We start from the raw sequence: 57671 nt of genomic DNA, 5'->3' as shown, positions 1-57671 counted from the left end.
ATAACAAAAGGTCGTAAAGATAGTACACCACATAATGAGTATGTGACGTCTTTTTAACAGATCAAATTTTTTCTTTTTCTCGATTATTTTTAGGATAACTTTTTTAGTTGTTCCATCTAACACATAGTCTTCAGGGAAGATTGGACTTTCCAAAGTAGCTCCCTCCTTTAAATAGCACAATTTTAAAGTATCTGTTCTTCACATAGACCTCATGTGTAAGCAACATAACTTATCAATCGCTTTATAAATATATATGTAGTTAGTGGACAAGTTAGAATTAATTAATTATTGTTCAAGTACAATTTTTAACGTTTGTCCTAACTGAACTTGGTCATTTGTCATATTATTAGCGGATTTTATTTTTTCGATTCCATCCCCATTAGGGAAATATTTTAAAGCGATTCGATATAAATTTTCTCCTTTTTCGACAGTATGATATACTATCTTCTCATTTGCATTTGCTTGCTCCATGACCTCTTCCGTTTCTTCATTTTTTGGCGGATTCTCACTTGTTTGTTCCGATTCAGTCGTTTCCTTTGTTGCTTTATCCTCTTCTTCTACCGTTTTTTCTTTTGAATTATCTGTAGGTACATCTTCCTCTTCTTCTGTTTCGGTTGTATTACTATCTATCACTAATTCTTCTTGTTCTCCTTCTTCCGTTTTGTCCTGATTTGATTTATTATTGGATGGATTTTCTTTTTGTATATTTACATTTTCAAATAAACCAGGAGTATTTTCTGTTGATAAAAGATTAGAAAAATCTTTTCCATTTAATAAACTATTTATTAATAATAAGACAACTGGCAAGAGCACAAATATAAATGCTAATAAACTAATTATTGGAACTTTAAATTTTTTCTTTTTATTTTTATGAACAGCGCTTCTTGAAGGCAATGAAGATTCTTCCGCTCGTTCCTCGGATTTTTCCTCTTCCTTTGTCACCTTTTTTAAACGTTGTTTCTGTAATTCAGCTTGAACCCTATATGGATCTTCTTTTTTCATTTACATCCCATCCTAACAATTCCCCAATAAGTGAGCTTTTCCTCCACCGAACATTCACTTTGATACGCAAATTTCCTTTTGATACAAATTAAACCGAATAATACAACCGAGCAGGAAATCAATAAGAAAATGCATAATCACTGTAACCCAAAGATTTCCTGTCACTTCATATAAGACTCCAATAACAATACTTACTAATACAACATTAGCAAATAAAAAAGGATTGAATAAATACCGATAATGCATAATAGCAAAAAGAAGACAACTTAGAACTAGCCCTAAATTAGACTGGATGACACCACGAAAAAGTAATTCTTCACTAAATGCTACTATTAATGCTATGAACGCAATATGAAAAGGATGTCTATCTTGAAAAATTCGTTTGTTCACACCACTATCATCATGATAATGAGTAGTAAACCGATTCATCAACCAAATATCCAATATTACAACCACAAGTGCCGCAATGATTCCAATTATAAAATCTGTCCATTCATACTTAAATAACTCGGTAATTGGAGGATTCCATCTAAATATAATCATATGTAGAAAGAAAGCTATAATTAATAGGATAACTTGGGTCATATATACATTTTTCAATAGATCACGATCTGTCAATTGGTTAATTAACTCCATATATTTTGCTTTATTCATTTTCATACCCTACTTTTTTATATTTAAAATAAAAGCTAACTGCTCTTTCCAATCAACTTGTGGCATATCCTGTCTATTGTTCTTACTTTGAAAGAAATCAGATAACTCCAATCCACATCTGTCACAGCATTTTTCTTTTCTTTTGCTTTTGTACTTTTCTCCGAAATATTCCATAATATACTTTCTTCTACATGTTTCAGAATGTAACCAAGCTATCAGTTCTTGTATTTTCTGTTTTTTTACTTTCACTCTTTCTTCACGGAACTTACAATATAATTCTAGAGAATGCCACAATTCTTCCATTGATTTATTTTTTGGCTCAATATATGATTCCAAAACTCGCCACTGTATTTCAGAAAAAAGCATTTGTAACTGATAACTTTCATTTTTCATCCAATCATCAAATGTTCGGTATTTCCTTAAAAGTGCTTTCCATTTATTAATCTGAAGCTCATCTGGCAACTCCGATTCAATTAACTGATAAGCAATCCATTCATCGCCTGGTGTATAAAGAACCATCGACACACTCTGGTTCCCATCCCTTCCTGCTCTTCCAATTTCCTGAAGATAAGATTCTAATTGTGTAGGCATATGAAAGTGGATAATAAAGCGGATGTCTTCCTTATTAATCCCCATTCCAAATGCACTTGTAGCACAAATAACGTCTAGCTGACCAGCTTGAAATTGTTGTTGCACGAGGATTCGGTCTTCCTGGGACATTCCTCCATGATAGGCCATTATTCGTTTCGAAGCTCTTTCTTTTAAGAAAGCAACAGTCTGTTCAGCCAACTTTTTACTAGAGAAATAGACGATTCCCTGCCCATCAAGCGCTTGAATATTTGCAAGAAGCTTCTCCATTTTTTCTTGGGTATGTGCTAATTCTTCAATATTAATAGCAATATTAGGTCGATCAACAGAATAAATAATCTCCTCAACATTTTCTAGATTTAACGACCTCTTAATATCCTTGCGAATTTCTTCTGTAGCTGTCGCTGTCAAAGCTAATGTCAAAGGATTATTCAATTTTTGTCGAATTTTCCCTAATTTTTGATAATCTGGTCGAAAATCATATCCCCATTGTGAAATACAATGTGCTTCATCAATTACAAATAAGCAAATCTTCATTCGTTGAAAAATTTCAAGGATATGAGTCATAGAAATCATTTCTGGGGAAATAAAAATATACTTGTATTGGTTAATTCGTTTAAGTACCCGTTTCTTTTCTCCTGGTGTTAGAAAGGAATTTAAAGCAACTACTCTTTTTTCCCCTTTCATCTTCATTTGTTCTACTTGATCCTGCATTAAAGATAAAAGTGGAGATATTATGATGACGGTACCTTCGAGAAGGATTCCGGCAAACTGATAACATAACGACTTTCCTGTTCCAGTTGGCAGCATCGCCAGCGTATCTCTATGATTAAGAACCGACGCAATCGTTTCTTTCTGTCCTCCACGAAATTGGGTTAATTGAAAGTACTCTTTTAGTTTGTCTTCTAATTTCATCATGAATCACCATACCTTGCCATCACCACACGTATCTCAAAATAAGAGACATCTGGTAATTGTTGCTTTATTACCTTTAATGATTTAGACGATGATTGCTCGATGCTATCTTTAATTCTCGTCATTTTTTCCTCGCTCACCAGACTATGAACTGGAAATGTAGGAACATTTAATAATACTTCAATAATATGGTCTTCAATTGTACTTTGTTTTAAATTTCTTAAATGAACAATTTCCTCTATATTATGGCCTTTTTGAATAAGATCATATGTTTTTGCTGTTGAAGCCGTTAACGTATAATTTTTTTTATTATCTTCAATCATATAACATAATAAGGAATAGTCCTCCTTATTAGAAAGGATTCTTTCTATCATAAAATGAAGAATAGCAAGAAAAGATAACTGATATAAGGAGGGATCCATTTTCATTTCTAATGCAGCTTGATCTGACGTAAGACCTATTTTTTTTAAACCTGTTAATCTGTTAATCAGGATTGCTGGATTTATTTCAATCTCCTCAAGACATTTTACTAAATCTTTATAAAGGTACTTATTAATGTTACTTCTATCTATAGCTATTGAATGGAGAGTCTCTTTCAGCCATAATTGGGTCACAGGATTTCTTTGTACTGGTATATATCGAATACTGTTTCCAGACAAATGGGAAGCAACTTGTATAAATAAAGACAATCTCTGCCAAAAAGGCTCTGTAATGGCATGAAATTTCCAACCATTTAAATAATTTGGAAGTGGATTATCCTTTAACAAATTCTCCAACTCTCCCTTTCTAGTATCATTAATAAAATAATGATTATCTAAAGACTGTACAAGCCATTTTTCCTTATATAATGTTTGAATAACTTCCTCTAATTGCTCTCTTGATAACATAGGAAAGGACTGATATAAGGAGGTTAACTGAAAGATATGAATATCTTGGATTGTTTGGGATGATTTTTTGCCATTTAATATATGAAGGATGGAGTATATGGTCCTTTCTCCATTCATTTTATATAAACAGTTAAGAATAATTATTTTCAAAAAGGACATACATTCATCTTCCTCTATATTCGACAAATTTTGTTGAAATTTGTTTGTAATATTTCTTTTATTTTAACATGAATTCAATTATTAAGTGAACTTTGATCTCCCAACATCTAATATTTTTAGTGAAGCGAGCATTAATCTTTCTAAAAACTGCTTGAATTTTTGACTATTTTAAGAAAAGTTATTCTGACTTTCTACTTTTTCTGTCTCTTTTTTATTGAAAAGTTAAAGATTCAGTCTTACAATAAGATAATAGTAAGGAGTATGCTAGTCATGTATATACTCCGTATGAATAACACTGGAGGTTTTTTTACTCATGGCAAAATATACAATTGTTGATAAAGACACATGTATTGCATGTGGAGCTTGCGGAGCTGCGGCGCCTGATATTTATGATTACGATGACGAAGGTATTGCATTCGTTATGTTAGATGATAATGAAGGAACAGTTGAAGTCCCTGAGGTATTACTTGATGATATGTTAGATGCTTTTGAAGGTTGTCCGACTGATTCTATCAAAGTTGCGGATGAATCTTTTGATGGAGATCCACTAAAATTCGAATAGTTTTCTTTATCATAAACAAAGCAGAAAGGAATTATGTATCCTTTCTGCTTTTTATTTATTAAGCCGTATAAAGTGTAAGAGATGATACTCCCTATAGGATTAGCGAAAAAAAGGTGACCTACTAGGCGAAAAGAGGGCACTGAAAAACTGCAATTTAACCATAATTGTTGGTGGCCGACTTTTAAATTTGGGTATTTCATTCTTTTTCAAATAAATCACCCCATATTTAATTGGGAGAAACTATACTTTTCGTGCAGCCCCACGGAAAGCGCAGTGTATTCAAACTGCGAGTAATAGCAACAGACTGTTTTGAAACCTTCTTGATAAAACTTAAAACACGAATGGTTATACGTATATTACCGCATAACCATTCGTGTTTATCGCTAGCTGACATGCTTTTTTCCCTGTCCCTTAAGATTAAACATTTCGTGATGGAATTTGTTTATTAATCCATACACCCATTTTTGAAAATACTAACGTAAATATTATTGAAATAATTATCCCTTTTAATAAATTGAATGGAATAATTGCGGAAATAATTGTTTGTCTTAATATAGTAGTATCATTCGGAATTTTCATTAACGCATTATAGAAAGGTAGCATGATAAAGTAATTAAATAGACTTAATAAAGCAGTCATGATTAAAATACTTAATGTTAAACCGATAGCCATCCCTTTTTTTGACTTAATTTTATTATAAATAAAATAGGTTGGCAGTATAAATGAGATTCCAGCGATAAAATTAGCAAAATGACCAACTGGAATTCCTGTTTCACTTCCTGTTATTAAATAATCCAATATATTTTTTATCAATTCAACTAATATTCCTGCTACAGGTCCTAAAATAAGTGCTGCAACTAAAGCTGGAATATCACTAAAGTCAACTTTTAAGTAGCTTGGAAATGGTGGAATTGGAAATTTAAGCATCATTAACACATAAGCTAAACTACTCATCATCCCAATCAAAACATACTTTCTTACATTCATTTTTTTCTTCATTTTCTTCTCTCCTTCTTTTTAGGATCCATCTACCTAAGAAGAAAGATTCAGCAATTTATTAAGAATACTGCAAATAAAAACCCTCAAGCTAAAGATATACTTGAGGGAGTAGTTTAAAGGTTGCATTCTTAATAAACGTTCTAAAAAGCTATTTTGAACGATTGCAGAACCTCCATCTTCTCCCATCCAGACTTTACTGTCGGTTTTGGAATTTCACCAAATCAACCTACCGAAGTAGGGTCACGGACTTTGAGTGCAAGACTCATCACCGTCGGTCGGGAATTTCACCCTGCCCCGAAGATAGACCAATATTAATTTGTTGTTTTACAATTGTTATTATACATGAAACAAACAATATTTGTGAAGAAGTTTGCTTAGAACTTCATTTATTGTTCACAATTTCACATATAAAAGACTTATTTTCACTCAAAAAGAGTTCACAAAATACTATTATTCTTTAACTTCGGGATAGTATCTTGTGAACGCTTTTTGCCGTTAGCCTTTTTTAATAAAAGGATTCGGTTGATTCCTCTCATGAAAGAAACTAACTCACTTTACCTATTCCTATACATTCTAAGTAAATTCCTCATTTTTATCTTCTATAAGATACTCACTGCTTTTTAGATATATACTTGCCTTCTTATATGGTATCGTTGTATATTCTGAGTCATCTTCTTTCTCCAATTCCAGCTCCATTTTCTGCATGCTTCTCTTTATATACTCTTCTTCCAACTTTTTTTCTTCCTCTAGAAGCAAATTTTTTTTAGGAGAGTGAATGGGTTCTGTTACTACATCCTCTACCTCTTCTTGCACAGCTATTTTTACAGTCTGACCTACTTGTACATTTCCTAATACTAAAATTGGATTTATTGCATTTTCTTTTGTAATGGTCCACTCTTTATTATGTATTTCAAAATGTAAATGTACACCAGAGGAATATCCTGTATTCCCCATTTCACCAATCAATTCCCCTTTTTTTACCAATTGTTTTTCCTTTACAAGCAGTTTATTTAGATGAGCATAGACCGTTTCTAAGTCATTTTCATGTTTAACAAAAATAACATTGCCATAGGATTGAGAATAATAGGATTTTGTTACGACCCCTTCATCTACCACATACACTTTGTCTCCAAGATCTCCTGCAATATCTATTCCTTTATGTGTCCCATTTCTTGTATTAAAGGTATCCGTTATTATTCCTTCACTTGGCCAAGTCCATGCTTTTGTGCGGTCAGCGAGGGAAAATGCTTTTGCTTGTGAATGCTTGCCCCCTAAAAACAGTAAACTTATAAATAATAGCATAATAGCGGCTATAAGTATTCGCCGAATATAGTCTCCCATTAGTATCCTCCTTTTCCTTTCGTATCAAAAGACAGTCTTGTATGGAAAATTTGCATGAAGAGGTCCATTTAAAATTCACCTATTGCAATTGACATTTACATAGATTCCTACTCTTCATATACAGATATACAATAAAATCAATTTTTTTACTAAACATGCATTGTATCTGTTTGCTCCTATTAAAATGTATTAGCAATTCTTTCTTTTAACTAACAGTCCCTACTGTTTCTACTCTTTCAACTTATGAGTACATGTTAATTGTTAGAACTATAGAATAGGCAGCTGTAAAATCTTTCCCTTCTGTCACTTATAGTTGTTTAAAAAGGCAACAAAAATTATTTTATTCATTTATTCTTTTTTTATCCTATTTTGTTCCAAGCTTTGATAAAAGGATGAATATATTTTCTCAAAATAGCTTCCTTTATTAATTTCATGGGGAAGCACTATTTTATTTAATTAGAACATAAAAAGAGGCTGGGACATAAGCATTTCAATCAAAAACAAACACGAACTATAATGTAATTAAATTACATTATAGTTCGTGTTTGTTTTTTTAGAAAAAGATTTAAAAACGAAGTGTAATGGAGCGGAGGACGCTCGACTCCTGCGGGAAAAAGAGGAAAGGCTGAGACCCCGCAGCGAATGCGAGGAGGCTCAGCTTCCTCCCCGGCGCATCGTGCGTCTGTAGCGCAATGGAACGACTTAGTTTTTACACTTAACTATATTTAAAAACATAGATAACCCTCATGAGAAAGTAGCTTTATTTAAGAGCTAAATTAAAGATTGTTCGTCTTTAAAGATTAATTATTTAGTTTTGTCCCAGCCTCTTTCCCTTTATTCTTTTATATCCACTCTATTTGCAGCAACTGGAACAGCTAATTCTTTCGTTAATTGAAATTCACCAACTGCTTCAACTTTCGTATTCTCAAACTTAACTGTTGAGTATTTAAAGTCCTTTGCAGTTAAAAGGATAGATTCGATTGCATATAACGTCTTCTGATCCTCTTCCATTTTACTTTCATTTGACAAATGGACAATTAACTGCCTTTTCCCTTCGTCCTTTGAAACCTTATCAATATCAATTGTATCAGGGATTGATGCTGTTAATCCATGTGTTTCCATATCATCTTCCATTGCATCAAAAGCATTTTCAATTGTATCATAAGGTTTTTCCCAAGGTACATATAATGGTTTCTCTGTTGATTCATCTTGCAAAAGGAAGTAAGCACGTTTTTCCAGCGGACTATATTCAATAGTCGTTTCTTTTCGATTACCGAGCTCAACTCCTAGTTTTCCGTCTGTATAAAACATCATTTTCTTTGCACCAATTGTCTGCAATTGCTGCTGAATTAGTGTATTAAAAAAGTCCTCAGAATGTGAACCAATGTTCGTCAATTTTTGTTTCGTGTCTACTTCGATGGTATTATTACTTAAATGATAAGTAAACAGCTCTGGACTAATTGGAAAATAGTCACTTAACTGTTTATTAACACCAATCATTTTATCTATATTTTGAACATATAAATCAAACCTAGATAAATGATTCGGATTTTCAACTAAAATGCTAACAGGAACAATCACTTGGATATTTTGATCAGGAATTGGATAGGTTATTACCTCAGAATCACCTACGTCTTCATGATATATAGCAACTTTTGTAAGAGCCGGTGAGGCCATTTTCGTTTGCCGATCCGTAATTTCAGAATTTTGTATTTCATTTTCTTCTACCTTTTCGGACACACTATTTTTCATTAAAGCAGAATTATCAGCAACTTTACTTTCGCTCTCCAATGATTCATTGCTGTCCAAAAAACTTTGACTAATAATAAATAGAATCATCATTGTGCATACTGTCGCCAATATTGGCATGAATACTCTTGTTTTGTGAACAGATTTCTTTCTCATTTGGATAGTATGATAAATAAATTCCGGGCTCCGTTCATCTTTAATAGATGGCAATTGCTTAAGGGTTTGCTTGATTTTTTCATCATTCCACTTTTGTTTCGGCATAAGAATCCTCCTTCCCCCCGTTTTCCTCTAAAAAGGTCCGTAGTGCCTTTAATGCTCTGTGCTGTGTTGTTTTCACTTTACTTTCTGTCCATCCAAGTGTTTTCGCTGTCTCTGATATGGAAAGTTCTTGAATATATCGAAACACAATAACCATTTTCTGGTCTACTGTACAATATTGTAACGCATTGTAAACACTCTTCATTTCTTCCGATTGCATGGTAATTTCTTCTGGAAGAAATCCATCTGCTTTTATTTGCTGTTTGGACCAGTCAAACTTATCAATAATACGCTCTTTCCAATTCTTTTGTTTACGAAAATGGTCGATGGCAACATTTCTAGCAATACTAAATAACCAGGTTTTCTCCGTACTCTTACCCTCAAAGCGATGATAGGAATTTAGAACACGAATATAAACTTCTTGTACTAAATCTTCTGCCGTCTCCTTGTGATTTACCATATAAAATAAAAATTGAAAAACGTCATGATGATACTTAGTATAGATTTCATCAAAAACGGAGTTCATCTTTTCCCCTCCCCCGTTCAATATATTAGTCGTAATTTAGTGTCATTAGTTTCAGTATTTTATAATTAATTCTAGTTTCTTTTACTTATTCCTTATAATGTGCAACTATCATCAGTACTTTTTCTTCATCCCATACTGATAGTTGAAACATTTTGAGCACTCACATACAGTTGATCTCCCGCCTATTTTTCATGAAATTACTTAGCAAGCGTTCCGTCTTACAGAAGTTTAATAGTGGAATAAATATAATAAAAGGGGGTCAAGAAAAGTTTACCCTTACAAGTTATACTTGCATGTAGTAACATTCCTACATACAAAATGGAAAAATAGCTTGTAGGGTCAAAATCCTTCCATGACACCCCCATATGTTCTATTATGTTAAATTGTTTCTCATGAATCAAGAAGAATCGGCACTTTCTCTAATTTTCTTCTTTATTTCGAGGTAAAAAGATAAAAAATGTCGTCCCTCGACCATATTTACTGTAAACAGAAATATCGCCACCATGGGCGTCAATGATATTTTTTACAATAGCTAATCCTAGGCCAGTCCCTGCATTCCCTCTTGTTCTTGCTTTATCTGCTTTATAAAAACGTTCAAAAACATATGGCAAATCTTCCTCAGGAATACCTGCCCCTGTATCCTCCACTTCTATATATACTCCGTAATCATCAGAACGAGCACGTAAAGAAACAGTACCCTCACTCGGCGTATGTCGTAAACTATTATCCATTATATTGGTTAAAACTTGCTCGATACGATCTGGATCCAGCTCATATTCACCAATATCTTCTGAAATAAAAACAGTAAAAACTATTTCCTTCTCTTTCGCAATTGTTTTAAACTTTCTTGCAACGCGGTTTATAAAGCTATTTAAATCAACTTGTTCTTTTCTTAGTTCTAAGTAGCCAGTTTCCATTCGGGCTAAATCTAGAAATTCATTTACTAAGCGCCCCATTCTTAATGACTCATCGTAGATTATCCGTGCCATTTCTCTCTTTTCTTCCTCTGATTCAGCAATATTATCTACAATTGCTTCACTATATCCTTGTAACATACTTATCGGAGTTCTAAGTTCATGAGAAATATTCGCAATAAAATCAATCCGCAACTTATCTAATTTCCGTTCCTCTGTCATATCGCGAATAACCACAATTGCTCCCCTAATATCCTTTTTATTATAAAGGGGACTAACAATCATAACCCAGTTTCTGCCTTGTAAAGTGATTTCATCTATTTGTTCGTTACCAGTATGGACGGCAAGCTGAAATAATTTCTTCAGTTCATTAGGAATTTGCGCATGCATATCACTTAATTCGCCTTTTTCATAATACCAGTGTTGCAAGAATTTTTCTGCTGGTGGATTGGTAAGGAGCAAGCTCCCATTTCGATTAAGTGTTAGTACCCCATCTGCCATTCCACTTAAAATATTATCCAACTGTTCTTTTTCTTGGCTTAAGGCGTTCATATTAAAATGTAATCTTCTTGCCATTTCATTGAACGCAATCGAAAGTTCACCGATTTCATCTTGCGCCATTATAGGTACCTTTGTCGAAAAATTCCCTTGAGATACTTCAAAGGCAGCTTCTCTCATCTTTCTTAAAGGCGCAGTAATTCTTGTTAATAAGAAAAACGCAAATATCGTCGTTAAAATAATGGCAATAACAGCAGCTAATACGATAAATTTAGCTGTTGACTGCTTAGATTCATTCATCGATTGTAAAGACTGATAAATAAAAACAGCCCCATCATTCCCATTAACATGTAGGGGAGAACCTACGATTGCTACCTGCTCAGGTGTATCATCCTTATTCTTCCATCTTGTCATCACAACGGTTGGCTCATTACTTGATGCCACGTTTTTTAATGCTTCATTTTCTTCAATGTAAGAAACGGAGAGTTCCTGTAGACGACTCTCTGGATAATAATAAATTTGGTCAGGAGAAGAAATGATGAATGCTCCAGTCGAATGATCTAAAAGTTCCCCTACAATTTCTAATCCAGTCTGATTATTGTGTTCTTTCATTATTTCTGATATTTTAGTTGCTGTATTGGTTAATTCAGTTTCCGTTTGCTCTGTATAATATTGCTCAAAATACTCCAGTAGCATGATTGTAAGAATCGTTAAAACAACGGAAACCAGCAATAAAAAGGTTATCCAAAGCTTAAATACTACGCTTCGCCAAAACTTCATCCATTGTTAACCTCAAACTTATAGCCTACTCCCCAAACAGTAACAATCATGCTAGCTGCCTCTTCCGAAACGCGATTAAGCTTTTCTCTTAATCTTTTAACATGTGTATCGACTGTTCTTAAATCACCAAAAAATTCGTAATGCCATACTTCTTTTAATAGTAATTCTCGATCAAATACCTTATCTGGAGACTTAGCTAGGAAATATAATAGTTCATATTCCTTTGGAGTTAAGCTTACTTCTTTACCGCTAGCTAATACACGATGTGCATCATGATCAATGGTTAATGCTGGAAATATGATGACGTCCTTTGATGAGCTGTCACTTTGTTCAAATGTAGTGGTGGTTGAACGTCTCAAGAGTGCTTTTACTCTTAAAACTACCTCTCTAGGACTAAATGGCTTTACAATATAATCATCTGTACCAACTTCAAATCCTTGAACTCTATTTACTTCTTCCCCTTTAGCAGTAAGCATGATAACAGGAGTAGTTTTTTTCTCTCTTAACTCCTTGCATACCTCCATACCATCTTTTCCAGGCATCATCAGATCGAGTAAGATAACATCATAATCAGTGTTTAATGCCTTAGAAAGAGCGCTCACTCCATCTTCCGCTTCCTCTACAGTAAACTCTTCTCTTTCTAAGTACATTTTTAAAAGACGTCTAATTCTTTCTTCGTCATCTACCACTAGGATTTTAATTTCCTTCTCCATCGTTCATACCTCCTAACAAAATACACGAAACGATATATTGTCCTATTATGTTTCGTATGTTACATGTATAAATAAATGCAATGTATGTTATGGACTATTATTTATACTGCAGTTTTCCAATTAAATAGTAAATTATTTAGATGATTTCTCTTATTTGTCACATTTATTATAGCATTATTATCATGCAGATATTGTTATCATCCCATTGCCATATGTGACACTTTTATGAACTTTTGTTGATTTACCTATTTATAACAGAACAAATGAGAAAGCTTTTTCTGATATTCAGTGAATAAATAGAAGCAGCAGAGGAAAGTCATTGTATTAAATAAACTCTCTCCAGCTGAAATCATATATATAGTATAATTACCCCTTCTTTTTCTGTGCTTCTGCTCTCAATAACTTCACTTCATGTGCAGTAAGTTCCCGAGCATCTCCAGGTTGTAAACCATTTAAATTTAAGAAAGAATATCTTTCTCTTTTTAATTTCATAACAGGTGTTCCAATCGCCTCAAACATTCTTCTTACTTGACGATTTCTTCCCTCATGGATTTTCAACTCAACGATACTTGTTCCTTTTTTCTTATCGACAGACAGGATTTTTGCTCTTGCTGGAGCAGTTTTTCCATCCTCTAGCATAATGCCTCTTTCCAATTGCTTTACTTTTTCCCGCGCTGGTATTCCCTTCACTTTAGCAACATAGACTTTTTCAATTTCACCCTTTGGATGCATCATTAAATTAGCAAATTCTCCATCGTTCGTTAACAAAATAATGCCAGATGTATCATAGTCTAGGCGTCCAATTGGATAAATTCTTGCTTCTATTTCAGTGAAATAATCTGTGACGACTTTTCTCCCTTTATCATCATTAACACTAGAGATTACTCCTCTTGGTTTATATAGTATGAAATAAACAGGTTCTTCTCTTTCTACAGGGATGCCACTTACTTCAATTTTATCGTTAGAACCGACTTTTACGCCTAACTCTTTAACTGTTTTTCCATTAACCCTTACTTTTCCTTCAAGGATTAATTCCTCTGCTTTTCTTCTTGATGCAATTCCTGCATGTGCAATTACTTTTTGTAGTCTTTCCAACTCTATCACCTCATCCAATTTCTCAACAGTAAAAAATGATTGATCGTTTTTATAAAGTATTTCTAAATGTTTATCCTATTTTTATAGTGTCAATTTATTAGAAAATAGACTAATTCAAAACGCTTGATCGTTCTTTTTTTGCCATTCCTATGAATTATGACATAAATTGATGAAATTTCAAAGAAATCTTTGAAATTAGGGGGTGCTACTCATTAAATACTACCAAAATTAAAAACCATTTTTAGAACTCACTTAGAGAGAATCTGGTAAACTAAAAAACAAAAAAAATGCCTTAAGACAAAGTTCCTAAACAAAAACTTCACCTAAGACATTTTGTTGTTATTTTCCAAACATTAAAGTTACCACAACAATAGCAGCGATAAATCCAACAAGATCTGCTAGTAATCCGACTTTTAGGGCGTCGCCCATCTTCTTTATCCCTACAGCACCGAAATAAACGGTTAATACATAGAGGGTTGTATCTGTGCTTCCTTGTATGACAGAAGCAAGCCTTCCAATAAATGAATCAGGTCCATAGGTAGAAATTAAATCGCTTGTCATTCCTAATGCCGCATTTCCTGAAATCGGTCTAATAATGGCAAGTGGTGCTACTTCAGATGGAACCCCGATAAAGTCTAATACCGGCTTGAGAAAGCTCATAAAATACTCTAATGCCCCAGATGCACGAAAAATAGAGATTGAAACGAGCATTCCTACTAAATATGGAATAATGGAGAAAGCAATCTGAATTCCTTCTTTTCCACCTTCTACAAAGCTTTCATAAGTTGGAACTTTTTTAAATGTCCCATACAGTAAAATAAACCCAATGAGGGAAGGAATCATCCACAATGAGATTAAAGAAATTATTTCCATCACTCATCACCCTTTCCGCATTCTCTTATGGTAAAAATAGCGGTCAATCAAAATCCCACCAATACAAGAGAAAATGGTTGCGATAATGGTTGGTCCTACTATATCTGTTGGAGACGCAGAATGATAGTTCATTCTAATTGCAATAACCGTTGTCGGAATTAAAGTTATACATGATGTGTTTAGGGCAAGAAAGGTAATCATACTGTTACTGGCTGTATTCTTGCCACCATTTAATCTTTTCAACTCTTCCATTGCTTTAATTCCTAATGGTGTTGCCGCATTCCCTAATCCAAATATATTTGCAATCATATTCGATAATATATACCCCATTGCAGGGTGATTCTTTGGAACCTCTGGAAATAGCTTTGCTACAATTGGCCTAAATAGGTTTGTAAGTTTTCGGAGCAAGCCTGCCTGCTCCGCTATTTTCATCATTCCAAGCCAGAAAACAAGTACACTAATCAGGCCAATACATATTGTCACTGCTTCTTTTGCCCCAGAAAAAATTGCTTTATTAACCTCATCCATTGTCCCATTAATAGCTGCAAAAACAATGCCAATTATAGCAAGGGCAGCCCAAATATAATTAACCATCCTTGCCAACCCCAGTCATTGCCATAAACATATTCTTGAAATAATCTAAAAAGCTTTTGGTTTCTTTGTTCTTAGCATGTTTAAAATGAATAGGGACACTATCAACAAGCTTATCATCTAAATATATTTTTGCTTCACCAACTATTTCAGGTACATCCTCCTGATTTCTTTGCCAGTCTTCCTTTAGTTTTGTTAGTTTATACTCTACCTTAAATAAATCTTCCTCTTTCTTTGTCACAGGGAATTCAACAGCTGATTTTAAATAAATTTTATTTTTATAGAACTTATCTTTAACTGCTTTTATTTCCCCTTCCTCTAATACCTGTACCATTTTATATTGCTTAAAAGCCGTTTCAAACAGATTGATATGATCGTCCCAGTCATCAGGATCATTTAAAGTGACAGCAATATATGACACTCCATCCTTTTCAGCCGTACTAACTAACGTTCTTTTTGCTCTCTTCGTATAACCAGTTTTTCCTCCAGTTGAATATTCATAAAGACTTGTTAATAGTTTATTTTTATTTTTCCAGACACGATCCCATTTATCATTGGAGCTTTCAGAACGATAGCTTTCTGTTCCAGCAATTTTTTTATATGTATCATTGTTCATTGCATAGCGGGTAAGTAATGCCATATCATATGCTGAAGAATAGTGGTCTTCATGATCATCAAGTCCATGAGGGTTAGCAAAATGCGTGTTTTTCATTCCGATTTCTTCTGCCTTTTGGTTCATTAAATAGACAAATCCATCTAAACTTCCACCAACAGTTTCCGCAATTGCAACTGCAGCATCATTTCCTGAACGAAGCATTAAGCCATATACTAAATCCTCTAATTTAATTTTTTCCCCTTCTTGTAGATAGATAGACGATCCTTCTGTTTTTATGGCCGTACTACTGACAGTCACAGTCTTATCCAATTTTCCAGACTCAATTGCAAGAATGGCTGTCATTATTTTTGTTATACTGGCAATTCTTCTTTGCGTATATGCATCCTTTTCAAAAATAACTCGTCCAGAATCTTGTTCCATTAAAATAGCACTTTGAGCGCTCACGTACATTTGTGCACTGCTTTTTTGTGGAATAGCAAGGAACAGAATGGAGGTAATGATAGTAAAAATAATAATTTTACGTGATTTCATTTAACACAACCTCGTCTCCTTTTATGATTTGTACAAGTTTATGAAAAGAAAGACAGGCATATGACTATAATTCATGCTTTACTAGGAAATAAAAAATATGCAGCCCAGTATACTGCGCTACATACCAAAGATAGCTTTATATTTTTTTACATCTTTTTGCAAATTTACTAGGCTTTCCAGTTAATAAGGTCTCCACTTTAATTCACTTGCTTTTAAAAATCTATTTTCAACATCTTTCCAATTAACGATATTCCACCAATTTTCTACATACTTTCCTCTATTATTTTTATACTGTAAATAGTAAGCGTGTTCCCAAACATCTATTACTAATAATGGAATGGTATCCCATTGTGTTAAAAGCATGTGACGCTCAGATTGAAGAACTTCTAAATGCCTTGCTCTTGGAGACCATACTAAAAGCGCCCAGCCAACACCCTCTACCGCTTTCGCTGCTTCTGTAAAGTGCAGCTTAAATGCTTTGTAACTACCGAAATAATCCTTTATCTCTTCCAATAACGCCCCTTTTGGCTCCCCACCGCCATTGGGACTCATATTATTCCAAAAAATCGTATGGAGATAATGTCCTGAACCATGAAAAGCAAGCTCTCTAGACCAATGTTTCACAAGTGTAAAATCATTATCCTTTCTTGCTTCTTTCAACTTTTCCTCTGCCTTGTTTAGCCCATCCACATAGGATTGATGATGTTTCTGATGATGCAACTCCATTATTTCTTTTGAAATATAAGGCTCTAGTGCATCATAAGCATATGGTAGTCTTGGCAATTGATGTTTCCCAACGGCTATGTTTGGCTCCTTCATAAATATTGTTCCAAGCTGTTGTCTTTGTGCAAAATAGCTTTCCATCTGATCATGGAGCTCCTCTGCCTCGTGTTGTATTTTAATTAATTCTTCTGTTTCAATGGGTCTTCTTTGAACCCCTTCCATTAAATGCGAAAACTTATCAAGCCTTTTCCATATACTTTCTTCCTTTTGTACTTCTTCTGCCTCTAATAAGCTTTTTAATTGCTGGTTCCAAATCAGCACATTTCTTACATATTCATTATAACTACTCATCTATATGTCAACTCCATTCCTTCCAAAATCGTTCTTATAAAAGGTATGACAATAGAGGTGGCATCATGTCTTTAAAATGCAGTCAGCGCATATCTTCTAGGACAGTAATTCTATTGAAAAACATAATACACGCTTCCTGCGGATGATAACCAAAAGCGTCTATTCGAAAAAATAAAAAACCCAAACAATTATACGAAATTTTTGTTAACATCTCGTTAAATTGTTTGGGTTTATATTTGGTCGGAATACTTAAGTCCCATCGTTTTTTAATCTTCTATTTGCTGAAAAGATTCAAAAAACAAATCTGCTTCTTCTTGATTAAACTCTTCTTCTTTTTCTGTTAATGGAGGAAGTTCTCCTAAACTCTTTAACCCAAAATGGTCTAAAAATTCCTTTGTTGTTCCATAAAGAATTGCTCTTCCTGCCCCATCTGCCCTACCAACTTCTTTAATTAGCGCTTTAGCAGCCAGTGTATGAAGTGGTCTTTCTGTTTTAACCCCTCGTATATCCTCAATTTCCGCCCTTGTAATTGGCTGTTTATAGGCAACGATTGCTAACGTTTCTAATGCAGCCTGCGATAAAGTGGAAGCATGGGGAGATTCCACTAACTTCTTTAAATAATCCGAATGCTCCTTCTTTGTGGCGAATTGATAAGTACCAGCTATTTCAATAATGGAAATTCCTCTGGATTTATCTTTACGATAATTTTTAATTAACTCATCTACTAATTGTTCGACCTCTAATTGCTCCAAATCTAGGACATGCATTAATTGCTTGATCGTTAATCCTTCATCCCCGGCAGCAAATAAAAGACTCTCAACGATCGCTTTCCAGTCATTCACTTTCAACCTTTTATTCAACTTCCTTTCCCATTACAAAAATATCTGCGAAGTTTCCTTCTTGTTCCACAAATATTTGTCTTCGCTTTAAAAGTTCTAGTATAGCCAAAAAAGTCACTACAATATGTGATTTTGTCGCAACTGGAAAAAGTTCATCAAAAGACGTTCTCCCTTTTCTATTACGTAAGAAACCAACAATTTCATCCATTCGACTTTCAATCGGTATTTCTTGCCTCGTGATTTTTGTTGCAAGTGGCGCCTGCAACTTTTTTCGTTTAAGCAATTTTTGAAAGGCAGCTAGCATATCATATAAAGAAACATCTAATTCTTGCTTTGCCATTTCCTCGGTCTTTAAGCTGAAATCTGATAAATCACTCGGAGGTTTTGTAAATATAAGCCCTCTTTCTAATTCCATCTCTTTTAAATCGTCGGCTGCCTCTTTAAATTTCCGATATTCTACTAACCTTTCAATTAAGTCTTCTCGTGAATCCTCTTCCGGTTCATAGATCATATCGTCATCCAGTAAATCTTCCTCGTGCTTTGGCAAGAGCATTTTGCTTTTAATTGCTAGAAGCGTTGCTGCCATTACCAAGAATTCACTTGCTACATCTAATTGTAAAACCTGCATAGCATGAACATAATCTAAATATTGTTCGGTAATTTCTGCTACGTTAATATCATAAATATCAATTTCCAATTTATTGATTAAATGAAGAAGCAAATCTAGCGGTCCTTCAAAACTATCAATTTTCACATTATACTGCATCATTCTCACCAAAATCCTAATAGAATACCCTTAACTTAATAATGATAGTATTAGTATAGAGGAAACACAATAGTTATCCAACAGAAAAATCATCCAATTCACTATTTTATAGCTTATCATTACATTTTTTTTCATTTATCGATATAATAACAACCAGAAAGATAGCATTTTCTAAGCTTAGTTATTAATATAATGAAAGTTATGTACAAAGTTGGCTTTTATCTTTAAGCCCAGCTAATAATAAAGGAGACTATTATGTATCCAAAAGAATATCTGCAATTTCTTGTTCATTTTCATGGGGATCAAGATTTTTTTGAGTGTCATGAAATATTAGAAGAATACTGGAAAAAGGTCGATTGTCGGAATAAGGAATCCATTTGGGTAGGATTCATCCTCATGGCCGTCTCTGCCTATCATCATCGAAGGGAAAATTTCAAAGGGGCACATAAAACAATCATGAAAAGCAGGAAGCTTTTAGAAAAACACAAAGAAGGCTTACATGCGTTAGGACTTGATGGGGAAGGCTTACTCTATTTATTAAGGCAACAAGAAAAAAATATCGCGCAAACCCTTTTATTTCGTCCTTATCCGTTACCTATTTCTGATTCCCACCTAGAAAAACAATGTAGAAAGTTGGCACACTCCATGGAAATCAGCTGGAATAACCAAAAAGATATCCCCATAGAAATTATACATCGCCATTTAAAACGTGATAGAAGCCTCGTTATTCAGGAGCGCGAAGAGGCTATTCAGAAGCGTCAAAGAGAATAGGCACTATTTTTAGCCAATTAAAAAGAGACTATTTCAGACAGGAAAAACGTTAGATGTTTTTTCCACAACTGAAACAGTCTCTTCTACTATTTATCTACTTGAACACCATCGCTACACTTAGATAAAAAATTCACAATTAATTCATTTGATTTCATTGTACGATTAGGATAAAGCCCTTTAACAGCCTGTACCATGGATTTCCCAACACCTTGGTGTCTATGAGATGGATTTACAGATATATGATGTATCGTAATAGAAGCTTCGTCTTCAAAAATAACACCGATTAAACCAATAATATCTTCTTCATCTTTCCACAGAAATAATTGCCAGTTTTCATCCGACTCATATTGTTTAATTGTTTGTTGTAATACTTTTAAATCTTTTTCTGTAGGCATAAAAGATAATAATCCCATTGCAATCTTTTCAAATGCCTTTTTATATCGAATAATCATTAATATCCCTCATTATTTTTAAAACATAGTCATTAACAGTTTTCCCATCAAGAATAAGATTCAATCAATCTTTCCTGATCTAAAATCAAAAAAATATTCATCTGCACCGAAGTTGCCACGAATTTATTATCATCTTCTTCCCTCTTTTGCAAGAATTATCTAGGACCGGCCAAAAAAAATTATATATGTTATTGGTTCTATCATACATAAATTAGTGATATTCTTCAATGAAAATCTTATAAGCATTAGGATTCATTACCACATATGCCCAATTACCTAATTTCTTTTAACATTCTTTCTAATTCTTACACCAATAAGCTTCCTTTTTAACAAGTAATGTAAACGTAAATACTTGATGTTAAAACTCTAGTTAATACTATATAAAATATGCACGCATCTACAAAAAAGCTACAAAAAACTTTATTTTTTCAAGCATTATGGAGAATAATAAAGGGAAAGAAAAACAATATGACTATAAATAGGAAACTTATTACTATTTATATACGTCTATTAGATATAGTCACTTGACATTAAGTAACTATATGCTATTTCTAAGAGATGGGCATATAGTCTACTTAAAACTAGTACATCAGAAGGTAATACAGGAGGGAATTAAATGAAAAAAAATAAAATACTACTATTGATACTTGCATTCTTACTAGTGTTACCAATACCAGCTTACGCAGATGTTGCAGTAGGCGATATGATTGTTACACTAGGTGAGAATTTAACAACAGAGCAGAAGCAGCTTTTATTAACCGAAATGAATGCTCCTGAAGATGCCGAAATCATAACAGTTTCCAATCAAGAAGAACATCAATATTTAGGAAATTATATCTCAAAATCGTTAATTGGTACTAGAGCGATTTCCTCTTCTGCGATTACAATTGGGGACAAAGATACTGGTATTCAAGTAACAACGAAAAATATAAACTGGGTTACTGATGAGATGTATATTAATGCATTAATAACTGCAGGTGTAAAAGATGCAAAAATTTATATTACCGCTCCTATTGAGGTTTCAGGTACTGCTGCCTTAACAGGTATTATTAAAGCATATGAGGTGTCAACTGATACCGTAATCCCCGAAGACGTAAAACAGGCAGCAAATGAAGAAATGGTAGAAACAGCTAATTTAGGAGAAGATATTGGACAAGAAGAAGCTACTGCTTTAATGGCAAAAATTAAAGAACAGATAGCGGAGGAAAAACCACAAACGGTTGAAGAGGTACAAACAATCATACAAGATTCTGCGAAAGAATTAAATATCACTTTAACAGATGAGCAATTACAGAGCCTTATTTCTTTCTTTAATAAACTAAAAGAGCTTAACATAGACTGGAATCAAGTAGGAAATCAACTAAGTGAAGCGAAAGATAAACTCACAGGATATTTAGAAAGCGAAGAAGGAAAAAGCTTCTTATCAAAGATTAAAGAAGTATTTGCAAGCATAGTGGATGCAATCAAGTCTTTCTTTTCTTAAGGAGCCACAAAAAATCCGAACAACCATACGAAATTTCTGTATAGTTGTCCGGATTTTTTATTTGCTTTATAAAAGGCTGTTTCGGTATTGTTCCATCACACATCGATAGCCAATGGAGCGACTTCATTTTTCTGCCTGACTATTTTAAAAAACTTAGATAACCAGTATGAGAAAGTAGTTTTAATTAAGCACTATATTTGAGATTGTTCGTCTTTATAGATTGGCTATTTAATTTTTTCCAACCTCTATTTTTTTAAAGAAGCAGCTTCTTTATACGGTAAATCTAATCGTAATAAATCTTCAAATGTTTCTCTTTTTACTACTAATCTTGCTTTCCCGTTTTCCACAAAAACTACTGGAGGTCTTGGAATCCGATTATAATTATTTGCCATGGAATACCCATACGCTCCAGTACAGAATACAGCAAGGACATCTTTGTCATCCGCTTTTGGTAAAGGCAAGTCCCAAATAAGCATATCCCCTGATTCACAGCATTTCCCTGCAATTGAAACTGTTTCATCTGGTGTTTGTAGAGGCTTATTTGCAAGAACCGCTTCATATTTTGCTTGATATAAAGCAGGTCGAATGTTATCACTCATTCCTCCATCAATCGCTAAATAATTTCTGACATTTGGGACTTCTTTTCGTGAACCAATTTGATATAGTGTAGTCCCAGCATCTCCTACAAGAGATCTTCCTGGCTCAATCCATATTTCTGGCATTTTCATATTCAGATAGCTTACTTGTTCTTTAACTTCCTTAATGATTACTTCTACATATTCAGCGGGCTTGATTGGTTGGTCTTCCTCTGTATAGCGAATACCAAAGCCACCACCTAAATTTAAGACCTGTGACTCAAATTCATGCTTCGCTTTCCAATCTGTTAAATGCGCCATTATTTTTTTTGCAGCAAGTACAAAACCTGTTGTATCAAAAATTTGGGAGCCAATATGGCAATGAAGTCCTAAAACTTCTAAAAATGGTGACTCTTTCGCCTTCAACAAAGCGGCCTCTGCTTGTCCATTCTGCAAGTCAAATCCAAACTTTGAATCTTCCTGCCCAGTTAATATATAGTCATGCGTATGTGCTTCAATGCCAGGAGTTACCCTTAAAAGAATAGACACTTTTGTCTTTTTTTCTTCACATAATTGATGAAGCATTTCAAGTTCATAAAAGTTATCAACGACAATACAGCCAATCTTATAATCGATTGCCATCAATAGCTCCTCTTTACTTTTATTATTCCCATGAAAATGTATTCTTTCTACAGGGAAATCAGCAGCAATAGCTGTATATAATTCACCACCAGAAACAACATCCAATGATAAGCCTTCCTCATTTGCTAGCTGAACCATTGCAATCGTAGAAAAAGCCTTACTTGCATAAGCAACTTGCGCTTTCACACCTAATTGGTCAAACGTTTGCTTAAACCCTCTAGCTCTTTCTCTAATTAATTCAACATCATAAATGTAAACTGGTGTTCCAAATTTTTCGACTAATAAAAGCGTATCTACGCCACCTATTTCAAGATGACCAGCATCATTTACTTTTGAAGTTCCGTAATAGTGCATTGATTCCCCTCTATTCTTCCATAAAATATTATAAATGCTCCTAATCACAAACAGACAGTCTAAAGAAAGCACTTGTCTGTTTGTGAAACTTATTTCTATCCCGTCAGGAAGGCCATAACACTCACCATCAAATCACGATTTAAAAAGATTGAAGAGGAATACAGCTCGTAAAAAACGATTCATTTTAACTAACATTTCAAGTTAGATAAAATGCCAATTGATTGAAGTTTCACATTATTATTAGCTCACTTTAATTATCCAAATGTACCATAATTTCAGGCAATTCTCAATAGCTGATCTTCTAATTTTACCAAAGAGAACGGACAGTTATTCACTCTCTAAGGAGCTTTAAATAATCTGCCCGTTCTCGCTCACTACTATTCAAGAATCAAATTGCCTCATTTTTTGCTTACGGCTGCTTAAAACGATCTTGTGGATGTAAATGACTAGGTCTAATTCTGTTACCTGGAACCGTACGGCGTAAAAGAATTTGTGCAAAGGCTTTTGGATAAAAAGGGATAAACGGCCATAAATAAGGAACATTTAATGTTCTTGTCCGGATTAGGAATAAAAGATAGACAGTTATTCCAATAAAAAAACCTGGTGTATGGAATATTGCTACAACTATTAATAAAATTAATCGTACAATTTTGTTCGCTATTCCTAACTCATAACTAGGTGTAGCAAAGTTACCAATTGCCGCAACTGACACATAAAGAATAACCTCTGGAACAAATAAACCTACATCTATTGCGATTTGTCCAATTAGAACTGCGGCAATTAGTCCCATTGCGGTTGACAGTGGTGTTGGCGTATGAATGGCTGCAATCCGCAAAAATTCTAATCCTAGATCTGCAATAAAGATTTGGACGACAATTGGAATATTTGTTGTTTCATTTGGTCCAATAAAAGATAGTCGCTCTGGTAATAAGGATGGCTCTAATACAACTAAAAACCAAAGAGGAAGGAAAAAAATCGAAGCAAAAACACCTAAAAATCTAACCCATCTTATAAAGCTACCAATTAATGGTGCTTGCCTATACTCTTCTGCATGCTGTAAATGATGAAAAAAGGTTGCTGGTGTAATAATGACACTTGGGGATGTATCTACATAGATAACCACATGTCCTTCTAATAAATGAGTCGCCGCTACATCCGCTCTTTCGGTATATCTAACTAGAGGATATGGATTATAGCTTTGCTTTAATAAAAATTCCTCAATTGTTTTATCCGCCATCGTTAATCCATCTGCTTTAATATTTTTCAGCTCTTTTATGACAATGTTAATTAAATCAGGATCTGCTACTCCATCAATATAACCAACAGCAATATCTGTTTTAGAGCGCTCTCCTACTCTCATAATTTCAAAGCGTAATCGCTCATCTCTAATTCTTCTTCTTGTAATGGCTGTATTTACGATAATATTTTCAACAAAACCATCTCGTGAACCACGAACTACCTTTTCTGTGTCTGGTTCTTGTGGCATTCTTCCTGGATAGCTTCTGACATCTACCACTAACCCATGATTATAGCCTTCTACCACAATGGCAATTAATCCTGAAAGTACTTGATCTACTAATTCATCCATTTTTTCAATCGGCTGTACACTTTGATGAACAAGTTGATTTTCCACAATATCAAATATATTTCTAGCTTGTGATTTTCTATCTGTATCATTTAAGAATAATAGCTGTTCTAATAATTCAGCAATTAAGACACTGTCACATAGTCCATTCACATAATATAAATGGACTTGTTTTTGCATTACCTTTATTTTGCGGACTCCTAAATCAAAACTCGTACCAAGTCCGACCCGGTCTTTCATATATTTTTCCACATTATCTAAATCTTCGTATATCTGCACCTTTTTTTCAGTCTTACTGCTCATAAAAACCACTTCTTTCTAATATATATTCAACTGCTTTTCTCGTAATCGGTGCTCCTTTTTCATAAGAATCTTTTTTCCCCATTTTCCCAATGTCGCCAATCCCAACTACAAGTGGTAAGTTTAACTCATCTAAGACATATACAGTATCTCCATTCACTCTTCCCAATTCGATTTCAGGAATTCCATATTTATCGACACCATAGGGAGTCAGTTCTCCATCTTGGTCAATCGCAACATCAATTTTCGTCCATTCTTCTCTTCTCGTCCTGCTTGCCACTGCAATCACTCCCAACACTTCTATATCAGGATGTGTAGCTATGTATTTCAATGCTTTTTCACCAGTACCTTCTCCAACAAACCCACTATCATCAAACATAACTAACACCGGATCCTGTTTGGCTTGCTTAATAAGACTTAAAATTTCCTTGCCGCTATGCTGGCTAGGATTACCAAATGAAGTAGATATACATCTCCCGCCTACTTCCTTTGCTACAATCTCAACGGCTCTTTTGGCATACTCATCTCCATCTGTAATAAGGATTACTTTTCTCCTATTATTCATTCTTTATACTTCCTTTCCGTTTCTAATATTATGGAATAAAATAGATCCAATGAAACAAGGAGCCAAAGATCTTACCAAAAACAAGAGCCATCATTAAAATTAATAATCGATCGTCAATTCCAATTCTTTTAGCTAAAAGGGGAAAAACATCTAAAACCTCTGTTAATGCGGCCGCAATCATTCCCACATATATTCCATCTGCCAATCCTATTAGAATAAGGAGAAAAGCCGGTAAAGAAAAAGTAGGTTCTTGTAAAAATGCGATTGTACCTAAAACAGCTCCTAAAACAGCAGCCCATTCATATGCATAGATTTTACTGAAGGTTTTAGTCAATTGTGTCAGCCTAGGAATAATGCCAAATACAGTTAAAAAAGCAACATATCCAGCACCAACCGTAATTCCCCAGGCTAGCCCTACAAAAATCACAAAAAGAATACTAATGATCATCTACTTTTTTAATACTTTCTTTATTTTCATGCATAATCATATATTGATCTAGGGACTGCTGATAGTTAAACACTTCTACTTCTAACGGGCTCGGCTCTTCATTTAGGCGCTTTTTAAAAACATGATTAAAAAATATTACCATTCCAAGTCCTAATCCGATTGAATAAGGTATTTGAAAAATTAATGGTTTTTCTATTTCCTTACCGGTAATCATCATATAAATGCGCTGATGAACCGTCTGCATACTTACATCTTCATGGAAATTCATAATCGTCAATCCAGACCCAATAAACAGCAACAACCACACTAGTATAAAAAACGGAAGGGCTACTTTTTTCTTTTCAAAAACTACCTCTATAATTGTTTGCGCAGGGCCAATCAATTGAATTTCCAGGTCTTTATATCGCTTTTTTATCTCACGGATAAGTCGTGTACTGTCTATGATAATAATATTCTTATCCTGTTCTGTTATATGGTAAAGACATACATTTTTTAGTGACGACAGCAGTTCATCTGTGGCAATGATTTGCGCAAGATCCTGTAGGAATATCCGTTCATCTGACTTTTTTTGAATACGATGCCTCATCCGAATATATATCGTCTCTGCCATAAGTTCCACGTCCTAACACACATTGTTTTCCTATTAAATGTAGTATTCGATAATCTTTTATAAAATATGATGGACTTCTAAGTGGTAATTTTTTCTTCAACCATATAATACTCCTACTCTCGATCCATTCCTCTCAATATATTGCTGTTCATTTCTTACGTAAAGCCAAATAAAAAAGTCGACAATCCTCCTATATGGAGATTTGCCGACTTTCCCATTTATAAATCCATCTGATCTTTCATTTGCAGTAAAATCTTTTTTTCTAGCCTAGAAACCTGCACTTGAGAAATACCTAGCCTTGTTGCTACTTCTGACTGTGTTTGATCTTTATAATATCTTAGATAAACAATCAGACGTTCTCTTTCATCTAATTCACGGATTGCTTCCTGCAAAGCAATCTTATCAAACCATTTGCCTTCATTGCCATCATCGATTTGATCCAATAAAGTAATAGGATCCCCATCATTTTCATAAACTGTTTCATGAATGGAGGATGGCGTTCTTGCTGCTTCTTGCGCGAGAACGATATCTTCTGGAGGTATATCTAAAAACTCAGAAAGTTCCCCAACTGTTGGTGTTCTGCCGTATTGCTTCGATAATTCGTCCTTCGCCTTACGAATTTTATTGCTTAATTCTTTTAACGATCTGCTTACCTTTACTGTTCCGTCATCACGGATAAATCGTTGAATTTCTCCAATAATCATTGGAACAGCATAGGTTGAAAATTTAACATCATAGCTTAAATCAAATTTATCCACTGATTTTAATAGACCGATACATCCAATTTGAAATAAATCATCTGGATCATAGCCTCTATTTAAAAACCTTTGCACGACTGACCAAACAAGACGCATATTTTTCTGAACGATTGTATCTCTTGCTGACTGATCTCCATCTTGGCTTCGTTTTATTAAGTCTTTGACTTCATGGTCTTTTAGATACGTTTCCTTCTTATCTTTCTTTACCTCCACATCCATAGACGATTCTCCTTAATTGCTTAGCATTTTGCTATTCATTAAATGCTTACGCAGACGAATCTCTGTTCCGCTATCTGGACTTGATTGAATTTCGATATCATCCATAAAGTTTTCCATGATGGTGAATCCCATACCAGATCGTTCAAGCTCTGGCTTTGTCGTAAATAATGGCTGTCTTGCTTCCTCTACATCGAAAATTCCTTTCCCTTCATCCCTGATCGTTAAATCAATGTATGAATCTTCTAATATAACCGAAATATAAACAATTCCACTTGGATCATTTTCATATCCGTGAATAATGCAGTTTGTCACTGCTTCTGATACAACTGTTTTAATTTCTGTTAATTCATCCATTGTAGGATCAAGCTGGGCTATAAAAGCTGCTACCGTCACACGTGCAAACGATTCATTCTGGCTCAGAGCACTAAATTGAATATGCATTTCATTTCTCATTTTAAGCTACCCCCAATCGTTGTAGGGCAAATTCTTCATTTGTTTCTAGCTTCATAATTTTAAACATACCTGACATATCAAATAAGCGCTGTACACTAGGGGAAATAGCACAAATTACCATTTCTCCTCCAAGCTGCTTTATTTGCTTGTATCTGCCCAAGATAACACCTAAGCCAGAACTGTCCATGAATGTTAAGTTTTCAAGATTTAACACAATGTGACGAATATTATAGCTCTCTATGGCAGAAGTTGCTTTTGTACGCAATTCTTCCGCATAGTGATGATCCAATTCCCCAGATAGACGTATACAAAGTACATTGTTCTTTACTTCCAACTCAATATTAAGACTCACAAGAATAGCCTCCTTATTTGGTTTAAAGAAACTATTCTAGATTTATATAGCTTTTCCTTCTCCACAGACAAAACTAGTGTTCATTCGCTAAAAAAAGAAGGAATACAAATTATTTCGACAAGATGGAAAAAAGATTATTCTGTTTTTGTAAACATACCTGCTGATCGTTTAAATAACGTCCACCATTTTGCTTGTTTTACTTCTTTTTGAGCAACCAATGGACTTGTAACTAATGTTTTGCCATCTTGCTTATACGTAATTTCTCCAATTTCTTGTCCTTTTTGAATGGGAGCTTTTAAGTTTTTATTCATGGTAATTACTTTTTCTAACTTATCTATTTGCTCCCCTTTTTTCGTTAGGATGGAAATAGGTTCACTAGTTACCGCCGTTACTTCTTTTTCTGAACCTTTGCTTACCTTTACTTTACCAATTGCCTCTTCTCGTTTATGCAATGGATGTGTTTCATATTGACTAAATGCGTAATCAAGCATTTTGGTTACTTGAGCATTTCTTTCTTTAGATGTTGGCGCACCGAAAACAACTGCAATTACTCGCATTCCATTTTTCATAGCAGTTGCTGTTAAACAGTATTTAGCTTCAGCTGTAAATCCAGTTTTCAATCCGTCTACTCCTGGGTAAAACTTCACAAGACGATTCGTATTAACAAGCCAAAACTTTTTATCTGTATCTTCCCTTAAATAATCTTCATAGGTACCGGTGAATTTAGTAATATCTTCATATTTCAATAGTTCTTTAGCCATAAGCGCCATATCTTTTGCAGAACTGTAATGATCTGCTACCGGCAACCCTGTCACATTTTGAAACTGAGTACTTTCTAAGCCTAATTCTTTTGCTTTTTTATTCATTAAATGAACAAATTCCTCTTCAGAGCCTGCTAGTCTTTCTGCAACAGCTACTGCTGCATCATTTCCTGAACCAATAGCAATTCCTTTTAGCATTTCCTCTGTTGTCATTTCTTCTCCTGGTTCTAAGAAAATTTGCGAGCCTCCCATAGATGCCGCATGCTCACTTGTACGAATTTTCTCGTCTAGCTTTAATTTACCTTGATCAATCGCTTCCATAATAAGAAGCATTGTCATTATTTTCGTCATACTTGCTGGGGGAAGCTTTTCCTCGCTGTTTTTTTCATACATGATTGTTCCTGTATCACGATCAATTAAGATGGCTGATTTTACATTATCAACTAGCTCTTGCTTTTTCTCAGCTGCTAATGTGCTTGGTGCCAAAATTGATGTCATAAAGCAGGTAATGATTAACATTGATATGATGCGTTTCATCTATTGACCCTCCATTCTATATAGCCTCCATTTTTTCCAAAAAAGACAAGTTTATACAGCCAACCAGGAATATTCATAAAATAATTAGAATAGCCCTAAATGAAGATAGAAAGAGTAGTGCATATTATAGGAAAAGTTAGGCTAGTTTGTTGATCTAGGTTATAATTAATGGAGATTAAAGGAGGAAAACAATTGATTCATTTAAAAACACCAGAGCAAATTGCAAAAATGAAAAGAGCAGGAGAAATTCTTGCAGATTGTCATAAAGAAATAAAAAAATTAATCAAACCAGGCATTACGACCGAAGAAATTGATGTGTTTGCCGAAAACTTTATTTTACAAAGAGGGGCCACGCCTGAACAAAAAGGGTATCATGGTTATCCTTTTGCAACATGTGCATCCATAAATGATGTGATCTGTCACGGTTTCCCTTCCAAAACAATCTTAAAAGACGGAGATATTGTTACGATAGATATGGTAGTAAACTTAGATGGATGGCTTGCTGATTCTGCCTGGTCTTATCCCGTAGGAAATGTCTCAGAAGATGCAAAAAACTTATTAAAAACAACAGAAGAAGCCTTATACATAGGAATAGAACAAGCGGTGATTGGAAACCGAGTGGGAGATATCTCTCATGCTATTCAAACGTTCGCAGAAGCTAAAGGGTATGGCGTAGTTCGAGATTTTGTCGGGCATGCAATTGGAAAAGAAATGCATGAACTACCTCAAATTCCCCACTATGGTCCTCCAAAAGTAGGGACACCTCTTAAAGAGGGAATGGTTATTACAATTGAACCGATGTTAAATATCGGCATGTATCATGCCAAGGTTGATTTAGACGGATGGACAGCACGAACAGTTGATGGAAGTCTATCAGCACAATATGAACATACTATAGCTATTACAGCTAATGGACCGGTTATTTTAACAAAACAATAAACATACTCCCAATGGCTTCCTTTTCGCCATTGGGTTTCTTTTTTATTTTTTTATAAAAAAATGAACTTTTTATACGGAAAAATACTCCTATATATGAGAGGTGAACACATGAATGAGAAAAAACTCGTACAAAAGGCAAAAAAGCATAATAAAAAAGCTTTACTTCAGTTAGTAATGCAACAAAAGGATGATTATTATCGTTTAGCCTATTCATATATGAAGAATCCACATGATGCAATGGATATAATGGAAGAAATGATTATCATCTTGTATGAGAAAATTGAGCAGCTAGATAAAATCGAATCCTTCTATAGCTGGAGCAAGACCATTTTAGTAAACCTTTGTAAAACAAAATTAAAAAAACAGCATAAAGAGTTACTTGTCGATGATATTGAGCTCCACTCTAGTACAACTCAAACAACAGACCCCTATAAATATAAAGCAGAGACGATGGATATAGAACAACTGCTATCATCCTTAAATCCATATCAGGCGGAAACAATTAAATTAAAATACCTACACGATTTAGATAATGCAACCATTGCTAAAATCACTAATGTCTCTGTTGGAACGGTAAAATCACGAATTCACAATGGATTAAACCTATTAAAAAGGGTCTATGGGAGGCATGATGTATGAACTCAATTGAACAGAAATTATTAGAGGAACAAAAGAAGTTAACAGACATAACTGCACCTCCAGAATTAGAACAAAGACTAGCGCAAGCGCTTTATGCTAAGCAAGTTAAATTTTTTCCTTTTAAGCGATGGGTCCCATTATCAGTAGCCGCTATTGTCTTAGTCATTTTTATTACTTACCAATCAAATGCGATTGCTTATTACGGTAAAAAGCTATTAGGGTTTGATACGCTTATGACCCAATCATTAAAAGATTTAAACGAAAAAGGATTTGGGCAAAGTATTGAACAAGCATATATGTTACAAAACGGTACAGAGCTTACAATAAATGGGCTTGTTTCCGATGAAAATAGATTGGTTGTTTATGTTACTTTAACAAATGAAAATGGCTTAGCAAATGAATTGAGCAGTATTTTTAACCCTCAAGAAATAACTGGTTTTTTTACGAATGCAAAAATCGGTAGTTCTGTTTTTGAAATAAATGATGCCAATACAAAAATGACTGGAATTTTAAATTTCGATCGTGTTAGCGCTTTTTCTAAAAAACTTAAGCTACAATACTATTACTGGAAAAATGATACCGAAATAATCGAGGGGGCGGTTACTTTTCCCTATAATCACAAAGAAGCATTGCAAACAAAAATGAAGCAATCTATTAATAAAAAAATAAAAGTCGATAAAGGAACGGTTAATTTTAAAACCATTACAGCGACCCCCACTCAAACAGTAATAGAAGGAACATTTAATGTCGAGAATTATGACCGTCTCAGTCATGGATTTGACGGAGTGGAACTTATTGTCAATGGCCAGCCCCTCCCATTAGAAGGCTACAGTAGTTCTTCATCGTTTGGTAAAAATAATGCTTTTTCCATTGAATATGGTGGGTTACCTGAAGATGTAGATTCACTCGAAATCCATATGAAAAACTTTATTGGATATAAAGAAATAAATAAATCGATTTCTCTTACAGGAAAAGAAGTAAATAGAGTAATATCATTTGAGAATGGTGAATTAACAATAAATAACATCCAATTAAATGATGAATTGAATATACGGATCTCAACGAGTGATTCCATTTTATTGGATAAAGTAAGTATTATTAATGAGGAACAAAAAAAGATTCCGCTAAAAACAACAATTAATCAACAATTAACAAAAACCAATGATGAAACGATTCTAAATATGCGAACTTTAGTATTTAAGACAAAATCTACGCCTCTAGAACTTCATATTGGTGGATTGCATTATATGAAAGAGTATAATAAAAAAATAGATATTCCCTTAGAATAAACGAAAAGACTCAGAAAGTATCAGCTATGAAACATAAAATAGCCTCATACAATTTGAGGCCACTGAAAAAGTGAATTACCTGGTGAATCGGTAGTTACCAAACCTTTCTAACTTAGTGTAGGTTTTTGTTTTCCGAGGCTTACCGCACGACTCACCGGGGCGAGCGCCGAGCCGCTTCACAGCTCACGCTCCTGCAGGGTCTCGGACTTTCTCGCATCTCCCGTAGGAGTCGAGCGGACGCCTCTCCAAACCAACTTATTATTCGCTTTCAAATAAATAAAACCTCATTTTATTTGGAGAACTAGACTTTTCAGTGCCCTCTACAATTTGTGGGTCTTTTTCTTGTCTTATTATTCTGTAATTACTTCATAAATTAAAGTAGGAGCCTTCACTTCATTTGCTGAAAGCTTAATATTTTCATACAATTTTTTTGTTACATCGTCAATATCTTTTGTATTACTATAAATCGTTACAAGTGATTCGCCTGCTTCGACTTTTTCACCGATTTTCTTCCGTAAAACTAAACCTACTGCAAGGTCAATTTCTGACTCTTTTGTTGCTCTGCCTGCACCTAACAGCATAGCAGCTGTTCCAATGCTGTCAGCAGTTATTTCTGCGACATAGCCAGTTTCTTTTGCTGGGAGCTCGATTATATATTTAGCCTTTGGTAATAAATCTGTTTGATCAACAACAGAAGCATCGCCACCTTGGGAACTTAAGAAAAGTTTAAATGTTTCAAGGGCTTTGCCATTATCGATTACCTCTTGCAGCATTTCTCTCGCTTTATCTGTAGACTCTGCTTTTCCCGCTAAGTACACCATGTGGCTTCCTAAAGTTAAGCATAATTCTGTCAAATCTTCTGGGCCATTACCAATTAATGTATCAATTGCCTCTTTTACTTCTAAGGCATTACCTATTGCATATCCTAGAGGCTGACTCATATCAGAAATCACAGCCATTGTTTTTCTACCAACATTATTCCCTATTCTAACCATAGCTTCTGCAAGCTCTCTTGAGGCATCTAGTGTTTTCATAAATGCTCCAGCACCTGTTTTAACATCTAAGCAAATAGCATCCGCACCTGCCGCAATTTTCTTACTCATGATACTGCTCGCAATTAAAGGAATACTATTAACGGTCGCTGTTACATCTCTTAATGCATATAATTTTTTATCAGCTGGGGTGAGGTTACCGCTTTGTCCAATAACAGCCAATTTATTTTTATTTACTAAGTCAATAAATGCTTCTTTTTCTATTTCGACATGAAATCCTTTTACGGATTCTAATTTATCGATTGTACCACCAGTATGACCTAGTCCTCTTCCACTCATTTTTGCCACTGGAACACCTACAGCAGCAACTAGCGGACCTAATACTAAAGTTGTTGTATCGCCAACTCCTCCTGTAGAGTGTTTATCTACTTTAATACCTTCAATAGCAGATAGATCGATGACATCGCCTGAATGCACCATCGCCAAAGTCAGCTCTGCACGTTCTGCTTCTGTCATATCTTGAAAAAATACCGCCATTGCAAAAGCACTCATTTGATAATCTGGTATTTCCCCCTCTGTATACCCATTGATGATAAACGCTATTTCTTCCTTCGTTAATTCTAATCCGTCTCTTTTCTTTTCGATTAAGTCGACCATTCTTAATGCCATAATTGAATCTCCTTCATTATGTATTGAAATCATTCTTCTTAACATTGCAAAAATTAAAGTCACATGAACTAACCGTCAAAGGATTTGATTTTTGTAAACGGTGTAAAATGTTTTAATAACTAAAGAGCTACCACATAAATCAGTATTGCTCAAATGGTAACTCTCTCATTTAACTTAGTTCGTTATGCACCGATTTCTTTAATCAATTCTTTTACATATTGAAGAAAGTTTGCTTTAACTTTCTCCGTTGTTTCGATTACTTCCTCGTGATTTAGAGGTTGATCAAGAATACCAGCTGCCATATTCGAAATACAAGAAATACCTAATACTTTCAGACCTGCATGACGAGCAACAATTACTTCTGGTACAGTAGACATGCCGACTGCATCTCCACCTAATACGCGAAGCATTCTTACTTCAGCTGGTGTCTCATAAGATGGTCCAGTATTTCCAACATAGACACCTTCTTGCACCTTAAGACTAATCTTACTTGCGACATTGCGTGCTATTTCACGAAGATTATTACAATATGCTTCTGACATATCAGGGAATCGTACGCCTAACTTACTGTCATTTGAACCGATTAATGGGTTTGTTCCCATATTATTAATATGATCAGAGATTAGCATTAAGTCACCTGGTGCAAAGTTTTCATTCACTCCACCCGCTGCGTTTGTAACAATTAATTTTTCCACGCCTAGTTCTTTCATTACTCGAACTGGGAAAGTTACTTTATCAAAAGAATAACCCTCATAGAAATGGAAACGCCCTTGCATTGCTACTACTTCTGTTCCATTAATCGTGCCAAATACAAGTTGACCTGCATGTCCTTCCACTGTAGAAACTGGAAATTCCGGTATATCTTCATACGGAATTTTTACTGGATTTTCAATTTCCTCTGCCAAAACACCTAATCCAGAGCCAAGAATTAAGCCAATTTTAGGCGTATTTGCATATTTTTGTTTTAAGAAATCTGCTGACTGTTTAATCATTGTAAAATTCATTATTATTCCCCTTATATTAAGTCATTTAAGAAACTTGTTCCATATTTAGGCAGTTTAACGTCAAAGTTTTCCGCAACCGTTGCGCCAATATCAGCAAATGTTTGACGAAGTGGCAATTCCTTCGGTTCTTTTAATGCTTTACTATACACTAGTAGTGGCACATATTCTCTTGTATGGTCTGTTCCATGATGAATCGGATCATTTCCATGGTCTGCCGTAATAATTAATAAATCATCATCCTTCAGTAGTTTAAATACTTCTGGAAGTCTAGCATCATATTCTTCTAGAGCTTTTCCATAACCAATCGGATCTCTTCTATGTCCAAATAAAGCATCAAAATCTACTAAGTTCAAGAAGCTTAGACCAGTAAAATCCATTTTCAAGGTATCTACAAGCTTGTCCATTCCATCCATATTTGAAACTGTTCGTAAAGACTTTGTAACCCCTTCACCATCATAAATATCAGAGATTTTCCCGATTGCAATGCTTTCGATATGATTATCTTTTAATTCATTCATTACTGTACGATCAAATGGTTTTAATGCATAATCATGACGATTTGCAGTCCGTTTAAAGTTTCCAGGCTCTCCTAAGAACGGTCTAGCAATAATACGTCCAACCATATATTTCTCGTCTAGCGTCAATTCTCTTGCTAATTCACAAATTCGATATAACTCATCTAATGGCACAACCTCTTCATGAGCAGCAATTTGAAGGACGGAATCTGCTGAAGTGTAAACAATTAAAGCACCTGTTTTCATATGCTCTTCACCTAATTCGTCCAAAATTTCTGTTCCACTTGCTGGTTTATTGCCGATTATTTTTCTTCCTGATTTTGCTTCGATTTCATTTAGCAATTCATCTGGAAAGCCTTCCGGGAATACACGGAATGGTGTTTCAATATTAAGACCCATTATTTCCCAATGACCCGTCATTGTATCTTTTCCATTCGATGCTTCCTGCATTTTTGTATAATATGCAAGCGGTTTTTCAGCTGCATCTACACCAGCTATTTTTTCAATATTACTCAGACCCAGTTTTGCCATGTTCGGCATATTTAGTCCGTTCATTTTTTCAGCAATATGACCTAAAGTATGTGCACCTAAGTCATTAAATTTATTTGCATCAGGCGCTTCACCTATTCCAACTGAATCCATTACAACGAGGAAAACGCGATTATATTTATATGTAGACATTTTTATCCTCCTTTTTTCCATTTCAATCATCCTATTTTGCCCTACTGTATGTATCTTTATTAACCATAAAAATTATAGCATATCGTCAGAAGTCTGACATCTTTTTCAGCAATGTTTTCCATTAATTTTGAGGGATAATTAAATCGTTTCTCACTTCCCTTTTTATTATCCCTTTCTATCACAAATTTGTCTCTGTAATTATTCGTTGTTGGTTTTCTAGTAGAATGTGTATACAAAGTGAGCTTAAGCGGCGGATATAAACGGAATTATTCCGTTTATTTTTAAGATTTTTTTACAGAAGGCAAAAACAAAAAGAACACTGTATTTGAGGCTAACAGTGCTCTATGCTCTTGGATGAAATTGACTATATACATCCTTCAATCTAGTTTTTGTTACATGTGTATAAATCTGTGTTGTCGAAATATCAGCATGACCAAGCATTTCCTGAACAGCTCTTAAATCTGCACCATTCTCCAAAAGATGTGTTGCAAAGGAATGTCTTAATGTGTGTGGGGTTATTTCTTTCTCAATATGTGCTTCCTTGCCTAACCGTTTTAAGATTTTCCAAAATCCTTGTCTCGTTAATCTATTCCCATGATGGTTTAAAAACAAGGAATTTTCCGCCGATTTTTTATGTTGTAAAAAAGAAGGTCTTGCTTCATTTAAATATAACTCTAATGCTCTTGTTGCCGCTCCGCCAATTGGTATAATTCTTTCTTTGTTCCCTTTTCCGATACAGCGGATAAACCCCATTGTAAGATGAGCATCATCAATATTTAAATTAATTAACTCACTCACACGAATTCCTGTTGCATAGAGGAGCTCTAGCATTGCCTTATCCCTAATCCCATAATGATCCTTTTTATGTTCGAAATCGAGGAGTGCTTCGACTTCCTCCATGGACAAAACTTTTGGTAATGTTCTTTCAGCCTGTGGCGTTTCAATATGTACGGTCGGATCTTCATCCAGCACTCGATCGCGAAATAAGAATTGATGAAACGCACGAATGGATGCAATATGACGAGCAATTGTTTTAGATGACTTTCCTTGATCCTTTAAGAATCCTAAAAAGCGAATGATATGCGAACGCTGTATTTCTGTTAAATCACATTTCTCCACATTTTTCATATATTTCATATAACTTTTTAAATCTCTTTCATATGATACAAGCGTATTACTCGCCAATCCCTTTTCGACTAATAAATAATGCATAAAATCTTTTAATTGATCTTCCATAGAATTACTCCCCATTTAAATAAAACAGGAATATTCGATCCCTCCATGAATTTTTTTCTGTTTCTGGACTATTATCTGCATTCACCTTAATGGCTGAACCCGATGGCTCGTCATAACGATGAAACTGTTGATATTCTTGATTAAACCATACGATTGCATAATAAAAAAGTATCGTACACCCTGTGAACAGGATAAACACTTTTAATGTATTCATCATTGCTTTTGTCCATCTTCTCATCCAAAATCCCTCCATAGCTTCTCTAATACAAGCTATGCCAGGTTGGACAATTAATATACCTAATGAACTTATTATTCTTATTATAATGGATATAAATATAAATGAAAGTGTTAATCGCTCAAATAATTCTTGAAATCTTTAATAGAAGTTCAAAATGATTAAGACAATAAAACTGAATGTATACTCTTCCTTTTAGGAATCCATATGCATGCTATAATAAAAATAAATAGATTTTGCTAAGAAAGAACACAAATATGGAGGAGTTTACTAATGAAGAATACTATATGTCCGAAATGCAATAGTGAAGAAATTAAAAAGGGTGTAATGGCAGCATCGGTTGGGCAAGCATATGTATCCCGAAAAAAACCTTAGTCAGAAACCTTCACCAATATCAGCAGAATATTGTGGGAACTGTGGATACATCATGTCCTTGTATGTAGAAACGCCCAAAAATTTAGGATAACAATTACTTTATTGGTTACTGTGCTCTTTCTCTAATCGTATATTTTATTAGATATCCATATTTATTTATAGTAGCTTGATTTAAAGCAAAATAAAAAACCTTCTCATTTGAAAAGGTTTATTCTGCGGAGGATGAAACTTCCTCACTTTTTCCCGTGCAACGATGGCAAATACCATGAAATGTTAGACGGTGATCTTTAATTTTAAAATTCCAGTCACGCTCTACTAATTTCTCTACATCTCCTAGTAAATCTTCTTGAATTTCATCAACTGCTCCACATTCAATGCATACTAAATGGTGATGAAAGTGAGCTGCGCCTTCTTGTCTCAAGTCATATCTAGAAACGCCGTCACCAAAATTTATTTTATCAACAATTTTCAATTCCGTTAATAGTTCTAGTGTACGATATACGGTTGCCAATCCAATTTCAGGAGATTTCTCTTTTACGAGTAAGTATACATCTTCTGCACTAAGATGGTCTTCTTCATTTTCTAATAATACTCTTACTGTCGCTTCCCTTTGGGGAGTTAATTTATAGCTCGAAGAATGCAACAGTTTTTTTATTCTATCTAATCTACTTTCCATTCCGAAAGTCCCTCCCTAGCCACTGTCCATCTCATTATAACAGAAGTAGGAATAGAATCCTAATAAAAATTATTATAAATAACATTTAATAATAATTCTTAAATTATAATGAGTATTATCTCTGTTTTAACCATTCGAAAGGAAAGTTTTAGATTCTCTCTTTATATAAATGGCAACATGATAATAATAGATTGTACCATATTAATAACTGCTTTCATTAATATTGGCGAAATATATGCCTCAACTGCTGCCGCAATCCCGATAATAACAAAGGCTATCATTAGCAGAAAAGTATATCTAGCAAACAGTGGCAGCATTGGTTCCCCCTTTTTCTTCATGAATTGCTGGCGAATCATTTTAAAAGAGAACGCTACTGATAGTGTAGCAGAAATTATAAAAATTGGAATAACAATTAGGTTTTGTGGCAAAACCGACACAAATGATAGTAAAAAGCCATGCCATCCCATTTGGTTAACTAAAAAACCAACTGTAAAGCCAACAACCATTCCTTTTATAAATAATAGAATTAAAATAATGGGCAATCCTATAATAGAGATGCCAAGCAGCCAAATAAAGCCGATATATTTACTGTTATGCGAGAAGCTTTGAAAAAACAAATCTTTGCTTTCCGCGACTTGTCCATTGGAAACCTGTCCAAAAAATTGTGTTAAATAGTAGTAGAGATCTTCCTTTTGGGAGAGAGACAAACTATTTACTACTATTGCACCAAAAATTACCCCCATTAAAAATAATACAATGATAAATAAATAAATTGAGGAATGCTCACGTATATGAGTCGCTAGGATATTCTGATATTTTTTCTTTTTCATTGCCTTTCCTCCCGCCAAGTCTGTTAATTTATGTTTATGCACGAAAGATAGGCATATGACTAGAAATCTATTATTAATCAAAAAGAGCAAATCATCTAATAATTATGTTATTTTACAAAAAGATATGGTAGATTAATTTTGAGGTGAGAGAATTGAAACCGATTTTAATAGATTTGCCAGAAAAAATCGAAACAGAAAGATTAGTATTGCGTCCATGTATGCCTGGAGATGGCAAGGATGTATATGAGAGCATCCAACGGTCAAAAAATGCCCTTAAGCCTTGGATGGCTTTTGCTAATAAAGAGCAAACACTAGAAGAGGTGGAAGCAGGTGTACGAGAATCGTATGCTAAATATATTTTAAGAGAAGATTTACGATTACATATTTATTTAAAAGATACAAAAGAGTTTATAGGTTCAACTGGTCTACATTCCATCGATTGGAAAGTCCGCGTGTTTGAAATTGGGTATTGGTGCAATTCTGTCCACACTGGAAATGGCTATATTACAGAAAGCACCAGAGCTTTAATAAAGCTTGCAAAAGAAACACTGCACGCAAATCGTATTGAGATACGTGTTGAATCCACAAATAGGAAAAGTCGTGCTATTCCAGAAAAACTCGGCTTCTCATTGGATGGTCTATTGAAAAATGAAACCCTTAGTGCCGATACAGAGGAACTAAGAGATATCTGTCTTTATTCGTTGACATAATGCAAAAAAACCCACAAATTTTAGGAGGCCACTGAAAAACTGATAGCTATTGATGCTTGGTCGTAACCGCCTTTTAAACTTAGATGTGTAAATTATTTTCCGAGGTGACCACTTGCTTTCCATGGGGCGAGCGCCGAGCCGCTTCGTCGCTACGCTCCTGCAGGGTCTCGGACTTTCTCGCTACTCCCATAGGAGTCAAGCGGACACCTCTCCAAACCAACTTATTATTCGCTTTCAAATAAATAAAACCTCATTTTATTTGGAGAACTAGACTTTTTCAGTGGCCTCAATTTTAGTGTGGGATTTTTTTGTACTATTACTTATCTACCCTAACCTTTCCGTATTTACCGCCACCACCTACTTGCAGATTTAACATTCCCGTTCTCGCTGCAACTACATAATCCGCCACCTTCTTTGGAATGATTTCCACTAACTTATCGTAGGGAGCTTCATGGATTATTTGCATTTCGGTTGAAAAATAATCAAGTAATGTTTGCAGTGTTTTTTTCCCTAAGCCAGGAATGTATTCTAGCGGTATTTGGTGAATATAGGGTGGTCTATTAGCTGTTGAAGTAGCATCCTTTAAATCGGTAATCCTTGCTGCTACCCCTTTTACCCATTTATGACTTCCGCATTCTTTGCATATACCAGTCGTTTCTGAAAAAGGGGCATAGCATTTCATACAAACCGTTTCATGATATTTACCTAATTTTGGGTCTAGCCCATAATTGGCAATGATTCTTCTTCCTTCTACCTGATGCAGAACTTTTGCAAATTCTGCAAAAGATGCTTCCTCCATTTCCATAATTTGATATTCTCGAGCAATTTTTCCTAAAGAATGGGCATCAGAATTGGTTATAAAAGAAAAGGCATGTAATTCTGAAATTTGATCAGCCATATCCGTATCAGAGCTCAATCCTAGTTCCATGCCATCAATCAATTTCTCATCCAAAACTTCCTTATAGGAACGATAAACACCACTTCCATATAAACTTTTGAATGGTGTAAAAATATGTGCTGGTATGAAAAGCCCATTTAATTCCTTTACTTTATGCTGCAATTCTTTCCCAGTTATATAAAGCCTTTGCGAGCTTAAAGTCACATTTTTCATATGATTAGAAATCCAATTGGAAAATTCCTTCATTTTAGCTAAAGTCGGCAGATAGGATAACACATGAATCGGCCCCTTACAGGAAGAATCGTATATTTCCAGCTCTGACCCTAGAATAATCGTTATCCCTTCCATCTTAACCCCACCGCTAGGCAATTCTATCATCTTCCCCTGCTCTATCAACTCTTCCATTTCCATTATCACTTCAGGGGAATGACAATCTATAATTCCAATCATATCAAGACCCTTTTGTTTGCTAGCATATTCAATGACAGCAGGCAAGGTAAGGTTTCTGGAAGCTGTGATTTTCACCGGCTTTCCACTTTTGGTTCTCCCAATATGGATATGTAAATCCGTGTAAAAAGACTTCATTTTTACTCCTTTAGGTTAGCAATTTGTAAATATTGTATCCCAAAAATTGTTTTCGCATCAAAAATGCGTTGTTCTTCCATAAATTGTAATGCTTCCTCTAGCGTAATTTCTAATACATTTACAAACTCATCTTCATCTAGTCCTGCGGCATCTTCTTTTTTGGTTAATCCTTTTGCCACATATACATGGATGATTTCATCAGCAAATCCTGGTGAAGTATAAAAAGAACTTACCAATTCTAGAGATTCACAATCATATCCCGTTTCTTCTTCTAATTCTCTTCTTGCACATAAAGCTGGGTCTTCGCCCTTTTCTAATTTTCCGGCAGGGATTTCTACGATTACTTTTTCAAGCGGCTTTCGATATTGTTCTACCATAACTAGCTTGTTATCGTCCGTTATGGCAATTACTGCTACTGCACCTGGGTGCTTTACTAATTCTCGTGTAGAGGTTTTTCCATTAGGCAATTCTACTTCATCCACTTGAACTTGAATTATTCTTCCACTAAAAATATGCTCTGTTTTTACTGTTTTTTCTTCCAATGAACTCATTTGACACACTCCTGTTCTATTAAACAAAGATCCTAACATATAGATTATTATACTTTATTTCGGTTTTTAAGAAAGGATTGTGGGGACGCTGAAGATATATTTACGAGAAAAAGGGGTTGTTTTAACTGGAAAACCACGGGAAATCCGTTATATGCTTAAAAAGTATCAAAAAGAATACACCTATGTGAAGGATTGGGTGAATGCTAATTCGAATCCTTCAAAAAAATAAGCCGATTTCTTTGTGAATAAATACCATTTTTCGTACAATAAGAGATATCTTAGGTAAAGAGGTGTTCGAATTTGCAAAAGTCACAATTAGGTAGTTCTAACTTATATGTATCAAAACTAGGACTTGGATGCATGAGTCTTGGGACCGAAGAAAAGACTGCCTTTCCGATTTTAGAAGCAGCATTAGAAGAAGGAATAAATTATTTTGATACAGCAGATTTATATGATCAGGGGAAAAATGAGCAATTACTAGGTCGTTTTTTCAAAAATAATCGAGAAGATGTCATTATTGCAACAAAGGTAGGAAATAAGTGGGAAGAGGGAAAAGATGGATGGTCTTGGGATGCAAGTAAGGCCTATATTAAAGAACAAGTTAAACACAGCCTAAAACGACTAGGCACAGATTATATTGATTTATATCAACTACACGGCGGGATGATGGAAGATCCGATTGAAGAAACGATTGAGGCATTTGAAGAATTAAAGGAAGAAGGCGTGATTCTTTATTACGGCATTTCTTCCATTCGCCCAAATGTCATTCGCGAATATGTGAAGCGTTCCTCTATTGTTTCTGTCATGATGCAATATAGTATATTAGACAGACGTCCAGAAGAGGAAGCACTACCATTACTTGCAGAAAACAATATTAGTGTCGTTACCCGCGGCCCTGTTGCAAAAGGTCTTTTAAGCCCTAAGTACCGTGAAAAGCTAACAGAAAAAGGCTATTTAGATTATTCTGGTGAGGAACTTGCAAAATTACTTCAAAATTTAGAACAAAAATTTGCAGATAATCGCACATTAACGGAAGCTGCTATTCAATATAACTTGGCTCAAACCCCTGTAGCTAGCATCATTGCAGGTGCAAGCTCAGCAGAACAACTACGTGCCAATGCAAATGCCGTGAACAGTGCACCTTTAACAGCAGAGGAAATAGCATTTATTAAAGAAATTTCGAAAGCATCGGTTTATAAGGCACATCGTTAATAGGATGTAAATTTACTTTTAAGCTTGGTTCTTGAATGATTTGGAAAATTTTTCTCTTCATTATAGAAAAGTGGTTTTCGTTTTTTGGATGAAAGCCACTTTTTCTTGCATTTTTTTGAAATGTGGTTTTCATCTTGCTTATGAACTCTACTTTTGCTCCATTCTTCTTGAAATGTGGTTTTCAATTTGCTTATGAACAAAAATTCCCACCCACTCTTTTTAGATAAATAGTATACGCGTCCAAATAAAATCCTTTATTTTACAAGAATAATAGAAACGAGGAAACTCTTTGAAATACATAGAATTTGGTATTGGCAACAAATGGCTTATTCGTACAGAAACAGAATTACAAGATGGGACAGAGTTTGAAGAAAAAGGAATAAAGAGACCTATTAAATTTCACTCTCTTTATACTAGAGTCTGGATTAGAAAAACGGTCATTATTATCGATTCAAAAGAAGGGGTTAAAAAACGAAAAAAAGAACGAAATGCTTATAAATTCATTCTAGGTATAAAAAGCTTATAGCATTTCACTATTACTCCTTTACTCTTCCATCTCTAGCCTTCTAAAAAGAGGAAAATCAATTAATCGTAACGAATACTTATCTAGTAATTAAACTGTAATTAAATTACCTACATTACTTTTATAAAGGAGTCTTTCAATGAATCAAGCTTTATTAATTATTGATGTTCAGCAATAACTGGTAGATGGGAATACGGAAACAAATAAGATTTATAATAAAACAGGTTTATTAGATACTATTAATCTCGTTATTGAAAAGGCTATCCAATTAAATGTTGAAGTTATGTTTGTAAGAGATAAAGATGTTGCGGGAGGCGAAGGACCTGGGTTTCAAATTCATTCCGATTTGAAAGTTCCTGTTGAAGCAAAAATCTTTGATAAATATGCTACAAATGCATTCTATGGAACAGGATTACTAGAGTATTTACAGTCAAAAGACATTCAACATCTTGTCATTATGGGTTGCGAAACACCCTATTGTATTGATACAGCGGTACGGACAGCAACTGTAAATAATATGGATGTAACGCTAGTTGGAGATGGGCATTCAACAACCGATTCAACCGTTCTTTCTGCTGAAAAAATTATTCAACATCACAATAAAATATTACACGGTCACTATAATGTCGATCATTTTTCGATAGTGCGCGAAGCAGAGGAAGATTTATTTTCACCCATGCATGATAGTTACCGATAAGTTTTATGTAAAGAGCAAGCGAAAAAAGTCACAATGACAAAAGCGATTCGAGCAGCGGCATTTGTCATTGTGACTTTTCTTTATTATTATTTTCACTCTAACTCCCAAGCTTCTTTTAACAGTTCCACCCCTCTTTCTATCTCTGTTTCCGTCAATCCACCATATCCAAGAATCACTTTTGGATTCCCTGAATATTCATTTTGAAAATAGTACGTAGAAACAGGGTATACTTTCACTCCAAATTCCATTGCCTTTTCGACTAATCGCTTTTCACTTAAATCACGTTTCACTTCTAAAACAATATGAAGTCCAGCATTTTCTCCAATCACTTCTACATTTCTGTCTAAATGTCGGTGGATGGCTTGGAGTAGTGCTTGCCGTTTTTTCCTGTACAGTGTTCTCATTTTATTTAAGTGACTGTTCCAATGTCCTCCTTTTATAAAGCGGTACAATGTATCTTGATGCATCCGTGATACGGTCTGCTTATAGACAGTGAACTGTTTCATATATGTACTGTATAATTGCATTGGGAGAACCGCATAGCTTATTCGAAGGGAGGGAATTAATGATTTCGAGAAGGTGCCCAAATATATAATTTGACTATTTTTTGCTAATCCTTGAAGTGCAGGAATTGGTTTTCCTTTATAGCGATATTCGCCGTCATAATCATCTTCTATTATAAACCCATTATTTTCTTCTGCCCAGTTAACCAATTCCAATCTTCGTGCAATTGGCATAATCATCCCGTATGGAAATTGATGAGATGGGGTTACATATGCGACATTTGCTTTACTCTTATTCAGTAGAGATACATCCATTCCATTCTCATCGACAGGAATAGGTAGTGTTTCTATCCCCATATCTTGTAATACCACTCTAATTCGGTGATAGCCTGGATTTTCAAGCCCATATGATTTATCCCTTCCTAACAATAAACTAATTAAGCCTATTAGCACTTGCGTTCCTGCACCAATTATTATTTGATTAGGTTGACAATTTACCCCTCTTGTAGCATATAAATGCTTGGCAATCTGTTCTCTTAAGTTAAACTCACCTTGTGGATCTCCGTTCGAAAACCAAAAATTTTGATCTTCATATATCGATTGCATGGAGAGCTTTCTCCATGTGTTATAGGGAAAATATTTACGATCCACTTGTCCTGAGTTAAAGTCGATTTTCACCACTTTTTGTTGATTAGGTTTATTTACGATAGGACTAGCTTTCGTTTCTAGCTGATTCTTATATTCTTCATCAATTGTTTGCACATATAATCCTTTGCGGGGACTACTTTCCACATATCCTTCTGCACAAAGCTGATCATAGGCTGCTTGGACGGTATTTAAACTAATTTGCAAATGTGTTGCTAGCTTCCTTTTGGATGGTAATTTTTCATTGGGTAATATATGTTTCTTTCTAATCTCATGCTTGATAAAGTCTGCTAATTGGATATAAAGCGGCTTACTACTGTCCTTCCGTAAAACTGGTGTTAACTCTAGCACAAAACACTCCTCCTCAAATCACACTGACACCATTAAAAAGAGCTAATCTGATACTTTAGATTATACCAGAATCCTATTACATTATAGATATGAATGGAGGAATGAACATGATAAACAATCAATTAACCATTAAAGTGTTAAAGACAGAAGATGAATGGAAAACAGCATTTACTGTAATGAAACAATTGCGAACAAAATTAGATATGAGCGCATATCTTGAATTAGTTTTAGAATCTGTCCAAAAAGAAGGGTATCGCTTGATTGCACTGTTTAATCAGAAAGAAATCGTAGCACTATGTGGATTTATGCCTATGATCACTTTATACAATGGCAGATTTATATGGGTCTGTGAATTAATAACAGACCGCAACCATCGTTCCAAAGGTTATGGCAAAGCATTATTGGACTATGTCCATCAGTGGGCCATTGAAAATGACTATCCTCTTGTGTCTTTGTCTTCTGGCTTACAGCGTATCGATGCCCATCGCTTTTATGAAGAAAAAATGGAATATGATAAAGTAAGCTATGTTTATTTGAAAAAAATTTAACAATAAGTAAAAGAGACATTCCCACTTTTTAAAGGTAACGTCTCTTTTGCCATACTTTTTAAAATACTCGTAAATAACTACATTTCCCCTCATAAATATCTTCTATTCTTTGTAGATTAAGTGGATGGTTCTATTGAAGTTTTCTATTTCATAATTCTTTTTTCTAAAGGAATTCCCTTCATTTATATAGAAATATACAAATCTAGGATTCTATAAACGAGTATGGTAAATATACATGAAAAAAGGAGGTGTTAATCCATGTCAAAAGATTCTTTACAAGGTTTAATTACTGAGTTAGATAAACTAATTTCTGCTTGTGAAGGAAATGCTAAAAATAGTGATTCTGCCGAAAAACAGCGCTTTTATGAAGGAATGGCGATCGCCTATACAACAGAACGTATGAGAATAAATGGGGAAGTAGATAGCATAGAGTTAAAAGTAATCGATGAATTATATCGTGCTCTCTCTACTACCTCCTCTTCTACACAGGCATCAAGCATTGAATACACGGAAACTTGTTCCTTTTGCAGAAAATCAAAAGAGGAAGTTGGTCATTTAGCGGTTGGACCAAATGTGTCTATTTGCAGCTCATGTTTAGAGTTTGGTGCAGAAGTGATTAAAAGTCATTCATAGGGACGATTGAAACAATTGTCCCCTTTTTTCACTACTATGTCTTAAGCTTGTATTACTTTTACATACGTTCCTTTTTTCGCTTTTTGAAAAGCATTCTTATTCATCTCTTCTATTTTTTTAGAAAGGCTTGAAGCACTTACTAACTTATTTTGATAGAAAATGGATGGGTCAATAAGTCGAACCTTATTCTTTAGATGGATATCAAAATCCTCTTCATCCTCTATTACTTTCAAAGAAGATTGAAGTTTATGCCAGAGCTCCTGAATCTCACCATTCTTTGATTTACTAATTTTAAAAATCAACTCCCTATCTTCTCTTAGAAAATCAGAAAACTTTATAATGTTCTTAGCTAACGCTACTTTTAAAATTTTTGTTAACTGATCATATCCATAAATATTTAATGGATGCATAAAAAAATCGATGACCTCTTTGTAATAGGTTGTAACAAACCATTCTGCCGCATCAACGTTACTTAAACACATTTTCCCTTCTACCGTTAAAACATTTTCTAAAAATTTCTCTACTTCCTTTAACGAAATTTTTCCATAAGTATACATATCCCGTATTGTATAATCAACACGATCAGCACATAATTCGGGTGCTGGCTGTTCTAGAATAGTCCATTTGGTATCATCCATTAGCAATTCTTTATAATCATATCGATATTTTTCTAAGATTGAAGGAATTTCAGAATTCTTAATAACAGAAAGAAAAATAACTTCATGATAATTCTCATGATGTTTATCTAAGACAAAATCAACAACATGGGAGAATGCTGTATGGGAGACATCATGCAACAGTCCAGCAATTTGCTCTTCCATGGAACCTCCGAGCTTTCGGATTAATAGCATAACGCCAATCGAGTGCTCATATCTAGTAACATTCCAATTTTTATTTACTAAATAACTTGCTCCGCCTTGATGGATGCCTTTTAGTCGTTGGATTGGCTTGCTTTTTATTAATTCCTCTAAAACTTTTTCAATCTCAAAATCTCCGTACAGTTTATCGGATATTAGCAAAACTATTCTCCCTTCTTGGTAAATTTGTCTCCTATTATAAAAAACACAATTTCAATGGAAAACCACATGCATTTCCAATAAATGTATAGTAAAGTATACATATCAAGTTTAATCCTCTCATGTTTTGCAAAAAGTGATTTTATTAAAATTAAATCTGAAAGGAGTATGAATGTGCATCAGAATTTCGGAAAAAAACAAATCAATAAAAGCAACTTTTTAGGTGTACTATCGATATTTTTTCCTATTGTCCTTGGACTATTGATTCTTAATTTTTTTACAAACATCATTCCGTTGGATAAGCTTCAAGGATTACCTGTTCTCATGCCGCTTTTTTTGTGTCCATTTGGAGCAGTCATCGGTCTTTTAGGATATAAACGGAATAGAGATACACTATCATTAGTTGGTATAATTGCCAATATAATATTGTTCTTGTTCCCTGTTTTTTACCATATACTAGGTACAATTTTAATGGGTGTTTAGTGATTTCATTTATACTTTTTGTTCAGCCGCTCTCACCTTTCTTCCATTCTATTATAAGATTTAAATAAAAGTGAGAAATATTAGTAAACTTACAAAAAGAAAAAACACTTCTATATTAAAAAAATATGGATTTCCGGCTATCCGATTTAAAATTTTATTTGGTTTAAGGAGGCTTTCTTTTATTAAAAGTAGGACAAAATAAATGATAAGTATACCAATGATTCCCATCAAATTTGCCATCATAACATATTGCTGCTTCCAAAACGCAACTGCAAGAAATATTACCCAAATACTCTTTAGGATATTGGCCATTAATTCAAATGGTCCTGATAAGGTTGCCATCAGATGATTGCTTATTGCTTGCGGTTGACTTACTTTTTCGCTATGTACTATATGACCTGTCTGTAAACTCATTGTCATAATCATCATAGATAAGTATACTGTCCCAAAAATCATACCCATTTTTAGGCTATCAGTATGTAGTATCTCATATAATGTAATCGGAATAGGCAACCACATTGCATACATAAATGCCATTAGAATATGTATAAATCCAAATTCGTTATTTTTAGCCAGCTTTGGAAACGTTACTGCAAGGATGACAAATAAGACGATTCCTATCCAGCCTAATACTAGTGTTGATATGATAATTGGTATCAATCCTTTCGAGCGATTTATTTAATTATTTCAACTTCTTCTCCAGCTGCTTTTTATGTTGATCGGCTAATGCTAATAAGCGGAATTGATCCTGTTTTAATTGTTCTAAAATATCACTCGCTTCTTTCCATGCTAAGTCATACTGTTCTTTCGAAATATAATTGTCTTTATACGCATTCACCAGTTCTTCTTCATCCAGTAAATAAATTTCTTTAGTTGGCAATACTACAATATCTAAAAACAAGTCATCCATCCAAGGAACCTTATCTTCTGTTCCATGTTCAAGACAGATATCAATATACCATTGGACAATATCTCCATCTTTATTAAACATAGTAGTGATGGAGTGATTTTTCTTTAATGGATACTGGTGAAGCCACATATAGCCATCATCAAGTATACAAACCTCTTTCTGGTTATACCTTTTCGTTACTGATTCCGCTACCTTTATGGAATGAAATAGGGACAAATATCCTGTAAACTCATCCGTTATTATAAACGTTTGCGCATAATGCTTTTCTAATATCCGTTTCCAACCTTTATGATTTCCGAATTTTCTTTTTACCGGCATACTCACCCATCCTATATCAACAATTTATCCGAAACCACCCTGTCTCTTTCGGAAAATCATCTCTACTTAATTGTCTACCCGTTATTAACTGGCGATAGGAAGTTATTGTGCCGTCATGTGAGACAATATAGATTTTCTCTTTTTTTAATCGACTACAATTTGCTAAAAATTCTTCAGCGTATCTTGTAAAATCCCTTTCTGTAGCGGTGTTAAATCCTTCCTTCCATAAGGCTACTGGTGGATTGTCATCTAGTTCAAAGGAAGGAAATGCATGTAATATATTCTCCTTTTCCATCATTACATCGCAAGGCAATGTCTGCTTATTTGATAAGAGAGGGAACATTCTTGGAGAAACGTAAGGAGTTACTATTTTTCTGCAATCGACGCCATCAGCCCACAGCATAGCTGTTTGCATAGTTCTTACTAATGGACTAATGAACACAATATCTTGAGTGCTTAAAGGAAAGTGATCTTTAAGTTTCTTTGCTTGGTCCATTCCCTTTTTTGTAAGTGGCGGATTTCTTTTATGTAGACTAGATGGAAGATTAAGCGTGTGTTCTCCCTCTCCATGCCGTATGAAGAATAATTCCATTCCATCCCATCCCCTCATTTTAATTTTTGATTTCCTTTAACCAAGTGATTAGTTTCTGAACCATCTTCGGTGTAAATTCATGATTTACTTTTTCGAAGATTTCCATTTCCACATTGGTTCGTTTTTCCTCTTTGGTAATATACTTATAATAGTTTTTTTGCCCCTCGATTGGAATAATCGTATCACTATCCCCATGCATGAGAAGAATAGGAGATAGACTAATCATTTTGTCGATTGGATCATATTTCTTTAATCGACTCTCTTCTTCTTGAGACATCTCATCTCTACCATCCCATATTCGAAATATTTTTTCGGTAAGCACAAATGAACCCGATCCATTTATATTTGCTAATCCACTTATTTCAGGCTCTTTCGCAAAAATGCCATTTGCTATAAATCCCCCCATAGAATTGCCTACTAATATGGTACTGTTTTTCTTTACGCCTATTACTCTTAAAAACTCATTATAATCATTAATGGTATGGAAAACGGTATTCCAAAAGTACTTTCGGGTAACGTTGGAATCAAAGTGATTTTCCAAAGGGTATCTTTCATCATGATTAAGGATGTTAGGGATTAATACACCAAATCCTTCTTGAGCAATCTCTTCGGCCAACTCTATGTATCCTTTCGCTGTTCCACCCCAACCATGATATAGGATCACAATTTTGTCTTTATTTTGAATAATATTAGTAGACTGATAAAACTTATATTCACCGATTACTATTCTCTCCACTGTCGTACCTTCCTTTACTACCTATACTTAAATAAATCTCTTCACTTTCCCATATTGGATCAGCGAATGATAAGGTTCACCTTTTAGCCCTAGTACCTTACAGAAAGCTGGTTCTGTTTTATAGCCCTGTTTCTTTAGTGAAAGGATTTCTTCTTTTATAGTTGGGTTTATCCTTAAAATTTCGTGTTCAATAATCATATGGAGATATGCATATTGCTGTTTTACCGGGATTGGTTGACCGAACAATTCGAATTCGAAGCCATCAAAATTGAAATTTGCTTTCATTACATCCACTTCTCTAATCATTAATCTTTTCAGGCGAAAATGCTCCATTTCACCAAACTTCTCAGTTACAATCTGTTTGAATTTTTCAAATTCGTAGACTTCCATTATAATATCTAAATCAGAAGCCTCTATATTCACTCCAATTGGAATGGTTCCACAAAGAATTGGTTTATAAGGATGTAAAATTTCGTATATTTTTAATTTCTTTAATGCTGAATATGCTTGTTGCTGCTTAGCATTTCCTTCTCGTAAATAATCTAGTTTATCAAACATTGAAAATTTCATATTTCATATATCTCATTTAAAGTTTCGCTCACGACTGACTGCATAGAAGATAACTTAGGATTATTTATCATATTTACCAACAAACTTTTCAGGAAATTCTTACAGTTTGCCACCAAAAACCAATAACTTTCTTCCTCTATTTGATTTCTATACTGGTGTAAATCGTTTTTCATATTAATTATTAAGCCTTCTAACACTTCCTGCTCCAAACCGTTATCTATCATTTGTATAAGAGGAACAATCATTCGTTCATCCTCATCATGAATATATACACTTTCCGTTTGATAGATTTTTTGCCAAATCGCCTGCATTATTGCCGGGTATGTACTTTGATTTATTTTTTCACTTTTGACAAGTTCATCGAAAGCATCCGCTACATGCGCCATACTATGAGCCAGCCTCTATCTTTCACATATCCTCTTACATCTTTTTCAAGGTTTACATAGTTGATCAATTTATCTTTAATTTCATTAACCTTGGCTTCTGTTAAAAAATCATTGCGATTATCTTGATAAAGAATAAGTGCAATTAGTAATGATGTAAAAGAACGAGTGAAAACAGAATCCGTATCCTTTTCACCAATTCCTTTAAACAAGAATTGATCACTTAAACAGGTTTCTAACACTTCACATAAAAAATGCTTTTCTAGTTTATTTTCCATGATTAATTGACAAAAGGTGTGATAAATCAAATTATCTCTTAGCTCGCTATCTGGTGAACCAATATGTATAAGCATAGATTTTACGACTGTCTGTTTTGTTTTTTCATCCCATTCTATTTCTTCAGATTTTCTATTTCCTAAAAAGTTCTTCAACTCTTTTTCCTTCATGGGAATTATATTTTCTATTAGATTCAATTTCTCACTCCTATCAATAACAAGGGAAGTAACAATCCCTTTTCATCTATTTACTTTATGCATCACAAACTGTGATTTACTTTTTTTAAACTCATTCTTGTTGTAAAAGGCAATTAAGTCTTCCTCACAAAATAAACTAATAACATCAATATTGGATAATTCCTCTATCAATTTAGCAATAAGCATAGTTCCGATTCCGTTTCTATTAAAAGAACTATGAATCACTACATCCTCAATATATGCCCTAAAAACTCCATCTGTTATTGCTCTGGCAAAGCCTATGAGCTTATTATTTTCCCATGCACCTACTGCTAATGTTTGGGATAACATTTTTTCCATATCTTGCTCCGTTCTTTCATTCCACCATCCAGCATCTTTATAAAGTTCTAACACTTCGCTTGCCTTTATAGATTTCTCTACAGATGTCAACACTTCTATTGTCATGCCATTCCCCTACCTACTGCTATATTAGTTCATAATTTTAATAAAATCTTCTTTCCTTAACCGGAATAGAACTATGTCTTGATTACTATCTTTAATAAGATTGAATCCATAATTTATTAATAGTTGTTGTCCTGCAGTATTATGGATAGCCACACGGTCTGCCATCACTTCTCCTCCAAATTCATTAAAGAAATAATCCAGAAGTAAATGAATTGCCTCTTTTGCATAACCATTTCTACGATATTTATAAGCTATTTTTATATTTAACTCCGCTAGGTGCTTTTCATGATCAAATCGATGGAAACTTACTTCCCCAATTGGAATGTCTTCATAAGTATAAATAAAGCAGTAGAAGTTGGTTCCATCTGTTGGTTGAACCATTCGTTGGTACCATCCTATTCTCCGACTTTCCTCAAACTCAATTGTACCTCCAACATCCATCATGGTATCTTTGTCAGCCCAAAGCCATTCCACAAACTCTAGTTCCTTCCACTCCGGCTGTTTAATATAAACTTTTTCTCCTAAACTTTTAAATAACATGGCTGTGTTTCCCTCCTCATTACCTTCAAAAATTATAACATTAATCATTAAGAAGAAATTCACTTTTTCGAAAAATTCAGATACCCGACGAAATTAAAAATGACCTTCAAGAACAAAGGCCATTTTACTAAAAAGAGATTTTTCTATCAAAGTATTCTTTCACTTTTTAGCTACGAATAGTGGTTTTACATCAATAGCTGATAAATCATCTATTTCTACCCACATTGGCAAATATGTTCCTCGGTCTAGAGATCTTTCCGTAAATTCTTCTCCCTGACCTGTTCCAATACTGCCGCTGACGATATCTGCTAAGAAAAAATACTGGGTTCCTTCATATTCTATTTCTGCTAAGCATTCGTTTATTTGGACGGTTACACCTAATTCTTCAAATGCTTCACGTTTAGCTGCTTCCCTAGGCGTTTCTTCTGGCTCGATACCACCACCAGGAAATACATAATAGATAGAATTATTTCTACTTCTTTTAATAAGACATAGCTTATTATCTTCCATAATAACTACTGAGCCTCTATTTCGCATTAACTTTTCGCCATGATATTGGTTCAATTATATACGTGAAATGGAATTATAAAACTATAATAGCTAAATTCTCATCAAATATTGTAGTGTACTTACACAAACTCAGTAAAATTCAATCATTTCCGCAATGCTTATTAAATCCTGCTTATCTTCAACACCTGTAATCGTATATTGATAGTTCTTTGTTGGAATAATTAATTTGAGATCATTTTTCTCATGGATAAGTACTGCTAAATGTTTATTAATGGTTATTTTCTGCTCTTTTTTTACAAAACTATTTTTATCATTACCATATATATTTTTTTGTTTTTTCTCTGTATGTATGGAAAGAAAGCTTCCGTCTGACAATGGAAAATCTGCGTTTACTAGAATAGAATTCTTTACCTTCGTCGCACTTATTTTCGGTTCACCAGTTATCTTAAGTGAAGATAATTCAAGTGTATTTAGAGAATAAGGAATCCCTGCTTCCTCTGATAGAAATACCTTTTTTTATTTTCGATTTTTTTTTGTTCTTTTGCTGTAATAAATGACCAATTCTTCTAGATTAGCTGTTTTTTCATCCATTGCGTTTATATCCTGAAATTTATGTAATAATGGAGATTCCATACGAATTAATAAAAAGAGAATAGTCAATGCTACGAAAATTGCTACGAAAGGAAATGGCTGAAGTTTATTTCGTCTCTTATTATGAGCTTGTATCCTCTCTTCTAGCTTTAGACGTGTAGCTTGTTTTCGTTTCTTATCCCAAATGATATCTGTTTCTAAAATTTTCAAATCAAAATCAAGCTGTTCTTTAGATGACTTTCCCATTTAACGCACCTTCCTTTTTTAATTCTTTCTCCAATGCACGAATTGCCCGAAATAAAGTAGATTTTACCTTGCCTTCTGACCATTCCAAAATTTCTGCCGTTTCTTCTATAGAAAACTCCTTCAGTTTCCTTAGTATTATGACCTCTCGATAGGATTTTTTTAATGAACTTAATACATGATAAAGATCCAGCGATTGTTCCTTCATTTGTAAAATTTCATCGAGCAATGGACAATCATCTTTTTTTAGTAAAAAGGCTACTTTTATAAGTAGTAACGGCTTCTTTTTTCTAATCATATCGACGGTAAGATTATGAGCAATTCGATAAAGCCACGTTTTTTCACTGGCTTGTCCTTTAAAAGTATCCAAACGAAGAAATGCCTTAAAAAAAGTCTCGTTTGTTAAATCTTCTGCCTGCTGATAATCTTGAATCATAATTAAGATATATTTAAAAATAGCATCCCCGAACTTTTCATACCATTCTAAGATAATTTTGTCTTTTTCCTTCTCCACTTTTTCCCCTCCTTTTAAAAAAGTTCTATGTATAGACGGATGAAGTCTTTAAAAGTTTTACTTTTTTTAAAGATAATTTTATTATAGTCTCAACTTTCGCACCAAAAAAATAAGTGCAAATCGTTAGTTGTATTGCGTCTATGGTCTATTAAATATGTTGCTTGACAGTGTTTAATAAAATGAAAAAACACCTCATTCTTTGGTATAGTGTAATTGTCGAGAAAACACTACCATACAGAAGAGGTGCTCCCTATATGATAGACCAAAATAGCCAAAACAATCAACTACCAAAAGAACTTAATTCGGTTTTTTCTGAGCTTGAAATGAATAAACACCTGCGCCAAGCAGGAATTAAAAAATCCTTCGGTTTCAGCTGTTCCTACTTATTTCAGCTTGTTTTCTGTTTGATTTTCCAGCACAAAAATTGGTTTTCACTTCTTGATTCAAAGAAAGCCGATCAGTTTCCAGCCAAAGATGCCGTCTATCGCTTTTTAAACCAATCAACTTTTAATTGGCGCCGTTTCTTACTACTGTTGAGCATTTTTACTATTCAAAAGGTGACTCGCCTTACGAATAAAGAGCGTCCAAAAGTACTGATTATCGATGATTCTGCGTATGACCGAAATCGTAGTAAAAAGGTAGAGCTTCTCGCTCGTTGTTTTGATCATGCTTCCCTGAAAATGCGTTTCTTTAAGGGGTTTCGTATGCTCACTTTGGGCTGGTCAGATGGCTATACATTTATGCCAATTGACTTTTCTTTAGTCAGTTCAAAAAAGTCTCAAATCAATGGTATCTCTGAAAAAATTGATAAACGTACTTGTGGATACAAGCGTCGAGAAAATGCATTACAAACTGAGCCTGAACAAGTTCCTGACATGATTAAACGTGCATTAGCCAATGGGATAGATGCAAGTTATGTCCTTATGGATTCTTGGTTTACATTGCCACCACTTGTAAAGTCTATTGTGGATCAAGGATTAGACGTAATTGGTATGGTCAAAGAAACAAAACAACGTTATAACGTAAACGGGGAGATGGTTTCTTTAAAGCAACTATACCGCCTAGCTGGACCCATTCAATCCAAGAAAGGAATTCTTCGTTCCATCCATACGATCATGGCTAATGGAACACCAATTAAAGTGGTATTCATTCAAAACAGAAATAAGAAAAGCGACTGGCTTGCCATCCTCAGCACAGACTGCACTCTTTCAGAACAGGAGATCGTCCGAATCTATGGAATGCGCTGGGATATCGAGGTATTCTTTAAGGCGGCCAAATCTCTTTTGAAACTTGAAAAAGAATTCCAAAGCCGTTCATATGACGCGCTTATTTGCCATACAACGATTGTGTTTTCTCGTTTTATCGTTCTGTCGTGGCAGAATCGCTGTAATACCGATCAACGCACAATAGGTGGTCTGTTTTACGAATTATGCGATGAAGTAAATGAACTTGATTGGGCTGTCGCATTACAGCAATTGATCGAGCTTCTTCAAGATGCACTTAAACAAACGAATAAGAAAATCAAAAAAATAATTCAAAGTCAACTTGAACAGTGGATCGCTGGCCTTCCTAATTATATCAAGGCTTATTTGCCGATATCACTCTGCGAAAGTTGAG

At 34.4% G+C, this 57671-nt stretch carries 65 protein-coding genes, 1 pseudogene and 1 riboswitch (1 of these 67 running past the window's edge); of the genes and pseudogenes, 15 read left to right on the top strand and 51 right to left on the bottom strand.

Going from position 1 to position 57671, the window contains the following annotated elements; genetic code table 11:
• From QQZ16_RS05660 to QQZ16_RS05640, 5 genes are all read right to left on the bottom strand, one after another.
• Positions 1–153, bottom strand: the 5' portion of a protein-coding gene (locus QQZ16_RS05660) for a DUF2663 family protein (protein ID WP_031537375.1). Its footprint begins 306 nt before the window's first position; the window shows 153 of its 459 coding nt (coding positions 1–153); the start codon lies at positions 151–153; its stop codon lies off the left edge, out of view.
• Between the two features lie 132 nt (positions 154–285).
• Positions 286–1002, bottom strand: coding sequence for a LysM peptidoglycan-binding domain-containing protein (locus QQZ16_RS05655; RefSeq protein WP_235249928.1), 717 nt, complete (start codon positions 1000–1002; stop codon positions 286–288).
• A gap of 54 nt (positions 1003–1056) precedes the next feature.
• Positions 1057–1656 (bottom strand): CPBP family intramembrane glutamic endopeptidase, encoded by a 600-nt coding sequence (locus QQZ16_RS05650; RefSeq protein WP_235249906.1) that lies wholly within the window; start codon positions 1654–1656, stop codon positions 1057–1059.
• Positions 1657–1665: 9 nt separating this feature from the next.
• Positions 1666–3162: a RecQ family ATP-dependent DNA helicase gene (locus tag QQZ16_RS05645; RefSeq protein ID WP_235249893.1), complete on the bottom strand. Its 1497-nt coding sequence runs from the start codon at positions 3160–3162 to the stop codon at positions 1666–1668.
• Positions 3159–4163, bottom strand: coding sequence for a helix-turn-helix domain-containing protein (locus QQZ16_RS05640; protein ID WP_284561177.1), 1005 nt, complete (start codon positions 4161–4163; stop codon positions 3159–3161). Before QQZ16_RS05640 ends, QQZ16_RS05645 begins: the two co-directional genes overlap by 4 nt.
• A gap of 355 nt (positions 4164–4518) precedes the next feature.
• Between QQZ16_RS05640 and QQZ16_RS05635 the strand changes: the two genes are divergently transcribed.
• Positions 4519–4767 carry a ferredoxin gene (locus QQZ16_RS05635; RefSeq protein ID WP_031537368.1) on the top strand — a complete coding sequence of 83 codons (249 nt, stop codon included), beginning with the start codon at positions 4519–4521 and terminating at the stop codon, positions 4765–4767.
• Between the two features lie 417 nt (positions 4768–5184).
• Here the strand turns inward: QQZ16_RS05635 and QQZ16_RS05630 are convergent, their stop codons facing one another.
• The 13 genes from QQZ16_RS05630 to QQZ16_RS05570 all read right to left on the bottom strand — a co-directional run bounded on the left by QQZ16_RS05630 (position 5185) and on the right by QQZ16_RS05570 (position 18930).
• Positions 5185–5766 (bottom strand): ECF transporter S component, encoded by a 582-nt coding sequence (locus tag QQZ16_RS05630; protein WP_031537367.1) that lies wholly within the window; start codon positions 5764–5766, stop codon positions 5185–5187.
• Between the two features lie 170 nt (positions 5767–5936).
• Positions 5937–6072: riboswitch (FMN riboswitch) on the bottom strand.
• A 267-nt stretch (positions 6073–6339) separates the two neighbouring features.
• Positions 6340–7107: a M23 family metallopeptidase gene (locus QQZ16_RS05625; protein ID WP_081836626.1), complete on the bottom strand. Its 768-nt coding sequence runs from the start codon at positions 7105–7107 to the stop codon at positions 6340–6342.
• An 834-nt stretch (positions 7108–7941) separates the two neighbouring features.
• Entirely contained in the window at positions 7942–9117 is a 1176-nt protein-coding gene (locus tag QQZ16_RS05620) for a GerMN domain-containing protein (protein ID WP_031537365.1), read from the bottom strand.
• Complete coding sequence (sigX, locus tag QQZ16_RS05615) at positions 9095–9661, bottom strand: RNA polymerase sigma factor SigX (protein WP_268817824.1); 567 nt, start codon at positions 9659–9661, stop codon at positions 9095–9097. The genes QQZ16_RS05620 and sigX overlap by 23 nt, the downstream gene beginning before the upstream one ends.
• A 398-nt stretch (positions 9662–10059) precedes the next feature.
• Complete coding sequence (locus tag QQZ16_RS05610) at positions 10060–11832, bottom strand: ATP-binding protein (protein ID WP_235249839.1); 1773 nt, start codon at positions 11830–11832, stop codon at positions 10060–10062.
• Entirely contained in the window at positions 11829–12545 is a 717-nt protein-coding gene (locus tag QQZ16_RS05605; protein WP_235249831.1) for a response regulator transcription factor, read from the bottom strand. The genes QQZ16_RS05610 and QQZ16_RS05605 overlap by 4 nt, the downstream gene beginning before the upstream one ends.
• Positions 12546–12911: 366 nt before the next feature.
• Positions 12912–13640, bottom strand: coding sequence for a 23S rRNA pseudouridine(2605) synthase RluB (gene rluB / locus QQZ16_RS05600; RefSeq protein ID WP_235249822.1), 729 nt, complete (start codon positions 13638–13640; stop codon positions 12912–12914).
• Positions 13641–13979: 339 nt separating this feature from the next.
• Positions 13980–14513 carry a spore maturation protein gene (locus tag QQZ16_RS05595; protein ID WP_031537357.1) on the bottom strand — a complete coding sequence of 178 codons (534 nt, stop codon included), beginning with the start codon at positions 14511–14513 and terminating at the stop codon, positions 13980–13982.
• A gap of 6 nt (positions 14514–14519) precedes the next feature.
• Positions 14520–15107 (bottom strand): nucleoside recognition domain-containing protein, encoded by a 588-nt coding sequence (locus QQZ16_RS05590; RefSeq protein ID WP_031537356.1) that lies wholly within the window; start codon positions 15105–15107, stop codon positions 14520–14522.
• A complete protein-coding gene (locus QQZ16_RS05585; RefSeq protein WP_031537355.1) occupies positions 15100–16251 on the bottom strand; it encodes a D-alanyl-D-alanine carboxypeptidase family protein in 1152 nt (383 codons plus the stop codon). Before QQZ16_RS05585 ends, QQZ16_RS05590 begins: the two co-directional genes overlap by 8 nt.
• Positions 16252–16431: 180 nt before the next feature.
• Positions 16432–17325 (bottom strand): superoxide dismutase, encoded by an 894-nt coding sequence (locus QQZ16_RS05580; RefSeq protein WP_235249808.1) that lies wholly within the window; start codon positions 17323–17325, stop codon positions 16432–16434.
• Positions 17326–17591: 266 nt separating this feature from the next.
• On the bottom strand, positions 17592–18173 hold the full coding sequence (scpB, locus tag QQZ16_RS05575) for an SMC-Scp complex subunit ScpB (RefSeq protein WP_235250112.1): 582 nt from the start codon (positions 18171–18173) through the stop codon (positions 17592–17594).
• A gap of 4 nt (positions 18174–18177) precedes the next feature.
• Positions 18178–18930, bottom strand: a complete 753-nt coding sequence (locus QQZ16_RS05570; protein ID WP_031537351.1) for a segregation/condensation protein A — start codon at positions 18928–18930, stop codon at positions 18178–18180.
• Between the two features lie 255 nt (positions 18931–19185).
• On the opposite strand from QQZ16_RS05570, the gene QQZ16_RS05565 reads away from it, so the two are divergent.
• Complete coding sequence (locus QQZ16_RS05565; RefSeq protein ID WP_235249793.1) at positions 19186–19701, top strand: DUF309 domain-containing protein; 516 nt, start codon at positions 19186–19188, stop codon at positions 19699–19701.
• 86 nt (positions 19702–19787) lie between these two features.
• On the opposite strand, the gene QQZ16_RS05560 is transcribed toward QQZ16_RS05565, so the two are convergent.
• A complete protein-coding gene (locus tag QQZ16_RS05560; protein WP_235249784.1) occupies positions 19788–20153 on the bottom strand; it encodes a GNAT family N-acetyltransferase in 366 nt (121 codons plus the stop codon).
• Between the two features lie 616 nt (positions 20154–20769).
• Between QQZ16_RS05560 and QQZ16_RS05555 the strand changes: the two genes are divergently transcribed.
• Positions 20770–21636 carry a DUF1002 domain-containing protein gene (locus tag QQZ16_RS05555; protein WP_235249782.1) on the top strand — a complete coding sequence of 289 codons (867 nt, stop codon included), beginning with the start codon at positions 20770–20772 and terminating at the stop codon, positions 21634–21636.
• A gap of 245 nt (positions 21637–21881) precedes the next feature.
• Here QQZ16_RS05555 and lysA read toward each other — a convergent pair whose 3' ends face one another.
• The 9 genes from lysA to QQZ16_RS05510 all read right to left on the bottom strand — a co-directional run bounded on the left by lysA (position 21882) and on the right by QQZ16_RS05510 (position 29795).
• Positions 21882–23207: a diaminopimelate decarboxylase gene (gene lysA, locus QQZ16_RS05550; protein ID WP_235249774.1), complete on the bottom strand. Its 1326-nt coding sequence runs from the start codon at positions 23205–23207 to the stop codon at positions 21882–21884.
• A 409-nt stretch (positions 23208–23616) separates the two neighbouring features.
• Positions 23617–25095 (bottom strand): spore germination protein, encoded by a 1479-nt coding sequence (locus QQZ16_RS05545; RefSeq protein WP_031537345.1) that lies wholly within the window; start codon positions 25093–25095, stop codon positions 23617–23619.
• Positions 25085–25657: a stage V sporulation protein AE gene (locus tag QQZ16_RS05540; protein ID WP_031537343.1), complete on the bottom strand. Its 573-nt coding sequence runs from the start codon at positions 25655–25657 to the stop codon at positions 25085–25087. Before QQZ16_RS05540 ends, QQZ16_RS05545 begins: the two co-directional genes overlap by 11 nt.
• A gap of 28 nt (positions 25658–25685) precedes the next feature.
• Positions 25686–26105 (bottom strand): stage V sporulation protein AB, encoded by a 420-nt coding sequence (locus tag QQZ16_RS05535; protein WP_031537342.1) that lies wholly within the window; start codon positions 26103–26105, stop codon positions 25686–25688.
• Complete coding sequence (locus QQZ16_RS05530) at positions 26095–26715, bottom strand: stage V sporulation protein AA (RefSeq protein WP_031537340.1); 621 nt, start codon at positions 26713–26715, stop codon at positions 26095–26097. Before QQZ16_RS05530 ends, QQZ16_RS05535 begins: the two co-directional genes overlap by 11 nt.
• Positions 26716–26933: 218 nt before the next feature.
• Positions 26934–27692: an RNA polymerase sporulation sigma factor SigF gene (gene sigF, locus QQZ16_RS05525; protein WP_031537337.1), complete on the bottom strand. Its 759-nt coding sequence runs from the start codon at positions 27690–27692 to the stop codon at positions 26934–26936.
• 12 nt (positions 27693–27704) lie between these two features.
• The gene (gene spoIIAB / locus QQZ16_RS05520) at positions 27705–28145 is read right to left on the bottom strand and encodes an anti-sigma F factor (RefSeq protein WP_031537335.1); all 441 of its coding nucleotides are present in this window, start codon (positions 28143–28145) and stop codon (positions 27705–27707) included.
• Between the two features lies 1 nt (position 28146).
• Positions 28147–28497 (bottom strand): anti-sigma F factor antagonist, encoded by a 351-nt coding sequence (gene spoIIAA / locus QQZ16_RS05515; protein ID WP_031537333.1) that lies wholly within the window; start codon positions 28495–28497, stop codon positions 28147–28149.
• 134 nt (positions 28498–28631) lie between these two features.
• Complete coding sequence (locus tag QQZ16_RS05510; protein WP_031537332.1) at positions 28632–29795, bottom strand: D-alanyl-D-alanine carboxypeptidase family protein; 1164 nt, start codon at positions 29793–29795, stop codon at positions 28632–28634.
• Positions 29796–29987: 192 nt separating this feature from the next.
• Here QQZ16_RS05510 and map point away from each other — a divergent pair, with 192 nt between their 5' ends.
• The 3 genes from map to QQZ16_RS05495 all read left to right on the top strand — a co-directional run bounded on the left by map (position 29988) and on the right by QQZ16_RS05495 (position 32662).
• Positions 29988–30734: a type I methionyl aminopeptidase gene (map, locus tag QQZ16_RS05505; protein ID WP_235249766.1), complete on the top strand. Its 747-nt coding sequence runs from the start codon at positions 29988–29990 to the stop codon at positions 30732–30734.
• A 108-nt stretch (positions 30735–30842) separates the two neighbouring features.
• Positions 30843–31373, top strand: coding sequence for an RNA polymerase sigma factor (locus QQZ16_RS05500; RefSeq protein ID WP_235249757.1), 531 nt, complete (start codon positions 30843–30845; stop codon positions 31371–31373).
• The gene (locus QQZ16_RS05495; RefSeq protein WP_235249749.1) at positions 31370–32662 is read left to right on the top strand and encodes a DUF4179 domain-containing protein; all 1293 of its coding nucleotides are present in this window, start codon (positions 31370–31372) and stop codon (positions 32660–32662) included. Before QQZ16_RS05500 ends, QQZ16_RS05495 begins: the two co-directional genes overlap by 4 nt.
• Before the next feature lie 350 nt (positions 32663–33012).
• Here QQZ16_RS05495 and QQZ16_RS05490 read toward each other — a convergent pair whose 3' ends face one another.
• The 7 genes from QQZ16_RS05490 to spoIIM form a co-directional block, all read right to left on the bottom strand.
• Positions 33013–34323: a pyrimidine-nucleoside phosphorylase gene (locus QQZ16_RS05490; RefSeq protein WP_235249741.1), complete on the bottom strand. Its 1311-nt coding sequence runs from the start codon at positions 34321–34323 to the stop codon at positions 33013–33015.
• Between the two features lie 182 nt (positions 34324–34505).
• Complete coding sequence (locus tag QQZ16_RS05485) at positions 34506–35327, bottom strand: purine-nucleoside phosphorylase (RefSeq protein WP_235249733.1); 822 nt, start codon at positions 35325–35327, stop codon at positions 34506–34508.
• Positions 35328–35338: 11 nt separating this feature from the next.
• Positions 35339–36523, bottom strand: a complete 1185-nt coding sequence (gene deoB / locus QQZ16_RS05480) for a phosphopentomutase (RefSeq protein WP_235249725.1) — start codon at positions 36521–36523, stop codon at positions 35339–35341.
• A gap of 342 nt (positions 36524–36865) precedes the next feature.
• Entirely contained in the window at positions 36866–37759 is an 894-nt protein-coding gene (gene xerD / locus QQZ16_RS05475; protein ID WP_235249716.1) for a site-specific tyrosine recombinase XerD, read from the bottom strand.
• 4 nt (positions 37760–37763) lie between these two features.
• Positions 37764–37997 carry a YqzK family protein gene (locus tag QQZ16_RS05470; protein WP_235249709.1) on the bottom strand — a complete coding sequence of 78 codons (234 nt, stop codon included), beginning with the start codon at positions 37995–37997 and terminating at the stop codon, positions 37764–37766.
• Between the two features lie 580 nt (positions 37998–38577).
• Positions 38578–39045, bottom strand: coding sequence for a ferric iron uptake transcriptional regulator (gene fur / locus QQZ16_RS05465; RefSeq protein WP_031537320.1), 468 nt, complete (start codon positions 39043–39045; stop codon positions 38578–38580).
• A 161-nt stretch (positions 39046–39206) separates the two neighbouring features.
• Positions 39207–39875, bottom strand: a complete 669-nt coding sequence (gene spoIIM / locus QQZ16_RS05460) for a stage II sporulation protein M (RefSeq protein WP_031537318.1) — start codon at positions 39873–39875, stop codon at positions 39207–39209.
• A 152-nt stretch (positions 39876–40027) separates the two neighbouring features.
• On the opposite strand from spoIIM, the gene QQZ16_RS05455 reads away from it, so the two are divergent.
• Positions 40028–40585 (top strand): GNAT family N-acetyltransferase, encoded by a 558-nt coding sequence (locus QQZ16_RS05455; protein WP_251628027.1) that lies wholly within the window; start codon positions 40028–40030, stop codon positions 40583–40585.
• A gap of 316 nt (positions 40586–40901) precedes the next feature.
• Here QQZ16_RS05455 and QQZ16_RS05450 read toward each other — a convergent pair whose 3' ends face one another.
• Positions 40902–42068 carry an endonuclease Q family protein gene (locus tag QQZ16_RS05450; RefSeq protein ID WP_031537316.1) on the bottom strand — a complete coding sequence of 389 codons (1167 nt, stop codon included), beginning with the start codon at positions 42066–42068 and terminating at the stop codon, positions 40902–40904.
• Between the two features lie 2 nt (positions 42069–42070).
• Positions 42071–42619 carry an NUDIX domain-containing protein gene (locus tag QQZ16_RS05445; RefSeq protein WP_031537314.1) on the bottom strand — a complete coding sequence of 183 codons (549 nt, stop codon included), beginning with the start codon at positions 42617–42619 and terminating at the stop codon, positions 42071–42073.
• Between the two features lie 79 nt (positions 42620–42698).
• On the opposite strand from QQZ16_RS05445, the gene mciZ reads away from it, so the two are divergent.
• From mciZ to QQZ16_RS05425, 4 genes are all read left to right on the top strand, one after another.
• Complete coding sequence (mciZ, locus tag QQZ16_RS05440; RefSeq protein ID WP_269320379.1) at positions 42699–42848, top strand: Z-ring formation inhibitor MciZ; 150 nt, start codon at positions 42699–42701, stop codon at positions 42846–42848.
• A gap of 71 nt (positions 42849–42919) precedes the next feature.
• A complete protein-coding gene (locus tag QQZ16_RS05435) occupies positions 42920–43831 on the top strand; it encodes an aldo/keto reductase (protein ID WP_235249707.1) in 912 nt (303 codons plus the stop codon).
• A 289-nt stretch (positions 43832–44120) separates the two neighbouring features.
• Positions 44121–44357, top strand: a complete 237-nt coding sequence (locus tag QQZ16_RS05430) for a DUF3977 family protein (protein ID WP_235249699.1) — start codon at positions 44121–44123, stop codon at positions 44355–44357.
• A 175-nt stretch (positions 44358–44532) separates the two neighbouring features.
• A complete protein-coding gene (locus QQZ16_RS05425; protein WP_235250096.1) occupies positions 44533–45051 on the top strand; it encodes an isochorismatase family protein in 519 nt (172 codons plus the stop codon).
• A 92-nt stretch (positions 45052–45143) separates the two neighbouring features.
• On the opposite strand, the gene pdxR is transcribed toward QQZ16_RS05425, so the two are convergent.
• The gene (gene pdxR / locus QQZ16_RS05420) at positions 45144–46550 is read right to left on the bottom strand and encodes a MocR-like pyridoxine biosynthesis transcription factor PdxR (RefSeq protein WP_235249697.1); all 1407 of its coding nucleotides are present in this window, start codon (positions 46548–46550) and stop codon (positions 45144–45146) included.
• 107 nt (positions 46551–46657) lie between these two features.
• Here pdxR and QQZ16_RS05415 point away from each other — a divergent pair, with 107 nt between their 5' ends.
• Both QQZ16_RS05415 and QQZ16_RS05410 read left to right on the top strand, forming a co-directional pair.
• Positions 46658–47098, top strand: a complete 441-nt coding sequence (locus QQZ16_RS05415) for a GNAT family N-acetyltransferase (protein WP_235249694.1) — start codon at positions 46658–46660, stop codon at positions 47096–47098.
• A gap of 258 nt (positions 47099–47356) precedes the next feature.
• The gene (locus QQZ16_RS05410; protein ID WP_031537303.1) at positions 47357–47731 is read left to right on the top strand and encodes a ClpX C4-type zinc finger protein; all 375 of its coding nucleotides are present in this window, start codon (positions 47357–47359) and stop codon (positions 47729–47731) included.
• A 41-nt stretch (positions 47732–47772) separates the two neighbouring features.
• On the opposite strand, the gene QQZ16_RS05405 is transcribed toward QQZ16_RS05410, so the two are convergent.
• A complete protein-coding gene (locus tag QQZ16_RS05405) occupies positions 47773–48750 on the bottom strand; it encodes an HD domain-containing protein (protein ID WP_031537301.1) in 978 nt (325 codons plus the stop codon).
• A gap of 171 nt (positions 48751–48921) precedes the next feature.
• Between QQZ16_RS05405 and QQZ16_RS05400 the strand changes: the two genes are divergently transcribed.
• Positions 48922–49230, top strand: a complete 309-nt coding sequence (locus QQZ16_RS05400) for a hypothetical protein (protein ID WP_231512548.1) — start codon at positions 48922–48924, stop codon at positions 49228–49230.
• Positions 49231–49290: 60 nt separating this feature from the next.
• Here QQZ16_RS05400 and QQZ16_RS05395 read toward each other — a convergent pair whose 3' ends face one another.
• From QQZ16_RS05395 to QQZ16_RS05340, 12 genes and pseudogenes are all read right to left on the bottom strand, one after another.
• Positions 49291–49890, bottom strand: coding sequence for a hypothetical protein (locus QQZ16_RS05395; protein ID WP_235249679.1), 600 nt, complete (start codon positions 49888–49890; stop codon positions 49291–49293).
• Positions 49891–49912: 22 nt separating this feature from the next.
• Entirely contained in the window at positions 49913–50458 is a 546-nt protein-coding gene (locus QQZ16_RS05390) for a DUF402 domain-containing protein (protein WP_235249671.1), read from the bottom strand.
• 16 nt (positions 50459–50474) lie between these two features.
• Positions 50475–51050, bottom strand: a complete 576-nt coding sequence (locus QQZ16_RS05385) for a histidine phosphatase family protein (RefSeq protein ID WP_235249658.1) — start codon at positions 51048–51050, stop codon at positions 50475–50477.
• A gap of 19 nt (positions 51051–51069) precedes the next feature.
• Positions 51070–51786, bottom strand: coding sequence for an alpha/beta hydrolase family protein (locus QQZ16_RS05380; RefSeq protein ID WP_235249645.1), 717 nt, complete (start codon positions 51784–51786; stop codon positions 51070–51072).
• A gap of 27 nt (positions 51787–51813) precedes the next feature.
• Positions 51814–52344, bottom strand: coding sequence for a DUF4269 domain-containing protein (locus QQZ16_RS05375; protein ID WP_235250081.1), 531 nt, complete (start codon positions 52342–52344; stop codon positions 51814–51816).
• A gap of 8 nt (positions 52345–52352) precedes the next feature.
• Positions 52353–53017: pseudogene (locus QQZ16_RS05370) on the bottom strand (DUF2785 domain-containing protein).
• A 237-nt stretch (positions 53018–53254) separates the two neighbouring features.
• Positions 53255–53656, bottom strand: coding sequence for a GNAT family N-acetyltransferase (locus tag QQZ16_RS05365; RefSeq protein ID WP_235249637.1), 402 nt, complete (start codon positions 53654–53656; stop codon positions 53255–53257).
• A 24-nt stretch (positions 53657–53680) separates the two neighbouring features.
• A complete protein-coding gene (locus QQZ16_RS05360) occupies positions 53681–54196 on the bottom strand; it encodes a GNAT family N-acetyltransferase (RefSeq protein ID WP_235249623.1) in 516 nt (171 codons plus the stop codon).
• A gap of 159 nt (positions 54197–54355) precedes the next feature.
• The gene (locus QQZ16_RS05355; protein ID WP_235249622.1) at positions 54356–54733 is read right to left on the bottom strand and encodes an NUDIX hydrolase; all 378 of its coding nucleotides are present in this window, start codon (positions 54731–54733) and stop codon (positions 54356–54358) included.
• A 102-nt stretch (positions 54734–54835) separates the two neighbouring features.
• Positions 54836–55105, bottom strand: a complete 270-nt coding sequence (locus QQZ16_RS05350) for a DUF4367 domain-containing protein (RefSeq protein WP_328283918.1) — start codon at positions 55103–55105, stop codon at positions 54836–54838.
• 117 nt (positions 55106–55222) lie between these two features.
• Entirely contained in the window at positions 55223–55543 is a 321-nt protein-coding gene (locus tag QQZ16_RS05345; RefSeq protein ID WP_235249618.1) for a hypothetical protein, read from the bottom strand.
• Positions 55527–56054 (bottom strand): RNA polymerase sigma factor, encoded by a 528-nt coding sequence (locus QQZ16_RS05340; RefSeq protein WP_235249616.1) that lies wholly within the window; start codon positions 56052–56054, stop codon positions 55527–55529. The genes QQZ16_RS05345 and QQZ16_RS05340 overlap by 17 nt, the downstream gene beginning before the upstream one ends.
• A gap of 254 nt (positions 56055–56308) precedes the next feature.
• Here QQZ16_RS05340 and QQZ16_RS05335 point away from each other — a divergent pair, with 254 nt between their 5' ends.
• Positions 56309–57670: an IS4 family transposase gene (locus tag QQZ16_RS05335; protein ID WP_048717268.1), complete on the top strand. Its 1362-nt coding sequence runs from the start codon at positions 56309–56311 to the stop codon at positions 57668–57670.
• Position 57671: the final 1 nt, after the last annotated feature.

The sequence above is a fragment of the Bacillus sp. T2.9-1 genome (genome assembly GCF_950097965.1).
Taxonomy (GTDB): Bacteria; Bacillota; Bacilli; order Bacillales; family Cytobacillaceae; genus Niallia; species Niallia hominis.
The sequence above is the reverse complement of the archived record's forward strand: the minus strand, read 5'-3'. Positions and strand labels throughout refer to the sequence as shown.

Coding starts and splice junctions, on each gene's coding strand:
- QQZ16_RS05655 (WP_235249928.1), bottom strand. CDS start 1,002: ATGAAAAAAGAAGATCCATATAGGGTTCAAGCTGAATTACAGAAACAA.
- QQZ16_RS05650 (WP_235249906.1), bottom strand. CDS start 1,656: ATGAATAAAGCAAAATATATGGAGTTAATTAACCAATTGACAGATCGT.
- QQZ16_RS05645 (WP_235249893.1), bottom strand. CDS start 3,162: ATGATGAAATTAGAAGACAAACTAAAAGAGTACTTTCAATTAACCCAA.
- QQZ16_RS05640 (WP_284561177.1), bottom strand. CDS start 4,163: ATGAATGGAGAAAGGACCATATACTCCATCCTTCATATATTAAATGGC.
- QQZ16_RS05635 (WP_031537368.1), top strand. CDS start 4,519: ATGGCAAAATATACAATTGTTGATAAAGACACATGTATTGCATGTGGA.
- QQZ16_RS05630 (WP_031537367.1), bottom strand. CDS start 5,766: ATGAAGAAAAAAATGAATGTAAGAAAGTATGTTTTGATTGGGATGATG.
- QQZ16_RS05625 (WP_081836626.1), bottom strand. CDS start 7,107: ATGGGAGACTATATTCGGCGAATACTTATAGCCGCTATTATGCTATTA.
- QQZ16_RS05620 (WP_031537365.1), bottom strand. CDS start 9,117: ATGCCGAAACAAAAGTGGAATGATGAAAAAATCAAGCAAACCCTTAAG.
- QQZ16_RS05610 (WP_235249839.1), bottom strand. CDS start 11,832: ATGAAGTTTTGGCGAAGCGTAGTATTTAAGCTTTGGATAACCTTTTTA.
- QQZ16_RS05605 (WP_235249831.1), bottom strand. CDS start 12,545: ATGGAGAAGGAAATTAAAATCCTAGTGGTAGATGACGAAGAAAGAATT.
- QQZ16_RS05595 (WP_031537357.1), bottom strand. CDS start 14,513: ATGGAAATAATTTCTTTAATCTCATTGTGGATGATTCCTTCCCTCATT.
- QQZ16_RS05590 (WP_031537356.1), bottom strand. CDS start 15,107: ATGGTTAATTATATTTGGGCTGCCCTTGCTATAATTGGCATTGTTTTT.
- QQZ16_RS05585 (WP_031537355.1), bottom strand. CDS start 16,251: ATGAAATCACGTAAAATTATTATTTTTACTATCATTACCTCCATTCTG.
- QQZ16_RS05580 (WP_235249808.1), bottom strand. CDS start 17,325: ATGAGTAGTTATAATGAATATGTAAGAAATGTGCTGATTTGGAACCAG.
- QQZ16_RS05570 (WP_031537351.1), bottom strand. CDS start 18,930: ATGCAGTATAATGTGAAAATTGATAGTTTTGAAGGACCGCTAGATTTG.
- QQZ16_RS05565 (WP_235249793.1), top strand. CDS start 19,186: ATGTATCCAAAAGAATATCTGCAATTTCTTGTTCATTTTCATGGGGAT.
- QQZ16_RS05560 (WP_235249784.1), bottom strand. CDS start 20,153: ATGATTATTCGATATAAAAAGGCATTTGAAAAGATTGCAATGGGATTA.
- QQZ16_RS05555 (WP_235249782.1), top strand. CDS start 20,770: ATGAAAAAAAATAAAATACTACTATTGATACTTGCATTCTTACTAGTG.
- lysA (WP_235249774.1), bottom strand. CDS start 23,207: ATGCACTATTACGGAACTTCAAAAGTAAATGATGCTGGTCATCTTGAA.
- QQZ16_RS05545 (WP_031537345.1), bottom strand. CDS start 25,095: ATGAGCAGTAAGACTGAAAAAAAGGTGCAGATATACGAAGATTTAGAT.
- QQZ16_RS05540 (WP_031537343.1), bottom strand. CDS start 25,657: ATGAATAATAGGAGAAAAGTAATCCTTATTACAGATGGAGATGAGTAT.
- QQZ16_RS05535 (WP_031537342.1), bottom strand. CDS start 26,105: ATGATCATTAGTATTCTTTTTGTGATTTTTGTAGGGCTAGCCTGGGGA.
- QQZ16_RS05530 (WP_031537340.1), bottom strand. CDS start 26,715: ATGGCAGAGACGATATATATTCGGATGAGGCATCGTATTCAAAAAAAG.
- sigF (WP_031537337.1), bottom strand. CDS start 27,692: ATGGATGTGGAGGTAAAGAAAGATAAGAAGGAAACGTATCTAAAAGAC.
- spoIIAB (WP_031537335.1), bottom strand. CDS start 28,145: ATGAGAAATGAAATGCATATTCAATTTAGTGCTCTGAGCCAGAATGAA.
- QQZ16_RS05510 (WP_031537332.1), bottom strand. CDS start 29,795: ATGAAACGCATCATATCAATGTTAATCATTACCTGCTTTATGACATCA.
- QQZ16_RS05500 (WP_235249757.1), top strand. CDS start 30,843: ATGAATGAGAAAAAACTCGTACAAAAGGCAAAAAAGCATAATAAAAAA.
- QQZ16_RS05495 (WP_235249749.1), top strand. CDS start 31,370: ATGAACTCAATTGAACAGAAATTATTAGAGGAACAAAAGAAGTTAACA.
- QQZ16_RS05490 (WP_235249741.1), bottom strand. CDS start 34,323: ATGGCATTAAGAATGGTCGACTTAATCGAAAAGAAAAGAGACGGATTA.
- QQZ16_RS05485 (WP_235249733.1), bottom strand. CDS start 35,327: ATGAATTTTACAATGATTAAACAGTCAGCAGATTTCTTAAAACAAAAA.
- deoB (WP_235249725.1), bottom strand. CDS start 36,523: ATGTCTACATATAAATATAATCGCGTTTTCCTCGTTGTAATGGATTCA.
- xerD (WP_235249716.1), bottom strand. CDS start 37,759: ATGGAAGATCAATTAAAAGATTTTATGCATTATTTATTAGTCGAAAAG.
- QQZ16_RS05470 (WP_235249709.1), bottom strand. CDS start 37,997: ATGAGAAGATGGACAAAAGCAATGATGAATACATTAAAAGTGTTTATC.
- fur (WP_031537320.1), bottom strand. CDS start 39,045: ATGGAAAGTAGATTAGATAGAATAAAAAAACTGTTGCATTCTTCGAGC.
- spoIIM (WP_031537318.1), bottom strand. CDS start 39,875: ATGAAAAAGAAAAAATATCAGAATATCCTAGCGACTCATATACGTGAG.
- QQZ16_RS05450 (WP_031537316.1), bottom strand. CDS start 42,068: ATGAAGTCTTTTTACACGGATTTACATATCCATATTGGGAGAACCAAA.
- QQZ16_RS05445 (WP_031537314.1), bottom strand. CDS start 42,619: ATGAGTTCATTGGAAGAAAAAACAGTAAAAACAGAGCATATTTTTAGT.
- QQZ16_RS05415 (WP_235249694.1), top strand. CDS start 46,658: ATGATAAACAATCAATTAACCATTAAAGTGTTAAAGACAGAAGATGAA.
- QQZ16_RS05410 (WP_031537303.1), top strand. CDS start 47,357: ATGTCAAAAGATTCTTTACAAGGTTTAATTACTGAGTTAGATAAACTA.
- QQZ16_RS05390 (WP_235249671.1), bottom strand. CDS start 50,458: ATGCCGGTAAAAAGAAAATTCGGAAATCATAAAGGTTGGAAACGGATA.
- QQZ16_RS05385 (WP_235249658.1), bottom strand. CDS start 51,050: ATGGAATTATTCTTCATACGGCATGGAGAGGGAGAACACACGCTTAAT.
- QQZ16_RS05375 (WP_235250081.1), bottom strand. CDS start 52,344: ATGTTTGATAAACTAGATTATTTACGAGAAGGAAATGCTAAGCAGCAA.
- QQZ16_RS05365 (WP_235249637.1), bottom strand. CDS start 53,656: ATGACAATAGAAGTGTTGACATCTGTAGAGAAATCTATAAAGGCAAGC.
- QQZ16_RS05360 (WP_235249623.1), bottom strand. CDS start 54,196: ATGTTATTTAAAAGTTTAGGAGAAAAAGTTTATATTAAACAGCCGGAG.
- QQZ16_RS05355 (WP_235249622.1), bottom strand. CDS start 54,733: ATGCGAAATAGAGGCTCAGTAGTTATTATGGAAGATAATAAGCTATGT.
- QQZ16_RS05345 (WP_235249618.1), bottom strand. CDS start 55,543: ATGGGAAAGTCATCTAAAGAACAGCTTGATTTTGATTTGAAAATTTTA.
- QQZ16_RS05335 (WP_048717268.1), top strand. CDS start 56,309: ATGATAGACCAAAATAGCCAAAACAATCAACTACCAAAAGAACTTAAT.